Here is a 57,671-nt window from a genome sequence, read left to right as displayed (position 1 = left end):
TTATTTATTAAAGCCTGCTCATCCGAATGATATCAAGAAAGCCCTAATCAAATATATACCTGTGGCAAAACGGCCGGTTTCAAACTCTTTAGGGGCAGACTGTGATCATGACGACATTTTAACTATTCTCGAATATATCGAGAATAATTTTCACTTAGAAATTAATTTAGATGCTTTATCTAAGTTGGTCTTTCTTAGTGGACAATATCTTAGCAGACTTTTTAAACAAGAGACGGGTTACACAATCACACAATATATCACAGTCCGTCGCATTGAAAAAGCAAAACAATACTTGTTTTACAGTAGGGAAAATGTAATGGAAGTAAGCGAGAAATGTGGGTTCTCCGACCCAAATTACTTTGCCAGGGTATTCAAGAAATACGAAGGGGTTACACCATCCCAATATCAGCAGCAATCTCTTTTAGGAAGAAAAAAAAGAATCAACACATTCAACAATTTTGTTATGTAGTTTAGATTAATAATAGGAAGTCGACATGGACGAACGATACAGAGTTTTAAAAGTTTCGTAGTGCTTTCTAAAAAAGAATTCAAGGCTCAATGCACAGTCGCTTTAAAGTCATCTAACAATCTACCTTAAAAATATAAAGAGTAAGTGACTCCCACGAAACAACCAAAGATGAAAGGACTTTTCCTCCTTTAAAACCGATTATCCTCCTTTATGCTTATTTTTTCTGAATACAGTAATTGTAAGAAAATACCGGTTGTATTATAATGAGTATGAGTATTATGAATATTCAGAAGGAGGGGGCAAATGAGCAATAAGCCATGGCAAGCCATGTATCCGGAACAAATACCAACCGTTTTAACCTACGATGATAAACCTCTTTATTCATTATTGAAGGAGGCTGCAGATGAATTTCCAGATAAGGTGTCCATACATTTCCAGGGAAAGGAATTAACCTTCAAAGAAGTTTATGAATCTGCTACGAAGTTTGCATCCTACTTAAAGAGCATCGGTCTCCAAAAGGGAGAGCGTGTTGCGGTCATGCTTCCTAACTGCCCACAGGGAGTCATCAGCTTTTTTGGAATTTTGATGGCTGGTGGAGTGGTCGTCCAAACGAATCCTACCTATACGGAACGTGAATTAGAACATCAAATGAAGGATTCTGGAGCGAAGATCATCATAGCGATGGACATATTATTTCCTCGTGTCACCGCAGTCGCCCGGAGTACGGAAATCGAACATATTATTGTAACCGCTATCAAGGAGTACTTGCCTTTCCCGAAGAATCTTATCTATCCGTTCATTCAAAAGAAGGAATATGGCATAGTGGTCAAAGTGGAGCATGAAGGAAATCATCATTTATTCACGGAAATCATGAAGCGGAAAATGTCAGAAGAAATAGCAGAGCCAATCGATGTGGAGAATGACTTGGCGCTCTTGCAATATACCGGGGGGACAACCGGTTTCCCTAAAGGTGTCATGCTTACCCACAAGAATGTACTTGCGAATACGAAAATGTGCAATGCTTGGCTTTATAGATGTAAACGAGGCGAAGAGCGGATTCTAGCTATCCTACCATTCTTTCATGTGTACGGATTGACGACTGTGTTGATTCTTTCCGTTATGGAAGGAAATACGATGATCATCATGCCGAAGTTTGATGTCGAGTCTACATTGAAAACCATTCAAAAGCAGAGACCGACATTGTTTCCAGGGGCACCTACGATGTATATCGGTCTATTGAATCATCCTGACGTCTCCAAGTATGACCTGTCCTCCATTGAAGCGTGCATGAGTGGATCGGCACCCCTACCATTAGGAGTTCAGGAGCAATTTGAGAAAGTGACGGGTGGAAAGCTAGTTGAAGGTTTTGGTCTTTCGGAGACATCTCCAGTTACCCATGCCAATTTCATTTGGGATCAACCTCGGGTCAAAGGAAGCATCGGTTTGCCTTGGCCGGATACAGACTCAGTGATCCTTTCGTTGGAAACGGGTGAAGAACTTCCGCCAAATGAAATCGGTGAAATAGCGATTAAGGGGCCCCAGGTTATGAAGGGCTATTGGAATCGTCCTGAAGACACGGAAAACACATTTAAAAACGGCTGGCTTCTTACGGGTGATTTAGGTTATATGGATGAAAAAGGGTTCTTTTATGTAGTGGAACGCAAGAAGGATACAATAATTGCAGGTGGATTTAATATTTATCCACGTGAGGTGGAAGAGGTTCTGTATGAACATGAGGCCGTACAGGAAGTAGTAGTGGCAGGAATTCCTGATCCATATCGTGGGGAAACCGTCAAAGCCTATGTTGTATTGAAGGACGGGGCAAGTGTAACGGAAGAGGAATTGAATCAGTTTGTGAGAAAGAGCTTAGCTTCCTATAAGGTACCACGTCTGTATGAATTTAGAGAGGAACTTCCTAAAACGACCATTGGTAAGATCTTGAGGAGAGTCCTAATTGATGAGGAAAAGAAAAAAATCCCACCAGAAAAAAAGGAGGCGTAAACATCTTACGGAGCTGTAATAGTGAGCTCCGTTTGCGGAACAACTGGACAACCTTAAGTAATGAGGGGTAGAATGGAAAAAGGATGTTATGACTCTATGGAAGTTTTTGCTTGACAGTAGAGAGTCATCATTTTATGATAGAAATATGAATGATGATTCATTCATTTTCTGAAAGGGGACATCCAGTGAAACGCAACAAACCAAAGTATAACCAAATTATTGATGCAGCTGTTATCGTCATCGCACAAAATGGTTATTACCAAGCGCAAGTATCAAAAATTGCCAAGCAAGCAGGCGTGGCAGATGGTACTATATATCTTTATTTTAAGAATAAAGAAGATATTTTAATATCATTATTTCATGAAAAAATGGGCTACTTTGTAGAACAAATTGAAGAAGAATTAAAGGGTAAGACATCAGTTTCAGAAAAACTGTTCCTATTAATTCAAAAACATTTTCAAATCCTTTCAGAAGACGTGAATTTAGCAATTGTCACTCAATTGGAATTAAGACAGTCAAACAAAGAATTACGACTTAGGATTAATGAAGTATTAAAAGGATATTTAAATGTAATTGATCAAATCATTACCGATGGGAAAGAAAATGGTGAATTCCTGCCTGATTTAAATAACTTACTCGCAAGGCAAATGATTTTTGGAACGATTGATGAAACAGCAACAACTTGGGTGATGAATGAACAAAAATATTCACTTGCTGACCTTGCGTCAGATGTTCATCGCCTTCTACTCGGTGGTTGTGGCACGAAACGGTAAAGACAAAATAGAGGATGGCCAGACCCATCCTCTAGCCATTTGGCTACCTGCCTTTTACCGAAGTACATAACGAATTTTCAAAAAAGTTTGACTATGATGGGGGAGATCAATATGGAATACCTTACACTCGCAATCGAAGATCGCGTTGCTATTATATCGATAAACCATGCACCTGCTAACGCTCTTTCTTCCGCTATTGTGGAAGAATTATCACAGGCTTTCGATCAAATCGAAAGCAATGAAGAAGTGCGTGTGGTGTTACTCCATGGTGAGGGAAGGTTCTTCTCTGCTGGAGCGGATATTAAAGAATTCACTAGTGTGGAAAACGGTAAAGCCTTTGTGAAACTAGCCCAAAATGGTCAATCTGTGTTTGAGAGAATCGAATCGTTTCCAAAGCCGGTAATTGCAGCCATTCATGGAGCCGCTCTTGGCGGAGGACTGGAACTGGCCATGGCCTGTCACATTCGGTTAGTAACTGAACGTGCAAAATTAGGTTTGCCTGAGCTGCAACTTGGATTGATTCCTGGATATGCTGGTTCACAGCGCCTACCACGGTATGTCGGAACGGCAAAAGCTGCTGAAATGCTATTTACGAGTGAGCCAATAACGGGTCAACAAGCTGTACAGTGGGGTTTGGCAAACCACGCTTACACTGATGAAGAATTATTGCCTAAAGCTAAGGAATTGGCCGCTAAGATTGTCAAGAAAAGCCCGCTAGCCTTGAAGTCCGCTATAGAACTATTGAATTATTCGAAGGGTGATTCCTACTATAAAGGTGTAGAAAAGGAAACCGTCCTATTCGGAGAAGCCTTTGACAGCGCTGATGCAAAAGAGGGAATCGATGCTTTTATAAATAAAAGGGAACCGGTATTTAAAGGAGAATGATCCTTAAGCCACCCTTTTGATTAGTAAATTTATTACTTATATTTTAAAAAAATGCAGGATTTTAAGGAATTCTGAAGAATACCATTATAAGTATGCCTAAAAAACACAATCTTCAAAACTCAAATTATTCGGGAGGTATTATCGTGAACATTTATGTGCTACTGAAAAGAACATTTGATACAGAAGAAAAAATTACGCTTTCTAACGGGAAAATTAATGAGGATGGAGCAGAATTCATCATCAATCCATACGATGAGTATGCCGTAGAAGAAGCCATCCAAGTGCGTGATGCTCAAGGTGGAGAAGTAACGGTTATTTCCGTCGGTTCTGAAGAGGCTGAAAAACAATTGCGTACAGCGCTTGCTATGGGTGCTGACAAAGCTGTTCTAATAAATATCGAAGACGACATAGAAAATGGCGATCAATTCACGACTGCCAAAATTATTGGAGAGTACTTAAAAGATAAAGAAGCTGATCTGATCATTGCAGGTAACGTGGCCATTGATGGTGGATCTGGACAAGTAGGACCGCGTGTAGCAGAAATATTGGATATCCCTTATATCACAACCATTACGAAATTAAGCATTTCAGGTGGAAATGTAAGCGTTATCCGTGATGTAGAAGGGGATTCAGAAACAATCGAAGCCTCACTGCCACTGCTGGTAACGGCGCAGCAAGGTTTGAACGAGCCTCGTTATCCATCTTTACCGGGGATCATGAAAGCGAAGAAGAAACCGCTTGAAGAGTTGGAATTGGATGATTTGGATTTGGAAGAAGACGATGTCGAGGCAAAAACAAAAACGATTGAGATCTTCCTTCCAGCCAAAAAAGAAGCTGGTAAAGTATTGAATGGTGAGATTCCGAACCAAGTTAGCGAACTTGTTCAATTATTACGCAGTGAAGCAAAAGTAATTTAATAGAAGGATTTCTATTGAAAATAAAACACAACAAAAAGATAAAATAGAGCACAGGAGGTTTTTAAAAATGGCTAGAAAGTTTCTTGTATTGGGCGAAGTACGCGATGGTTCTCTTAGAAATGTATCGTTCGAAGCTATCGGAGCGGCTAAACTTGCTGCAGACGGCGGAGAAATCGTAGGTGTTTTAGTTGGTGACAGTGTTCAGTCTTTTGGGAGTGAATTGATTCAGTATGGTGCCGACCGAGTGGTAGTGGTCGAAAACGATCAATTAAAACAATATACATCAGATGGATATGCTCAAAGTTTACTAGCTATTATCGAGCAAGAAAAACCAGAAGGCATTTTCTTCGGTCATACGGCATTAGGGAAAGACTTGGCTCCTAAATTAGCTGGCAAGCTGGAATCAGGTTTGATTTCAGATGTGACGTCCATTGAAGAAGAAGGCGGAAATATCGTCTTCACTCGCCCGATATATTCAGGTAAAGCCTTTGAAAAGAAAATCGTCACAGATGGTATTGTATTCGCGACCATCCGTCCGAATAACATTGAACCTCTATCGAAAGATGAGTCCCGTTCTGGGGATGTATCTACATTAAATGTGGATATTAAAGATTTACGTACAATTATCAAGGATGTAGTAAGAAAGGCAAGTGAAGGGGTCGACCTTTCAGAAGCGAAAGTGGTCATCGCCGGTGGGCGAGGTGTGAAAAGTGAAGATGGTTTCGAACCTTTGAAAGAGCTTGCTGAAGTTCTTGGGGGAGCAGTCGGAGCCTCTCGTGGTGCGTGTGATGCTGATTATTGCGATTACTCTTTACAAATCGGACAAACGGGTAAAGTTGTTACGCCTGACCTTTATATTGCCTGCGGAATTTCCGGAGCCATACAGCATTTAGCAGGGATGTCCAACTCCAAAATCATCGTAGCCATCAATAAAGATCCTGAAGCCAATATTTTCAATGTGGCCGATTACGGAATCGTCGGGGACTTATTCGAAGTTATCCCATTGTTAACGGAAGAATTCAAAAAGTTAAAGGTGAATGCTTGATTTGTAAGTTGATATAAAAGAAAAGGCGTCTGTCAGGGAATGAACTGGCAAGCGCCTTTTCTTTTTATGACAATCTATTAGGTTCTAGGCAGTATTTTTTCTCTGTTTATGGACATGCTACCATTGAAGCAAAATAATAGCATCTGTTCCTGTTACAATGTTATACTGTCTATAGTTATTTGAGTACATTTTAGGAGGATAAAATATATGGCTATCGTAAATTCAACTGATCAAACATTCACAGCAGATACTAATGAAGGTGTCGTTCTTGTAGACTTTTGGGCTCCATGGTGTGGACCATGTAAAATGATCGCTCCTGTTCTTCACGAGTTAGATGAAGAAATTGGCGACAAAGCAAAAATCGTAAAAGTGGACGTTGATGAAAACCAAGAAACAGCTGGAAAATTCGGCGTTATGAGCATCCCTACTTTAATCGTTCTTAAAGACGGTGAAGTTGTGGATAAAGTGGTTGGATTCCAACCGAAGGAAGCTCTGGCTGAACTTCTTGCTAAACACGCTTAATTTGAATGAAGGAAGAGCTTCAGGTCTACGGACTTGAAGCTTTTTTTTGTATCTTGATATATAATTGATTGTAGAATGGGAGAACAGGAGGCTGAATGCATGAATCAACGGATAAAGAATAAACTTGCCCTTCTCCCTGATCAGCCTGGTTGTTATTTAATGAAGGATCGTCAGGGAACGATCATTTATGTTGGCAAGGCGAAAGTATTGAAAAACCGCGTCCGTTCATATTTCACGGGCTCACATGATGGGAAAACATTCAGGCTCGTAAATGAAATCGAGGATTTCGAGTATATCGTTACCTCCTCCAATATCGAGGCGCTTATTTTAGAACTGAATTTAATCAAAAAACACGATCCAAAATATAACGTCATGTTGAAGGATGACAAGACCTACCCATTCATCAAGTTGACGGCTGAAAAACACCCGCGTTTGATCATCACGAGAAAAGTCAAAAAAGATAAAGGGAAATACTTTGGTCCTTATCCCAATGCTTTTGCGGCCAATGAAACGAAAAAACTTCTGGATCGGATCTATCCATTAAGGAAATGTAATACGCTTCCAGACCGTGTCTGCCTATATTACCACCTTGGCCAGTGCTTGGCCCCTTGCGTTTATGATGTAGAGGAACGGGAATATAAGCAAATCGTCGATGATATTAACCGATTTTTAAATGGCGGTCATACCGAGATAAAGAAAGAACTCACGGAAAAAATGCTTGAAGCCTCTGAAATGCTCGATTTTGAACGGGCGAAGGAATATCGGGATAAAATTGCCCACATCGAGATTACAATGGAAAAACAGAAAATGATGACGACTGATTTCATTGACAGGGACGTATTCGGTTTTGCCTATGATAAAGGGTGGATGTGCGTACAAGTATTTTTTGTGCGACAAGGGAAACTGATTGAAAGAGATGTTTCGCTCTTTCCGGTCTACGATGAACCGGAACAGGAGCTTCTTACGTATCTCGGACAGTTTTATGAAAAGGCCAATCACTTTAAGCCAAAAGAGATATTGTTGCCGGAGTCTGTTGATGCCGAGCTGGCGGAGAGCTTGCTTGGTGTAAAAACGCTTCATCCGAAAAGGGGCGCGAAAAAGGATATGCTGCAATTGGCAAATAAAAACGCCTCCATCGCCCTTCAAGAGAAGTTCTCATTAATTGAACGGGATGAAGAAAGAACGATTAAGGCAGTGGAGAATTTAGGGGATAAGTTAGGCATCTACACTCCACATCGTATCGAGGCTTTTGATAACTCGAATATTCAAGGAAGTGATCCTGTATCTGCTTTGGTCGTTTTCATTGATGGCAAGCCGGAAAAGCGGGAGTATCGAAAGTATAAAATTAAAACGGTGAAAGGGCCTGATGATTACGAATCGATGCGTGAAGTTGTCCGAAGAAGATATTCACGCGTCTTAAAAGATGGCCTTCCACTTCCTGACTTGATCATCATCGATGGAGGGAAAGGACATGTGGAGGCCGTTCGGGACATTTTGGAAAATGAACTCGGTCTCGATATTCCGCTTTCTGGCCTTATTAAGGATGAAAAACACAGGACATCCCAATTGATGATTGGAAACCCGCTCGAACTGATTCCACTTGATTCGCGAAGTCAGGAATTTTACTTGCTACAAAGAATCCAAGATGAAGTGCATCGGTTCGCGATTACCTTCCATCGCCAGCTTCGTGGGAAAAATGCCATTCATTCACTTCTGGATGATATTCCAGGTGTAGGTGAGAAAAGAAGAAAGCAGCTGTTACGGCATTTCGGGTCATTGAAAAAAATGAAAGAGGCCTCAGTCGAACAGATAATCGAAGCGGGAATGCCTAAAAATGTAGCGGATGGAATCTTTAGAAAATTACAAGAATGACCTTGCGAGTGTCTTTTTCCTATGCTATGCTTAAAAGGGATTTTTAAACAAGACAATTTAAAGTGCTGATAGAGGTGCGGAATTCAATAGTAAAAACCTAGAGAAGTATGAGCTTCAATGAAGGGTTTTGAAAGGGAATGACGCCGAAGGAAAACAAGACTCATACCTTGTTTTTCTGGTCTGACCATTTAAAAGATGGCAGATTGTCAGGGTTGATACCTTGGAGAGCTATCTCACTGTGATTACTGAACGGATACGTAACCACAGCAATGAGATATTCTCATTGCTTTTTTTATTGCCTAAAAAAGATAGAGAGGGTGCATGAGAATGGCACTGATTGTACAAAAATTTGGCGGTACTTCTGTAGGGAGTGTCGAGAAAATCAAACATGTCGCTAATCGTGTAATCGAGGAAGCTGAAAAAGGTAATGACGTCGTTGTCGTTGTTTCGGCAATGGGGAAGACAACGGATGAATTGGTTTCCATGGCGAGAGATATTTCCGCATCCCCAAGTAAGAGGGAAATGGATATGTTATTGACGACCGGGGAACAAGTTACGATTGCCTTGTTAACGATGGCATTGGTGGAAAAGGGGCATGAAGCCGTATCCTTTACGGGCTGGCAGGCTGGGATGCAGACAGAGTCCGTTCACGGAAATGCGCGAATTTTAAATATCGATGCTTCCAGAATTCAAGCTCAGTTGCAAGCAAAAAAGATCGTCATCGTTGCCGGTTTTCAAGGAATGGATGAACATGGGGAAATCACGACATTGGGTCGGGGCGGTTCCGATACAACGGCGGTTGCCATAGCCGCAGCACTACACGCAAACCGATGCGATATTTATACCGATGTAACCGGTGTTTTCACAACAGATCCACGCTACATAAAAAACGCCAGGAAATTAACATCCGTATCTTATGACGAAATGTTGGAGCTGGCCCATTTAGGGGCTGGGGTCCTGCACCCACGGGCCGTTGAATATGCAAAAAACTATCAAATCTCGCTTGAAGTCCGTTCAAGCTTAGAAAAAGAATCTGGGACCATCATTGAGGAGGAAGCGAATATGGAAGAGAATTTAATTGTACGGGGTATTGCTTTTGAGGATAGCATCACAAGAGTTACAGTGAACGGCTTGCCTCGATCACTTGGTGTATTATCCACGATTTTCACGACACTGGCGAAAAATCACATAAATGTAGATATCATCATCCAGAGCATGACATCAGAAGATACGACCAATCTCTCTTTTTCTATTAAAAGCGAAGATACAAAAGCAGCTTTAATGGTTCTTGAAAACAATAAAAGCCAGTTGGAATTTGATGATATAGAAACGGAAGGCGAGTTGGCTAAAGTCTCTATCGTCGGTTCAGGAATGGTTTCCAATCCCGGAGTGGCCGCAGAGATGTTTGAAGTCATGGCGAATACAGGGATCCAAGTGAAAATGGTCAGCACTTCGGAAATCAAAGTTTCTACCGTCGTAAACGAAAAGGAAATGGTCAAAGCGGTTGAAGCGCTTCACGAGGCGTTCAAACTGGGACAGCACGCCAAAGTCCTTGCCTGATTGACTAAAACTGATGAAAAGATGTACCTAATGCTTTTATAAAGAAAAAGGGCACCTAAAAAAAGGTTGCCCTTTTTCGGTGCCCGGACTGTATGGAAAGATTAATATCAAAGATAATAGACGGCTAGAGAGAGTAGCATGATGCAAAATAGGATAAGACCTACGACAAGGGTGAAGGAAGAGGAAAGGGAGATGATATCGGAAAGTTTAGGGATGTCTTCTTTTTCCTCCCCTACATGCTGATTTTGTATTTGGAATACTCTCCGGAAACTATAAAAGACTACGTCGAAAAATCCTCGTTGGACGACGAAAGTAACCAATGCTAGAAGAATCAGTCCTCCACTGATGTAAAAGGTCATATTAATAAAATTCAATAGAGAGAGATCTTGATGGAATATAAGGGATAACAAAATGGATAGCACGATACCAAATCCCGTACCTATAAGTATTTTTTTCATTCTTTTTACCTCGATTTTCTTTTTATAAGTATATCAAAAACACTAAATAAACAAAAATGATTTTTTGAAATAGTATGAAAAAGCGATAGTAAAAAACATAATAGTATTCTAAAAAATCCGATAAAACGGCGTAAGCAGCACTTTAAAGCCTTAAAGTAGTAAAAACCTAGGTTTTCCTTGGTTTTTGAGTATTTTTAATTTTTTAGAAATAATTTATTATTCTAACTTATATACAAAATCAAAAAAATCAGTATAATGAAAATATGATTTTAAAATATAGAAAGAAGGTCAAAGCAGATGAAAAAATCTAAATTTACAATCTTTGCTGGTCTTATGCTAGTTCTTAGCGTCATTCTAGCAGCATGTGGCGGCAATTCAGATAACTCTGAGAAAAAGTCAGATGGAACGAAATTAGCTGAAAAACAAGAGATTAGTATTATGAGTAAATCCGAAATCCCAGTCATGGATTCCGTTAAAACAACAGATACAGTAGGATTCAACTATTTGAACAATGTGAACGAAGGCTTATATACCATTGATAAGGACGGAGAGACAGTGCCGGCTCTTGTTGACGGAGAACCTGAAATCAGTAAAGACGGAAAAACGTATACGTTTAAATTAATAGATGCAAAGTGGTCGAATGGTGACCCAGTTACGGCAAATGATTTCGTTTTTGCCTTTAAACGGGCGATGGATCCTGAAGTAGCTTCTGAATATGGTCCATATATGATGAATGGCAAAATCGCAGGTGCAACAGAAATTACGAAGGCAGCTGCTGAAAAGAAAAAATACGATTTAGACAGCCTTGGTGTGCAAGCGGTTGACGACAAAACATTGGAAATTACGTTTGAAAAACCACTTGCATACTGGAAAGAGTATTTATCGTTTGCGACATTCTTCCCGCAAAACGAAAAGTTTGTTACAGAACAAGGTGACAAGTACGCTACAAGTGCAGAAACGCTCTTATACAATGGTCCCTTTGTCATGACTTCTTGGAATGGGCCAACTGCGACAGAATGGGAACTTCAAAAGAACAAGAATTACCGCGATGCGGATTCAGTTAAATTAGAGAAAATCACGGTTAATGTTTCAAAAGATAATAATGCACAAGTAAATGCATTTGAAGCTGGCGAAGCAGACATTACGGATTTACTGACATCTGAACTTGTCCCACAATATGAAGGGGACGAGCGGTTGCAAACTAACTTGGCACCGACTATATTCTGGATGAAGATGAACCAGAAAAATGAAGCACTTAAGAATGTCAATATCCGCGAAGCGCTTGCAAAAGCTTTCAATAAAGAAGATCTTGCATCGAGCGTGCTGGGCGATGGTTCAGTTGCAGCCAACTACTTCGTGCCAAAAGATTTCGTTAGTTATGATGGAAAAGACTTCCGTTCGGCAAATGAAGATTTGATTACGTTTAACGCAAAAGAAGCAAAAGCTGCTTGGGAAAAAGGATTAAAAGAGTTGGGCGTGAAGGAACTTACCCTTCGATATATGGGGGATGAAACCGATTCTGCGAAAAAAATCGGTGAGTATATGAAGAACCAATTGGAGAAAAACCTTCCTGGTTTAACAATCAAAGTCGAAAGCGTTCCATTCTCGATTCGATTGGATCGTACGAAAAAAGGCGATTATGATTTGGTCGTATCAGGTTGGGGCCCGGATTATAAAGATGCCATCTCATATACCGATCTTTGGTTAACAGGTGGAACAAATAATGAAATGGACTATTCTAATCCAGAATACGATGCACTGATCAATAAAGCCACAAACGAATTGACGGACGATCCGGCAGCATATGCGAAAGCCATGCAAGATGCTGAAAAGCTTTTCTTGACTGAAGACTTCGGAATCGCACCAATTTACCAACGAGTAGAGAACATCCTGGTAAATCCTAAAGTCAAAGGAATTGTTAAGAGTGACTTAGGACCACATTATTACTACAAAGGCGTAACAGTAGTAGAATAAGCATCTTCTAAAACAAACTAGAAAAGAGAGTATATCACTAGTATATACTCTCTTTTCACTATAAAACTATTGTCGAAAAAGTGAGAATTTTATTTTGTGAGGTGTACAAATGGCCAGATATCTAACGCAACGGATCATATATATGTTAATTACTTTGTTTATCATCGCGAGCTTGACGTTCTTCCTCATGAAGTTGATCCCGGGCTCTCCATTTGCAAATGCAAGCAAGTTATCGGAGGCTCAATTCCAAATCATGGAGAACAAGTATGGATTGAATGAGCCGGTGCCTGTCCAGTATGGGAAATACATGTTGAACCTAGTTCAGGGAGATTTGGGAGTTTCTTTCCAATTCAATAATACACCAGTCACGCAATTGCTGGGCGAAAGGATTCAGCCTTCCTTGGTATTAGGATTTCAAGCGATGTTCTTTGGAACGATATTTGGGATTATTCTGGGTGTGATAGGAGCCCTCAAACAAAATACATGGGTCGATTATGGAACAACATTCATAGCGGTCTTGGGTAAATCGATACCAAGTTTCGTGTTTGCCGGTTTGCTACAATATTATGTTGGAGTGAAGATGGGATGGTTGCCCGTCATGTTCTGGAAGGGGTGGGAGTATAGCATTATGCCAACGCTTGCCTTAGCGATGTTCCCTATAGCCACATCTGCCCGTTTCATGAGGACGGAAATGATCGATGTACTCGGATCGGATTATATCACCCTCGCTAAAGCGAAGGGGGCAAGTAATTTTGAAGTGGCGTTTAAACATGGACTGCGAAATGCTTTGATTCCTGTCATAACTGTACTCGGACCATTAACAGTGTCACTTATGACGGGTTCACTCGTCATTGAACAAATATTCGGTATACCTGGAATCGGGGAACAATTCGTTAAATCGATAACGGTGAATGATTACTCGGTAATCATGGGAACGACATTGCTGTTTTCATTCCTCTTTATCGTCATCGTTCTATTGGTCGACATTCTCTACGGTATTATCGATCCACGTATTAGGTTAGCAGGGGGGAAAAAATAATGGCAAACAAAATAGTGAGAATGTCAAAAAGTCAATTTGCGCCTGCCATTATGGACGCCACCATAAGCGAAGCGATCAATAAACCAAGCATAAGTTTCTGGCAGGATTCTTGGATGCGTATCCGTAAAAATAAAGCAGCCCTAGTCAGTATGGTTTTAATTGCTTTGGTCTTTATTTTTGCTTGGGTGGGTCCCCTTATTAGTGGACATGGATTAGATGAACAAGATTTAAAGAGAACCAATTTACCAGCGAAAATTCCAGGATTGGAAAATGTGAGTTGGCTTCCTTTTGATGGTACAAGGACAATGGCCAATGGTGATGTGGTGGATGTTTACGAACAAAAAAACATTGAAGAGCATTACTGGTTCGGAACGGACGGACTTGGCCGGGATGTACTTACCCGAGTGGCCAAGGGGATTCAAATATCTTTGTATATCGCCTTTTTAGCGGCTTTGCTTGATATGCTTATCGGTGTAGCGTATGGAGCCATTTCTGGATATTACGGCGGGAAACTTGATAATGTCATGCAACGTATTGTCGAAGTCGTTTCAGGTGTCCCTAACCTAGTTGTGGTCATTTTAATGATCCTTGTTTTCGAGCCTGGCATCATGTCCATCACGATTGCCCTAGCCATTACGAGCTGGACAAGCATGTCCCGTGTCGTTCGTGCTCAGGTGATGAAATTAAAAGAACAAGAATTCGTCTTGGCTTCGCGGACATTGGGAAGCTCAAATTTCAAGATCATTTTAAAACATTTGCTACCAAACTTAGCGAGCGTCATCATCATCAATACGATGTTCACCATTCCGAGTGCGATATTCTTCGAAGCTTTCTTGAGTTTCATTGGACTGGGTCTACAATCACCACTTGCATCCCTTGGGACGTTGATCAACGATGGATTCAAAACGCTAAGACTATACCCACATCTGATGTTATTCCCAGCATTTTTCATCAGTCTGATCATGGTTTGCTTCAATATGATCGCCGATGGGCTTCGTGATGCATTGGATCCAAAAATGCGAGATTAAGAGAAGGAGGAAATGAAATGGAAAACTTATTGGAAGTGAAAGATTTACATGTATCGTTTCATACCTTTTCTGGTGAAGTCCAGGCAATCCGTGGTGTGAACTTTGAACTGAAAAAAGGGGAAACCTTGGCGATTGTAGGAGAATCCGGATCGGGTAAGTCCGTGACATCCAAATCAATCATGAGATTGTTGCCAGCAAATAATTCAGAAATTAAAAGTGGCGAAATCCTTTTTGAAGGAAAGGATCTGGCCAAACTTTCTAATAAGAATATGCAAAAGGTCAGAGGTAAAGATATTTCGATGATTTTCCAAGATCCAATGACTTCATTGAACCCAACGATCAAGGTGGGCAAACAGATAATGGAGCCCATTTTAAAACATCAAAACGTCAGTAAGGCGGCGGCGAAGTTACGTTCGATCGAACTATTGGAACTTGTGGGCATTCCTAATGCTAAGCAGCGTTTCGAACAATATCCCCACCAATTTTCGGGAGGAATGAGACAACGTGTGGTCATCGCGATAGCTTTGGCGTGTAATCCCAAAGTATTGATTGCGGATGAGCCTACGACTGCGTTGGATGTGACCATTCAAGCTCAAATTCTTGAATTGATGAAGGATTTACAAAAGAAAATAGAAACATCGATTATCTTCATCACCCATGATCTGGGAGTGGTTGCGAACATAGCGGATCGTGTGGCTGTGATGTATGCAGGGAAAATCGTTGAAATAGGTACGGCGGATGAAATCTTTTATAATCCGAAGCACCCTTATACTTGGGGGTTGATCAGTTCCATGCCTAGCCTCGAAGATACGGGGGAACATGAATTGTACACGATCCCGGGCACTCCGCCCAATTTGCTGAATCCGCCAAAAGGTGACGCGTTTGCTCCGAGAAATGAATATGCGATGCAGATTGATTTAGAACAACAGCCACCCGTATTCAAAGTATCCGAAACGCACTATGCAGCCACATGGCTTTTACATCCGGATGCACCTGAGGTGACACCGCCTCTAGCTGTACAAAAACGCATGAAGCAGTTCGTTCAGGGGGTCGCAAAATAATGGAACAACGTGAAAAACTCGTGGAAGTCAAACATTTAAAACAATACTTCAATAACGGAAAGCCTAATATGGTGAAAGCAATCGATGATATTTCTTTTGATATTTATCAAGGGGAAACGCTTGGGTTTGTTGGGGAGTCAGGTTGCGGTAAATCGACAACAGGACGTACAATCATTCGCCTGTATGATGCAACCGATGGCGAGGTGCTTTTCAAAGGGGAAAGTGTCCATGGAAAGAAATCGAGGAAAAAATTGAAAGATATGAACAGAAAGATGCAAATGATTTTTCAAGATCCATATGCATCCTTGAATCCTAAAATGAAGATTGCCGATATTATCGCAGAAGGCATCGATAACCATGGGCTGGCTAAGACAAAAGAAGAGCGCATGGAACGGGTTTACCATTTACTCGAAACAGTCGGGCTAAATCGCGAACATGCAAATCGGTATCCGCACGAATTCTCAGGGGGACAGCGCCAGCGAATTGGAATTGCGCGGGCACTTGCCGTGGAACCGGAATTCATCATCGCGGATGAACCAATTTCAGCACTGGACGTGTCCATTCAGGCACAGGTAGTCAATCTGTTGAAAAAGCTTCAAAAAGAAAAAAACTTAACCTATTTATTCATTGCCCATGATTTATCGATGGTAAAGTATATCAGTGACAGAATCGGCGTCATGTACTTTGGTAAGTTAGTGGAGCTTGCACCAAGTGAAGAGCTTTATAACAACCCGATACATCCGTACACACAATCCCTGTTATCTGCGATTCCGCTTCCGGATCCAGAATTGGAACGGACTAGGCAACGGAAGGGCTATAATCCCGCTACACATGCTTATACGGCGGATGAGGAAGTCAAAATGCGAGAAGTGAAACCAGGACACTTCGTGTTATGTTCAGAACGAGAATTCCTTCAATTTCAAAGTAATGGTGTTAAATGATTATCGGTCATGAAAAAAAGGAGTCCGATAACCTGAGTCCGAGAGTGAGGGGGACTCAGGTTATTTGACTCCTTTTGTTTAAATCAGGGTACAATCTATCCAAAAAAGATTACTTTCTTCTTATTATATAGCCATTAGGAAAAGAAGATTTGGAATTACACACCAATAACTTCTATTTTATGTATCGTATATGCTGTTTTGCGTTATGGATGTGAGTGCTAGTTAAAGAATTACTCATGGAAGAAGACCACTTGGAAATAGTCAAACTTGACCCAGGCTCCTTACATTTCAACCATTTTGATGAAGTCGTTAAATGGGATCTTTCGGATCCCAGCAGATGGTGAAGTCGACTTTTTTTGCACGACGTTTGATTTCTTCCGTAGCTTCACTGATGAACCTTTTTTGTAAGGTAAATTGTTCGGCAAGAAACCCTGCTTCAAGTTGAAAATGACTGTCGGGATATAGATCCAGACGACGGGCGACCATTTCTCCTGACAAGGATAACTCCATCTCGGATTTGGAAAGCTTTATGATTTCTAGATGGCCCCAGCCTGCATTATGGAAAAATGCAACCAATTCCTGATCGCCATTCAAAGGGAATTTCCTTGCGAGTTGTTTACCAGCCCAATATAAGATTTGATAAGAATCTTTCCCCAGGATATCGTTCAATAAAATTTCCCTGATCAGTTCATACCCGAAAGCTGGAACTTGGAATTCATCTGCTTGGATTTCTTCTTCTTCTATAGCTGCAGCAATATTTTTTTTCATGTATTATCGCCTCTTTCTGTAAATCTATTATAAACGTTTTCCTTTTGCGATTTATACAGTTTTTTTTAATATTTCAACAGAAAAATGTAAAAATATGTTAAATTATCTCAATATATTAAAAAAATAGTTAGTTTTTTCATATTACTTGTAAATGAACACCCAAAACCTTAGTAATTTATTGATAATATTTATTCTAAAAAAGAGAAATCTTGTATCCGTTTTCTTGACGCACATTGAAGTCAGGAGTAAAATGGACTTGTCACATAATTGTAAGAAAGTATAGAGAGCGCTTTAACTCTATACTTTATTTTCACGCGGAGATTAAAGATAACCATCTTCGTATGAGTTTTGACAAATTAAGGGGGGGCACTTAGTGGCAAAGAATCGTGAGTTTGGGAATCGTAGGCTTCATTCACTTCTAGGGGTAATTCCAATCGGTCTATTCCTAATTTTCCATTTATCGGTTAACTTTATGGCAACAAAGGGAGCAGAGACATTTAATGGGGCAGTTCATTTAATCGAGTATACTCCATTGAAAATCGTGGTGGAATGTGTAATTATCTATCTACCATTAATTTTCCATGCTGTTTATGGGATTTATATCGCCTTTACAGCAAAGAACAACTTAGGAAGATTCAGTTTCTTCCGTAACTGGATGTTCATGCTACAACGTTTATCAGGAATCATAACTTTGATTTTCCTTGTTTGGCACATCTGGGAAACAAGGGTTCAAGCAGCTTTTGGGGCAACAGTAGATTTTGATATGATGGCAGAAATTTTCTCTAATCCATTTATGATCGCATTCTATATTGTTGGTATTGTTTCTGCTATTTTCCATTTTGCCAATGGATTATGGTCATTCGCAGTAAGTTGGGGACTAACAGTTTCACCTAAATCGCAAAGAGTTATGACATATGTTACTTTGATCATTTTCGTTCTTCTTTCTTATATAGGAATTAGTGCAGTTTTCGCTTTCGTATAAGTAGCAGAAGAAATTAATTTATACGTACTAGGAAAAACATAGCTTTTCTAATGGAATAAGGGAGTGACACAATTGGGTAAAGGTAAAATTATTATCGTCGGTGGAGGTCTAGCTGGTTTAATGGCTACGATCAAAGCAGCAGAGTTAGGACAACATGTTGATTTATTCTCATTAGTTCCAGTAAAACGATCTCACTCTGTTTGTGCGCAAGGCGGAATCAACGGGGCAGTAAATACGAAAGGTGAAGGCGATTCTCCATGGCTTCACTTTGATGATACAGTATATGGTGGGGATTTCTTAGCAAATCAACCTCCAGTTAAAGCAATGTGCGATGCAGCACCATCTATTATCCATATGTTTGACCGTATGGGTGTTATGTTTAGCCGTACGCCGGAAGGTCTACTTGATTTCCGCCGTTTTGGTGGAACACAATTTCACCGTACTGCATTTGCTGGTGCAACAACTGGTCAGCAATTACTTTATGCATTGGACGAGCAAGTTCGTCGTTATGAAGTACAAGGCCTTGTAACGAAATATGAAGGCTGGGAATTCCTTGGAGCTGTTATCGATGATGATCAAACAGCACGTGGTATCGTAGCTCAGAACTTGACTACAATGGAAATTCAATCATTCCCTGGTGACGCAGTCATCATGGCGAGCGGTGGCCCTGGAATCATTTTCGGTAAATCTACTAACTCTATGATCAATACAGGTTCAGCAGCATCTATCGTCTATCAACAAGGTGCACACTATGCGAACGGTGAGTTCATCCAAATTCACCCGACAGCAATCCCTGGTGATGATAAACTTCGCCTAATGAGTGAATCCGCTCGTGGTGAAGGTGGACGTATCTGGACATATAAAGATGGAAAACCATGGTACTTCTTAGAAGAGAAATACCCGGCTTATGGTAATCTAGTGCCTCGTGATATTGCAACACGTGAAATTTTCGACGTATGTATTAATATGAAATTGGGTATTAACGGAGAAAACATGGTCTACCTTGACCTTTCACATAAAGATTCACATGAACTAGATGTTAAATTAGGCGGAATCATTGAAATCTATGAGAAATTCGTCGGTGAAGATCCTCATAAAGTACCAATGAAAATTTTCCCTGCGGTTCACTATTCTATGGGTGGACTTTGGGTAGATTATGACCAAATGACAAACATTAAAGGTCTATTCGCTGCTGGTGAGTGTGATTATTCACAACATGGTGGTAACCGTTTAGGTGCGAACTCACTTCTTTCAGCCATTTATGGTGGTTCTGTGGCTGGTCCGAATGCTGTTAAATACATTCAAGGACTTGATAAAACATCAGATTCTCTTCCTTCTTCATTATATGAAGGCTACCAAAAACAAGAACAAGAGAAATGGAATTCTATCATGTCTCTTAATGGTAATGAAAACGCATATGTCCTTCACAAAGAACTTGGTGAATGGATGACAAACAATGTAACTGTAGTTCGTTACAATGACAAGCTTAAAGAAACAGACAATAAAATTCTTGAGTTGATGGAACGTTACAAAAAAATCAACATCAACGACACGGCTAAATGGAGCAATCAAGGTGCTGCCTTTACTAGACAGCTTCAAAACATGATGCAATTGGCACGTGTAATCACAATCGGTGCTCTTAACCGTGATGAAAGCCGTGGAGCGCATTACAAACCTGACTTCCCAGAACGTAATGATGAAAAGTTCATGAAAACAACAATGGCTACATTCCAAGGAGCAGATAAAGCGCCTGCATTCCATTATGAAGATGTTGATGTATCACTGATTGCACCACGTAAACGTGATTACACGACTACACATTAAAGAGGGGGAGCATAAAAATGGTTGAAACTAAATCTGAGACTAAAACAGTTCGTTTTATTATTACTCGCCAAGATACACCGGATTCAGCTCCTTATGATGAGGAATTTGAATTAGCATACCGTCCGAATATGAACGTCATTTCCGCTTTGATGGAAATTCGTCGTAATCCGGTAACGGTAGAAGGTAAACATACAACTGCAATCGCATGGGACATGAACTGTCTTGAAGAAGTTTGTGGTGCCTGTTCAATGGTCATCAATGGTAAGCCAAGACAATCTTGTACGGCCCTTATTGACCAGTTAGAACAGCCTGTACGTCTAGCTCCAATGCGTACTTTCCCGGTTGTACGTGACCTTCAAGTCGATCGTAGCCGTATGTTCGATTCATTGAAAAAGGTAAAAGCTTGGATTCCAATTGATGGTACGTATAATCTTGGACCAGGACCACGTATGCCAGAAAAGAAACGTCAATGGGCATATGAATTATCTAAATGTATGACTTGTGGCGTATGTTTGGAAGCTTGTCCGAACGTAAATGACAACTCCAACTTCATGGGACCACAACCATTATCACAAGTTCGTTTATTCAATGCACATCCAACTGGTGCAATGAACAAAGCAGAACGTTTAAACACAATCATGTCAGATGGCGGCCTTGCAAACTGCGGTAACTCACAAAACTGTGTGCAGTCTTGCCCTAAAGGTATTCCATTGACAACATCGATTGCAGCGTTAAACCGTGATACTGCGATTCAACAATTCCGTAACTTCTTCGGAAGCGACGAAGTTTAATAAGTAGTAACCCCCTATCCTTTGGATAGGGGGTTTTTTATATTATCTCAACCAAAAATACTATTTAAAAATAGCCTGTATTTATTAGAGGCAGAACATGAGAGATAGGTGAAGTGGGGTTAAGGAAATTTCCCTCTGGGGTATCTTACCTGAAGAATACATTTCAATTTAATAGCTCTGTCTTATAAGTTTCAAATAAAAGCAGTATTTTTTCCGTTTCCAAGGAGATTCTACCTTTATAGGAGGGTCAGAAGTATGAAAAACGGCTCTGTTCAAAAAAAATCTTTCTTTTTAGTTATATTTAGCTTGGTGTTTATAAGTGCTTTTCTCCTTTTAGGCAATGCAAAAGCTACGGTCTTGTTGGAAATGGTGGAAGATCCAAAAGGAGGTAGTAGAGTAGATGCTTCTTCTAAATCTGAAAATAAGGAACTCGACTTGACAGTTTTATACACGAACGATACTCACGCTCACCTGAAAAATATTCCACGAAGGTTTACAGCAATCAATAAAATAAGGAATGTAAAAGAAAATGTCCTTTTATTCGATGCGGGAGATGTTTTTACAGGCTCTCTTTACTTTAAACAATATCTTGGTCAAGCAGATATACAGTTTATGAATAAAATCGGATATGATGCAATGGTACTCGGTAATCATGAATTTGATAAGTCATCGGTCATACTAAGGGACTTTATAAAAGCTGCAGAATTTCCTATTGTTGGTGCTAATATTGATTTTTCTAAAGATGAAGAATTAAAAGATCTGTCTCGAATAGAAATCGATACAACAGGCTGGAAGGGTACTATTCATCCTTCAGTAGTCAAGAAAGTCAAAGGGCAGAGAGTGGGGATTATTGGTCTTACGACGCAGAGGACGACCCTTTTATCAAATCCTAATAAGGATATCGTGTTTGAAGATGCTTTCAAGAAAGCGAAAGAAACAATTAACGCACTTGAAGCTAAGGGAGTTAATAAAATCATTGTCCTTTCACATCTTGGTTACAGCAACGATAAAAAGTTAGCTAATACAGTTGACGGAATAGATGTTATTGTTGGTAGTCATTCACATCATAAACTGAAAGAACCTGACGTCATTAATCAAAAAAAGAAACCGACCCTAATAGTACAAGCGGGTAGGTATGGGAGATTTCTTGGCCAGTTGGATGTTACGTTTGATGATAAGGGGAAATTGACAATGTGGAACGGAAAACTCCTTGATATAACGGATAAAAATGAAAAGGGAGAATTTATTTATAAAGAAGATAAGTGGGCCAAGTATTTTCTTGAAGAGCTTAGCGTGCCAATCAAGGAAATAAAAAAGAAAAAAAGGGTTCATGAAAAATAAGGTATTAGATAATGTGGGATTGTTTATTACTCTCTATATAAGTAAGTCAAAAAAGGAAGGAGTTATTTCTTCCTTTTTAATTAATTTTCTGAAGTAATTAATTATAGATAGAAATATCTTTCCATTTTTTCTTTTTTCTTATAAAATGAATGAATAGTCATTCATTAAGGAGGAGTTCTCACAGTGAGTAGAATATCATATATCGATAATATAAAAGAGTGGAGCAATGGATTTTCTTTTAAGCATGAGATTAAAGTCCGTTTTTCAGAAACTGACATGTTCGGACACCTCAATAATACGGTTCCATTCACTTACTTTGAAGAGGCACGGATCGAGTATTTCAATAGTATGGGTTTCATGGTGGACTGGTCTTCGGCAGAAAGTGATGAAATTCCGGTTGTTGCCGATTTACAATGTGATTATATTCAGCAGGTGTTTTTTAACGAACAACTGACAATCCATGTAAAAGCGGCCCACGTGGGCAACTCATCGGTGGATATTCATTATATGGGAACGAAAGAGGATGGGACGATTTGCCTCACTGGCAGGGGAACGGTCGTCCAATTATCGAAAACGACCGGGAAGCCGGTGCCACTGGCTGAAGAAATGAAAAAGTGGATGTCAAAAACAAGTGTCAAACAACTTTAAAAGTAAAATTTCAATTAGACAAGTAAATGAGTCACTCCCTTGCCCTAGCCGACATACTATATCTTGACTAAATAGACACCCACTCCGGGTTTTATGCTGGTGAAGGCAAGGAGGGTAACATTACTTGAAGGAGAACGAATTCACTCATAAGCCACTACTCACCAAAAGAGAAAAAGAAGTATTTGAGTTACTAGTACAAGACAAAACAACAAAAGATATCGCAGGTGAATTGTTTATTAGCGAAAAAACAGTTCGAAACCACATTTCGAATGCGATGCAGAAGCTTGGAGTCAAAGGACGTTCACAGGCAGTTATAGAGCTCCTTCGTATGGGAGAACTTAAGCTATAATGTGTTGCTTTATTTATACGTAAGCCTTATATATCTTTACTCTCCCGTTCATTTGCAGCATATAAGGAAGGGTGAAACATTTCCATGTTTCCACTTCTTTGGATGCTGCTTATTTTTTATGAGAAGGTTTTCCAGGGCTCGTAAAACTTCTGTCTTGAAATTTATTTCACTTTCTCCCAAAATGGTAGTATGATAAGTTTCATGAAGTAAGCGAGAAGCTTAGGTATAGGTTTTCTTCATAGAGAATATCATCATGAAATGAAAGAAAAATGAGGCGAGATTTTTGAAACAACCAATTGGAATTATTGATTCGGGTGTCGGTGGTTTGACTGTGGCTAAAGAAGTCATGCGCCAGTTACCGAATGAAAATATAATATACTTAGGCGATACGGCCAGATGCCCGTATGGACCAAGGTCAAAAAAGGATGTCAAAAACTTCACATGGCAGATGACCCGATTCCTGATGAAACAGGATATCAAAATGCTAATTATAGCCTGTAATACAGCAACTGCAGCAGTGCTGGATGAAATCAGGGCGATTCTTCCGATTCCTGTACTCGGTGTCATCCTTCCTGGGGCAAGGGCAGCTTTAAAGGTTTCTAATTCCCTACATATTGGCGTGATTGGCACAGAGGGAACGGTGAAGAGCAAAGCCTATGACGATGCACTCGTTTCCATAAACTCGGGTGTGGAAGTGGATAGTTTAGCCTGTCCGAAATTTGTCCCAATTGTGGAAAGCGGAGAGTTTCAGGGGGAAATCGTCGAAAGGGTCGTGGCGCAAACGTTGAAGCCGTTAAAGAAAATCAACATTGATACGCTCATTCTCGGTTGTACCCACTATCCTCACTTAGGACCCGTGATTTCGAAGTTCATGGGGGATAAGGTACAAGTCATTTCCTCTGGGGAAGAGACGGCCCGTGAAGCGAGTGTCATTTTGGATTACTACCGACTAAGCAATAGAAGCAAAAGGGTTCCTGTACACCGTTTCTATACAACGGGTTCCAAAGATATATTTGGTGCAATCGCATCGAGTTGGCTCGGCATAGAAATTGATACGATAGAGACCATCAAGATCGACCATCTATAAGACTTCCCTATGGAGGTCTTTTTGGTTTGGTTGAATGGGCGGGTGGCGGTAGTTGCCTAAAGAGAAAGGAAAATAATTGGTCTATTTTTGCCTAGGGCTCGTATAAATAGGAGTACAAACTGTCCTAGGAGTGATTTTATGTCCAATAAATCAAAAGTAACAGCAGCAGTGACAATCCTGGCTTCTTCTCTTTTTCTTTCTGGCTGTGGCTTGTTCGGAGCGGGCGAGAAAACGGAAATCGATCCCCCTAAGGATGTGTCTTTAGTGGAGGATGAATCTTCATTGGAAGAGCCAAAAGGGGAGCAACAGCCTGTAGCTGAAGGAGAAGAGGCGTCGACTGAAAGTACAGTTAAGACCGAGCTTTATTTAATTGATAAAAGTGGATATGTAGTTCCGCAGACAATGGAGCTTCCTAAATCCGAAGCGGTCGCAAAACAGGCATTGGACTATTTGGTAAATAATGGACCTGTCACAGATAAGCTGCCAAATGGGTTCCGCGCAGTGATTCCGGCAGATACGTCGATTAGTGTAAACATAAAGGAAGGTGTGGCTGTTGCCGATTTTTCACCAGAGTTTAAAAACTATCAAAAAGAGGACGAACTCAAGATCCTGCAAGCCATCACCTGGACATTGACCCAATTTGATTCGGTCGATAAAATCCAATTGAGGATCAATGGAGAAGATATATCGGAAATGCCGGTAAATGGTACGCCAATCGATGATAATATCTCCCGTGCTTCAGGAATCAATGTCGATGCAAGTGATGTGGTCGATATCTCTAACTCGAAAGCTGTCACGGTCTATTACATCGGTGGGGACGAGGAGTATTCTTATTATGTACCAGTGACACGCAGGGTCAGTGAAACGGAGTCGGATAACGTGACAGCGGCCATTCAGGAATTAACGAAGGGGCCGGCAGGTTCTAACTTGCAAACAAGCTTCATGAGTGACGTAGCGTTGCTTGATCAGCCTAAGGTAGCGGATGGTAAGGTTGTACTGAACTTCAATGAAAATATACTTGGAAGCTTCAAGGAGAAAAAGGTTTCCCAGGATGTACTTGATGCCCTGGTTTTATCACTAACGGAGCAAAAAGGAATTGAAAGCGTGGAAGTTCATGTTAAGGGGAGTGCAGACCTTCTAAATGAAGAAGGTAAGCCATTATCGGAACCAGTAATCCGTCCTGAAAAGGTGAACACAGGTAGTTTTTAAAAGAAATGATTTGTTACTTATAAAAAATGGGGGCAGGCGTTCAGCTGCCTCTTATTCTATTTTTCAAAATAAAAAGGATTTACTTCTTAAAAGCAATCGCATACGTTTCCGAATTATTGAAGAAGCTGAATTTGTGATAAAATTAACTTATCAAATAAAGTTCATCTTCCTTGTGGTCATCAAGTCCTGACAGGAAGCGGAGAACGAAGTGAACCACGAGTGAGGAACATACTTAATATTTACATAAGGCAAGCACCCCAATTTGCTTGTTTAAACGATGGATAAGTCCATATCGTATTCAGAAGTCAAAGGGGCATGAGGAAACTCAGTGAAGATAAAACGAAAAGGATGAGATGAATTGATGAAAACAGTGATTATTGCGACGAAGAATAAAGGAAAGGCAAACGAATTCAAGAATATGTTTGCCGCAAAAGGGTATGAAGTCAAGACTCTCCTCGACCTGCCGGATGCACCGGATGTCGAGGAAACTGGAACGACGTTCGAAGAGAATGCAATTCTTAAAGCGGAAGCGATTGCCCATAAAGTAGGCCACTTTGTCCTTGCAGACGACTCGGGGTTAATCGTGGATGCGTTAGACGGCCGACCTGGCGTATATTCTGCCCGTTATGCCGGTGAAGATAAGGTTGATGAAGCGAACACGGAAAAAGTATTGAGGGAACTAGACGGTGTACCAGAGGAGGAAAGAACGGCTAGGTTCTATTGCGCATTGGCATTGGCCTCTCCCAATCAAGAAACGATAACGGTTTCAGGTACGATGGAAGGTTTCATTACGAAGCAACCGATAGGAACCAATGGATTTGGCTATGACCCAATCTTTTTTGTGAAAGAACAGGGCAAAACTAATGCTGAATTGACAAAAGAAGAAAAAAATAATATCAGTCACCGTGCAAACGCATTGAAAGCGTTGGATGAGAAATTGGAAGAATTCCTTAAACGGGAAGAAGGAATGTGATCATGAAGGTCCTGATAATGAGTGATAGCCACGGGCTTACTCATGAAATAAGCATGATCACCGCTCGTCATAAACAAGAAGTCACAGCGATGATACATTGTGGAGATTCGGAACTTGAAAGCAAGGATCCACTTTTGGGAGGGTATTTAGCGGTACGTGGGAACTGTGACCATGATCATGCCTTTCCTAACGAGCTCATTCAAGACATTGCTGGCAAACGCTTCTTCATTACCCATGGACATCTGTATAATATTAAGATGACACTGATGAACTTATCATATAAAAGTGAAGAATCCGGTGCTGATATCGTTTGTTTTGGGCATTCTCACGCAGCGGGATCTGAACGTATCGATGGAAGGTTATTCATCAATCCTGGCAGTATTCGCCAGCCTCGGGGGCGAAAAGAAAAAACGTATGTAATTTTGTCTATTGAAGAAAACGTACTTGAAATCACGTATTACGATCTTGAAGGAAACACGGTCGAGGAACTAAATAAAGCTTATAAAACCAACTGACTTAAGGTATAATGAACAGGAAGCATTCTGTGCTTCCTGTCTGCAAAAAAAATTATTAAAACCATTGACTTTCTTTTAATATGCTAATATAATAAGAATTGTCCTAAGGGATCTTAAGTAAGGTTAATACATAAGTGTTACCGCAACTTATATCATAAAATGTCTCAGTAGCTCAGCTGGATAGAGCAACGCCCTTCTAAGGCGTCGGTCGGGAGTTCGAATCTCTCCTGGGACACTACCAAACAGTCAAATCCTTTTAGGGTTTGGCTGTTTTTTTATGGAATATAAATCTTCTGGTGAAAATAAAAAAATGTTGACTTTTCTATTATATTTCACTATAATAAGAGTTGTCTTAAATGACCAAAATTTTTCATACATAGTGTTACACAATGTCTCAGTAGCTCAGCTGGATAGAGCAACGCCCTTCTAAGGCGTCGGTCGGGAGTTCGAATCTCTCCTGGGACACTATCAAAAACAGCCAAGGCCTTTTATAGGGTTTGGCTGTTTTTTCGTTATATAAAGGTTTGTCATGGCATTTTATAATGATATGTTTGTTTCCCCTATCATTATTCCCATAGGATTCAAGAGGGGAACATTTCACTAGAGGATATGGATGAAGAATACTGTTGATCATGGAGACAATGATTTGAGGCCATAGATCTATTGCCTTTTAGTTTCTTTTCTAACTTGTTTATATTTCTATTTTTAGAGAAGGTGGATTCTCTTTTATGTCGAACTGTATAAGAATAAGGGAGATGTTTAGATGAATAAAGATAGCTTATTTAAATTCATTCAAACTTCCACGCGAGGGAATTTCTTTTCAGTAGAGATAGCCCAAGATGGAACCAAGGTAGTTCAAATGGCCAAGGAGTTAGAACAAGAAGGCAGAATCAAACTAAGAGAGTGTAAATCGCAAAATCAAGGCGTTTACCTTGAAGGCATCCTTAAATTCATTCCTAGTTAATACCTCGGTTCAGTTAGGAAGAGGAAAAAAGCATCCAACGGGTTGGATGCTTTTTTGTGTGTGATTCATTCAATTCTTATTTAACGTTTCACGGTTTTTATTGATGATTTCACGGTTTTTGATTATGGCAGTATTTATTTCTTCAAGCGGTGTTCGGATGACATCTTGTTCATTTTCAAATGGTGTGAGATTAGATTGATCTTTCAATAATATATCAATGGTATCGCGTAACTGAAGCATTGATATATTGAATTTTTCCGAAACGCCTTGTAGGGCTTTATGTATTTCAGGGTTCTGGATAGAAGAAACAACCTTTCCGGAATCAGAGTTCAATAATATATCCTCCTCTAAAGCTTGATGTGAATATACATAGCTTATTATTGAGATATGGTAATTATACATGGAAGACATGTTTTTTTCATGGGGAATTAAACTCAATTTGGATTTCATGCAGAATAAAATATTATAGGAGCATATTATTAGACCAGCCTATAATTTCATCAAAAGGGTGTGAAAGTGATGAGATTCTTTCTTGAGTGAGTAACGGGAAGGCGTCGTTATATGGATCTGATTTCGATAATGGTAAATAAAGTAAAGTGAAAGTATAATGAAAAAGTGAGTTTGAGTTTTGATGAAGGAGGCGTAGCGATGGAAAAGGATGAAAGCTATTTGAAAGCAAAAAAAAGGGTGGAGAAATTAAAGGGTTTTTATATCCATTTAATCGTTTACATCTTGGTGAATCTTTTGCTTATAATGATAAACTTATTGACCGATGCTAGTTATTTGTGGTTTCTCTATCCCCTTGGCGGCTGGGGAATCGGAATCCTTATACAGGGTTTAACAACGTTTGCGAGCGGGAACTTCGGGTCGCAATGGGAAGAAAGAAAAATTAAAGAATATATGAAAAAAGATAATAATGACCTTTAATAAATACTTGTAACTAAGGAGGCTAGGATTGGCTTCTTTATTTAATTAGGCTCGATAATGAAGGCTGAAACTTTGACTTTATCAAGATTTTGGACCATTTGTCTTTTGAATATAGTAAAATGGAGGCTAAGAGCTTAATAAATAATCATTTTATAGGAGTTGCTCATGAAACAGTTTGGTTGGTTTGTAACGGGAATCGGGGTTTTGATCGCATTGTTTGCCCTTCTTTATCCCTTGAATGTTATCAGTAAAACAGTTTGCATATATTTACTGCTCGGAGGATCGGGTCTTATGTTCGTTGGATCTATGTTTAGGGCCTTTTCCCTTCTTAAGAGAAGCGAATAATGACCGGTTTGGTTGATATATTAGGATGTCTCTATGTACAATTGGGGAGTCTCCTAAATATCAGCCTTTTTTAGGGGAGATTTTTAAATAAGGTGATGAAAAATGGACAAGAACCAATTGAAATATGCACAGCAGCATTTGGCCAATGAACGAACTTTTTTGGCGTGGATCCGAACTGTGATTGCAATTGTGGGGGTGGGTTTTCTAACAACAAGTTTGCATTTTACGATAGGTGTGTACCGAGATGCCCGAATCGATTTGATCAGTATCGTGCTTGGGATATTCACCTGCTTTTTAGGTCTAGTGATCACCATATTGGCAACAGTTAGTTATCTTCAGAAGAAGAAGCAAATTAATGAGGAGACCTTCAAGCCTTCCTCGGCCCAAGTCATTCTCATTGCAGTCTTTATGCTCATCTTACTATTGATGGTCATTTTATATTTTCTTTTTATCAAACTATAACCATTTGTCCCTATTTGTTAGGGCTTTTTTTTTATGGGGTGTTGCTGGTTATTTTCTTTACGTGATAACGGAAGTTGGCTAAATAAAAGAAATAAGAAAACTTTTTTCTGTTTACAATCCTCTAGTATAGGTTAGAAGTAAGGGGAGGGCTCACTCAGATTTATAAAGTCTATGTGAATTCCAATTATTTGTTTAGTAACCAGATTATGATATATGATAAGGGATATAAAAGGAGGTCATCAAGATGGTAGATATCCAAAAAGGTGAAGGGTCATTTTTTGTCAAGGACTCTGGTGAAAAGCTGGCTGAAATTACGTTCTTTAAATCAGGTGATCACGAAATCACGGTGGATCATACGGTTGTATCCGACAAACTACGCGGACAGAAGGTTGGGAATGCGCTTGTTGAAAAAGTGATTGAACTAGCGCGTAATGAGAATCTTAAAATCGTTCCGGAATGTACGTTCGTTCAAAAGCAATTTGAAAAAAATGCAGCATATGAAGATGTATTGGCTAAGTAACAATATAGGGCTGGACTCTAGGAAAAGGAATGGATTACCATTCCTTTTCCTGTGTATTCAGCTTTTTCCCTTTGTTTTTTATAAAGTGTCTGGGGGAGGGTACCAAGGGGACACCGCTTCTTGTAATTACCAATAAAATGCAGAAACAGCCTTTCAAAATAAACATCGGTTGCAGGCAAATTGGATGTTGGGTAAGAATATGGAATGCAATATGCTTTAGTTTGTATCTTTTTTCATTATTTTTAAACTAAAAAAATATATTTTTTTTAATGTGAAAATAGGATAATAGTAGGGATGAAAGCGCATACAATAAAACTTATAATTTAGAATTATCTAAAAATTCATTAAATGCCTGTTGACTACACTACAAAATGCGAGTAAGATAATCTCAAATACAAGACATCAAACATTAGCGTTTCAAAAAAAATATGAATAATGAGAAAACATTGAAAAGGATAAGTAGTCTTTTTTCAAGACATTCACAGAGAGCCGGGTTGCTGAGAACCGGTATTGTCCCAAAAGATGAACTCACCTTGGAGTTTCAGCTTGAACGTTATACTAGTAGGGCTGAACGGGTGCGTACCAGTACCCGTTACCAAAACAGAGAATAGTTGTATACTATTCAAAGTGCGCATGGAAGTTCATGCGAAAAAGGGTGGTACCGTGGAGCGGCTGATTAAGTCTTTTCACCCCTTTAACTTGCTAAGTGCAAGTACATTTGGGGTGAGAAGGCTTTTTTGTATGCCTAAAAATCCGAATATTATGAATTTAATCGAGTGAGAAAGCGGAGGAGGTCTTTACGAATGACACAAAAAGCAGTAGTGGCTGATCGAAAAAGTGGAAAGACACATTATAGTGGTGCCGAATTTTTGATGGAAGCATTGAAAAAGGAGAATGTTGAAGTCATCTTTGGGTACCCTGGTGGTTCTGTATTGCCGATATATGACAAGCTTTATAGTTCAAAGCTTTTTCATATCTTGACACGACATGAGCAGGGTGCAATCCACGCAGCAGAAGGGTACGCCAGGATTACTGGCAAACCGGGAGTGGTCATCGTCACGTCCGGTCCTGGAGCAACGAACATTGTAACCGGCCTAGCGGACGCAATGATTGATTCTCTTCCACTTGTTGTTATTTCGGGTCAGGTAGCTACTAGCGTAATTGGTTCGGATGCCTTTCAGGAGGCAGATGTACTCGGGATTACAACCCCAATTACAAAACATAACTATCAAGTGAGAAAGCCGGAAGACCTCCCACGTATCATCAAAGAAGCATTTTATATCGCTTCGAGCGGACGACCGGGACCGGTTTTAATAGATATTCCTAAAGACATGGCAATCTTGGAAGGGGTAGCGACGGAAGAGGATCCAGTGATGGACCTGCCAGGCTATCAGCCAACAACAAAGCCGAATTACTTGCAAATCAGAAAGCTTGTTGAAGCGGTAAGTGGTGCGAAAAGGCCCGTCATCCTTGCTGGAGCAGGTGTCCTTCATGCGAAGGCATCTCATCTTTTGAAGGAATATGCCGAACAACAAGGCATACCAGTAGTTCACACCCTCCTTGGCCTTGGCGGTTTTCCAGCCGAACATCCGCAATTTATTGGAATGGGTGGCATGCATGGTAGTTTTGCGGCAAACATGGCGTTATCGAAATGTGATCTGTTGATTAATGTGGGGGCAAGGTTCGATGATCGCTTGACCGGAAACTTAGCCAAATTTGCTCAATATGCAACTGTTGCCCATATCGATATTGATCCAGCGGAAATTGGAAAGAATGTACCAACCAAGATTCCAGTAGTCGGCAGCGCAAAAGAAGCTTTAACGGAGTTAATTGCCCAAAGTGGGAAAAGGCCTGACATTACGGAATGGACTGAACAGTTGAATGAGTGGAATGCAGAATTCCCATTACGTTATACCCAAGAAGAAGGGGTGCTGAAACCTCAACGTGTCATTCAAATGCTCCATGAAAAAACGAAGGGGGAAGCCATTGTCACGACGGATGTTGGTCAGCATCAAATGTGGGCGGCCCAGTACTATCCATTTAACAAGCCTAATTCATGGGTCACATCCGGAGGCTTGGGTACGATGGGCTTTGGCTTACCGTCCGCACTTGGGGCACAAATGGCCAATCCAAAAGCGACAGTTCTTTCGATATCCGGCGATGGTGGTTTCCAGATGTGCCTTCAAGAACTGTCGGTCATTGCGGAAATGAATCTGCCGATTAAGATCATCATCATTAATAACGGTGCGCTTGGAATGGTAAGGCAATGGCAGGAACTCTTCCATGATCATCGCTTTTCACACAGTGTTTTCCAGTCTCAACCCAATTTCGTTAAATTGGCTGAAGCATATGGAATTCCAGGGTTTAAAGCGACTACCGAGGAAGAAGCCAATGCATGCCTCGATGAAGCATTCACAATAGATGGACCGGTTTTGATCGATTTCCGTGTCAAACAAATGGAAAATGTCTTTCCGATGGTAGCATCAGGAAAAGGGCTGGATGAAATGGAAGGAGTTTAAGCAATGAGGGGAATTCTTAGCCTTACCGTGAACAATAGACCAGGCGTCCTTAACCGGATTACGAACCTGTTCACGAAAAGGAATTATAACATTGAAAGCATGACAGTCGGGCAATCCGAGCAGGAGGGCATTTCAAGGATGACCTTCGTGGTCGATGTTGATGACGAAACGGTCATTGAGCAAATCACAAAGCAATTAAATAAGCAGATAGAAGTGCTTAAAGTGATTGATATCACGAATCAATCGATTGTAGCCAGGGAACTGGCGCTCATCAAGATATTGGTGACAAGCCAGACCCGACCTGAAATCTATTCGGTAATTGAGCCTTTCCGGGCCTCTGTTATAGATGTAAGTAAAGATAGCCTGACGGTTCAAATCACTGGGGAATCAGACAAAATCGAAGCCTTCATTGAACTGATCAAACCGTATGGCATCAAAGAGTTGGCAAGAACCGGGACGGCGGCCTTCCCTCGCGGAATGCAGTTGTCACATGCAAAAAGCGCAACAATCGTATAAAAACAACCAAAAAAAACTATGGATATGAAAAGGGAGATGTATTAATAATGGCAAAAGTATATTATAACGCAGAAGCAAACGAGAATTTTTTCAACAATAAAAAGGTAGCGGTAATCGGATACGGTTCACAAGGACACGCACATGCTCAAAACTTACGTGATAGCGGTGTGGATGTAATCATCGGAATCAGAAAAGGTAAATCATTCGATAAAGCTGTAGAAGATGGATTCAATGTATATACAGTTAAAGAAGCGGCAGAACAAGCAGATGTAATCATGAACCTTTTACCAGATGAAACGCAACCAAAAGTATACCAAGAAGAAATCAAACCTGTGTTGCATGCAGGTCAAGCATTAATGTTCGCACACGGATTCAACGTTCACTTTAACCAAATTGTCCCACCAGCCGACGTGGATGTATTATTAGTGGCTCCAAAAGGTCCAGGACATCTTGTTCGCCGTACATATGAACAAGGTGCAGGGGTACCGGCATTATTCGCAATCTACCAAGATGTGACGGGTGAAGCAAGAGAATTGGCACTTGCTTACGCTAGAGGAATCGGAGCACTAAGAGCGGGTGGACTGGAAACGACATTCCAAGAAGAAACAGAAACAGATCTTTTTGGAGAACAGGCAGTGCTTTGTGGCGGATTGACTTCCCTTGTAAAAGCTGGGTTTGAAACATTGACGGAAGCTGGATACCAACCGGAAGTTGCATACTTCGAGTGTTTACATGAATTGAAATTAATCATCGACCTTATGTATGAAGGCGGTATGGAAAATATGCGTTATTCCATCTCTGATACGGCTCAATGGGGAGATTTCGTTTCAGGACCACGCGTTGTGACAGAGACGACAAAAGAAGCGATGAAAGCCATTTTAAAAGACATCCAAGACGGGGAATTCGCAAAAGGATGGATCCTAGAAAACCAAGCGAATCGTCCAGTCTTCAATGCTATCAATAACCGTGAAAACAAACACCAAATCGAAGTGGTAGGTCGTGAATTAAGAAAAATGATGCCATTCGTCAAACCTCAACAAACAGAGAAAGAAGTGGTAGCCGTTGCGAAAAATTAATATTTTTGAAACAACACTTCGTGATGGGGAGCAATCGGCCGGTGTGAACTTGAATTTTACCGAAAAGCTGGAAATTGCTTATCAGCTTGAAAGGCTTGGTGTGGATATCATCGAAGCCGGTTTTCCGGCAGCATCCAAAGGGGACTTCAATTCCGTACAGGAAATCGCGCGCAAAATCAGAAACAGCTCTGTTACAGGGCTGGCGCGCGCTGTAAAGGGAGACATTGACGCTGCGTGGGACTCATTGAAAGTCGGAGCAGAACCAAGGTTGCATACATTCATCGCCACGTCTCCGATCCACCGTCAATACAAGTTGAAAATGTCAAAAGAACAAGTGATTGAAAAATCAGTTGCCATGGTCAAGTATGGGGCAGAGCGTTTCCCAATCGTACAATGGTCTGCCGAAGATGCCAGTCGAACTGAACTTGACTATCTGGCTGAAATAGTCGAAGCGGTCATTCAGGCGGGGGCGAAGGTTATCAACATTCCGGATACAGTGGGATATGCCGCCCCGATTGAATACGGAAACATCTTCCGTTACCTACGTGAAAATGTTCCTTCCATCGATAAGGTGAGCCTATCGGCTCACTGCCATGATGATCTTGGAATGGCAACAGCTAACTCATTGGCTGCCATTGAAGGTGGGGCTACCCAAGTCGAGGGAACGATAAATGGAATTGGCGAACGTGCCGGCAATGTGGCCCTTGAAGAAGTGGCGATGGCTCTTTATATCCGAAAAGATTTCTATCAGGCGGAGACGGGTCTTGTCTTGAATGAAATCAAAAGAGCTAGTGATCTGGTTAGTCGTTTAACGGGAATGCAGGTACCTGCAAATAAAGCCATTATCGGGGCCAATGCCTATGCGCATGAATCCGGGATTCACCAAGATGGCATGTTGAAAGAAAAAACGACGTATGAAATTATCTCACCGGAACTGGTCGGTGTGTCTGCCAATTCGCTTGTTCTAGGTAAGCATTCTGGACGGCATGCTTTCAAAGAGAGATTACAAGAATTGAATTTCTCTGTAACGGATGAAGAAATGAATTCTTTATTTGTCCAGTTCAAAGAATTGGCGGATAACAAGAAAACCATGACGGACGAAGATATCGTAGCTCTTGTCCTTGAAGAAAAAGCGACGGATATCAGTTTTTATGACCTGATTTCCTTCCAAATATCTCATGGTACCCATCAAGTTGCCACGGCAACGGTTACGTTGAAAAAAGGCGATAGTGAAGAAATACAGGAAGCGGCAACGGGTGCTGGTAGTGTTGAGGCCCTCTATAACACGCTTGAAAGATGTTTGGGTAGTCAAATCAACCTCCAGGATTACAGAATCCAATCTGTGGGAGCTGGGATGGATGCCTTAGCACAAGTTTTCGTAAAAATCGATTACAACGGTGTGGAAACGAGTGGACGTGGACTGGACCAGGACGTATTGGAAGCCTCGGCAAAAGCTTATTTAAACGCGGTGAACCGTGTAGTCATCATGAAGGAATTAGAAGAAAAAGCAGTCATGCAGTAGGAAGGGGAGATTTCGATGAAAAGGAATATTGCGGTGCTTCAAGGAGATGGCATCGGTAAAGAAGTGACTAGAGGCGCTGTAGAAATTCTTGAAGCCGTTGCTCAACGGTACGGGCATGATTTTGAATTTCAATATGGCGAAATTGGTGGTAGCGCTATCGATAACACGGGATCGCCACTACCGGACGGGACAGTAGAGATTTGCAAGAATAGCGACGCGGTATTATTAGGGGCGGTCGGGGGACCGAAGTGGGACACTCAACCTGCGCACCTAAGGCCAGAGCGTGGTTTATTGAAAATCCGCAAAGACCTGAATCTCTATGCTAACATCCGGCCAATTAGCTATTATTCCAGCTTGTCGGAGTCTTCACCTCTTAAAAAGGAATTCATTGAAGATGTCGATTTCGTTATTGTACGCGAGCTGACGGGTGGTCTTTATTTCGGGAAGCCGAGTGAGCGGGTGGAACGAGAGGGGAAGGATGCGGTCGTCGATACTCTTTTTTATCAGAAAGATGAAATGAAGCGCATCATTGAACTTGCATTTAAATTAGCCTCTGACCGCAAGAAAAAAGTGACATCGGTCGACAAAGCCAATGTCCTGGAATCCAGTCGGATGTGGCGTGAAACGGCTGAAGAAATCGCCAAAGATTATCCAGAAGTGGAACTTGAACACATGCTTGTTGATAATGCTGCGATGCAGCTCATAAAGAATCCGAAACAATTTGACGTTATCGTGACGGAAAATATGTTTGGTGACATTTTAAGCGATGAAGCATCCGTCTTGACTGGTTCACTTGGCATGTTGCCTTCCGCTTCGATCTCTACGGAAGGTCCCAATTTATATGAACCGATCCACGGATCTGCCCCTGATATTGCAGGGAAAAACCTAGCAAATCCTATTGGGACGATTTTATCGGCAGCATCGTTGTTACGCCTATCATTCGGATTGGAAAATGAGGCCGACGCGGTCGAGCAAGCGGTGGAAACGGTACTGAACTATGGATTAAGAACCGGTGATATTGCTAATGGTCAATCATCAATCACGACGACGACAGAAATGATTGCCCAAATAAAAGCAACTCTATTAGACCAGGAAGCCATCTCCAACATCATGGGAGCTTATGCATAACCTTCTTTCACGGCCTAAATCTAGGCCGTGTTTTTTAAAAAATATAAAATTGATCGAGGTGGATATAAGTGGGTAAATCTATAATTGAAAAAATATGGGATCGCCATATTATATATGAAGAGGAAAATAAACCGGATTTATTGTATATAGATCTTCAATATATTCATGAAGTAACATCCCCTCAAGCATTCGAAGGTTTGAGATTGAAAGGGCGTAAAGTAAGAAGGCCCGACCGGACTTTCGCAACAATGGACCATAATGTGCCTACTATAAATCGCCATTTCATTTCGGATGATATTGCAAGAAAACAGTTGGAGGCACTCGATAAAAACTGTAAGGAATTCGGTATCCGTCTTGCTGACCTAGACAGCCCAGAACAAGGAATCGTTCATGTCATCGGTCCGGAATTAGGTCTTACACAACCTGGTATGACGATTGTTTGCGGGGACAGCCATACATCTACGCATGGGGCGTTCGGATCGATTGCTTTCGGAATCGGAACAAGTGAAGTGGAGCATGTTTTGGCCACTCAATCCCTATGGCAGACTAAACCAAAAACGCTCAAGCTTGAGGTTAATGGGAAACTCGGTCATGGAGTCATGGCGAAAGATGTCATTTTATATGTTATATCCAAATTCGGTGTTGACTTTGGGACAGGACATATCATTGAATATTGTGGGGAAGTTTTCGATGCCATGTCAATGGAAGAAAGAATGACCGTATGTAATATGTCAATCGAAGGCGGTGCTCGTGCTGGGCTAGTGGCACCAGATGAAACAACCTTCTCCTATTTGAAAGGTCGGAAATATGTTTCAAAAGGTGAAGAGTTTGAGCGTTGCGTTCAGGACTGGAAGGCACTTGTTAGTGACGCAGATGCGGTTTATGACCGGGAAATCGTCCTTGATGGCAGTTTGATTTCGCCAATGGTCAGCTGGGGAACAAATCCGGGCATGGCTAGTGGAGTGGATGAACGGGTACCGACTTTTGCAGAGGATATCACTAATTCGAAGGAACTCGGCCGCGCGCTTGAATATATGGGACTTCAAGAAGGAATGGCGATTACGGATATTCCGGTTCAACATGTATTTATCGGTTCTTGTACCAATTCCAGAATTGAAGATTTACGTCAGGCTGCTGAAATGATTGAAGGAAGGACGGTTCATAAAGGTGTTCGAGCAATGGTGGTACCAGGCTCACAAAGTGTCAAGAAGCAAGCGGAAGATGAAGGATTGGATGGAATTTTTAAATCGTCAGGCTTTGAATGGCGGGAATCAGGTTGTAGCATGTGCTTGAGCATGAACCCGGATGCGGTGCCTCCTGGTGAACACTGTGCCTCCACGAGTAACAGGAATTTCGAGGGACGACAAGGGGCAGGGGCCAGGACCCATTTAGTAAGTCCAGCAATGGCAGCGGCTGCGGCCATATACGGGAAGTTCGTTGATATAAGAAACTTGAAAAAAGCTGAGAGAGTTCAGTAAATACAAATTAATAGGAGGTGCACAATGGAAATGGAACCCATTACTATATATAAAGGAAGAGCGGCGGCACTAAATCGGAAAAATGTGGATACCGATCAAATTATTCCAAAGCAATTTTTAAAACGGATTGAACGAAGCGGCTTTGGCGAATTCCTGTTCTATAACTGGCGCTTTGATGAAGAAGGAAATGAACGCCCTGATTTTGAATTGAATCAGCCTCAAAATCGTGATACCTCGATTTTGATTGCGGGTGAAAACTTTGGCTGCGGGTCATCAAGGGAGCATGCACCATGGTCGTTGAAAGATTATGGTTTCGATATTGTCATCGCACCATCTTATGCCGACATATTCAAAAGCAACTGCATGAAGAATGGAATGGTTCCCATCGCATTAAACCATGAGCAAGTCCAGTACCTGATGGAGAGGGCCGCTTCCCCTGATTATGAACTGACTGTCGATTTACCAAATCAAACGGTGAAAGATGACCAAGGGTTTGAAGCAAGCTTCGAGATTCATCCATATTGGAAGGAAATGCTCGTCAAAGGCTGGGACGAAATATCGATCACCCTTCAATATGATGAGAAAATAGCAGCTTATGAAAAGCAAAAAGATGCAGTTTCTAATGCGTAATGAATTCAAAAAAAGGCTTCCTATCCAATAAAATAGGAAGCTCTTTTTTGTGGAGTTTTAAATTACATATAAGTGGAATGGATACCTTGGAAGGTGACTGTTTTTTGAATTTCATTCTATTACATGCTAAACTATTTTCCAAAAGCGAACGGCGAGGTGAATATTGATGGTTGGGAAACATGGAAAGAGCACAGAGGATCCGAAGGTCGTCCCATTTCCTAATCTAGGGGAACGGTTAATCATAAAGGGCCTCGACGAGCTTGGAAAAAGAAACTTTAAAGACGCAGCCCGGCTCTTCAGTCAAGCACGGGAATTTGAGCCGGATAATGATGAAGTATGTATGGGCCTTGTCGTTTCCCTGGTTGAGCTCGAGTATTATGAAGAGTCCAAAGAATTGTGCCAAGAGATGCTTAATAAAGGAATCGGTGACTATTTCCAATTGATTAACATCTATTTAATGGTGCTACTCCAATTGAATGAACATCAGGAAATGATTACGACAATTGAACTTTTATTTGATGAAAACCAGATCCCCTTCGACAAAGAGGAGCATTTTGAAAAGATGCTTCACTTCAGCAAGCGGGCCCTTGAAGATAAAAAAGAGGAAACCGAAAGGGAATTACAGCTGCGGGAAGAAGAATTACAGAAGGAAGAGTTATTCGCAGGGAAATCGGATAAAGAAATGCTACTTGTGATTTCTAAACTTACGAATCTTAATATTCGACCTTTTGTCCCCCAAATCGAGCAGTTTCTTCAAGACCGTGATGGACACCCATTTTTTAAAACGATGCTATTAAACATCCTTATAGACCAGGAGTATAATGAAGAAGTAACCGTTTGGAAGTTCACGCAGTCCAAGATTGTCAATCCAAAAGAGCTGGTGACCTTGAAGGAAACAAGCTTCCATAAAACGATCATGAACCTGACAGAAGAGGAAATCAGTCATAAAAATCCGAGTTTATTTGAAATGGTGCACAGCCTAATTGAGCGGCATTCCTTTTTATTGTATCCATTGGAACCAGAATCAGATATGATACCGGCATGGGCGGCTGCCTATCATGCGTTAGCCGAAGAGTACATGACAGGGGAAGATAGGATCCAAGAAATAGCGAATAGTTATTCCGTTGATGGGGAAGCGGTTACGAATATTCTAGCCACTATAAAAGAAATCGAAGAAATTTCTTATCCCATTATTTAACCTATTGCTGTTGTAACGGTTTGAACCTGTGTTATAATGTAGTGGTTGTAATGTATAATCGTCTAATTTTGACGAATTCCCAATTTTTTTCTTGGGTATATTTGAAGGATGACTTGTTAACACTTGCAAAGCATATTCATCCAATGCTTATTATTGAAGTATATAGATCTTTTTGGAGGGAAACACATGTCTGTAAAATGGGAAAAACAAGAAGGTAATCAAGGCGTATTAACAATCGAAGTAGAAGCTGTAAAAGTAAACGAAGGTTTAGACGCAGCATTCAAAAAAGTAGTTAAACAAGTAAACGTACCTGGCTTCCGTAAAGGTAAAATGCCACGTCAAATGTTCGAAAAGAAATTCGGCGTAGAATCATTATATCAAGATGCTCTTGATTTCATCCTTCCTGATGCATATGCAAATGCTGTCGAAGAAGCTGGAATTCAGCCTGTAGATCGTCCAGAAATCGACATCGAGAAAATGGAAAAAGGCGAAAACCTAATCTTCACGGCTACTGTAACAGTTAAGCCTGAAGTTAAATTAGGAGATTACAAAGGTGTTGAAGTGGAAAAATTCAATACTGAAGTAACTGACGAAGACGTTGATAACGAATTGAAATCAATGCAAGAACGTCAAGCTGAACTTGTCGTTAAAGAAGAAGGACAAGCTGCAGAAGGCGATACAGTCGTTCTTGATTTTGAAGGATTCGTTGATGGAGAAGCATTCGAAGGCGGAGCTTCAGAAAACCATTCACTAGAAATCGGTTCTAACTCATTCATCCCTGGTTTCGAAGAGCAACTTATTGGTCTTGAAACTGGCGCTGAAAAAGACATCGAAGTTACATTCCCTGAAGAATACCATGCTGCTGAACTTGCAGGTAAACCAGCTGTATTCAAAGTGAAGATTCACGAAATCAAAACAAAACAACTTCCTGAGTTGGATGATGAATTCGCGAAAGACGTTGACGAAGAAGTTGAAACGTTAGCTGAACTTAAAGAAAAAACAAAACATAAATTAGAGCATGACAAAAAACATGAAGAAGAAAACTTCGTACAAAACACTGTAATCGGTAAAGCTGTTGAAGGTGCAGAAATGGACATTCCTGAAGCTATGATTTCTAACGAAGTAGACCGCATGATGAATGAGTTCTCTCAACGCATTCAATCTCAAGGCCTAAACTTAGAACTTTACTACCAATTCTCAGGTCAAGACGAAGAAGCATTAAAAGCACAAATGAAAGAAGAAGCTGAAGGACAAGTTCGTACAAGCTTGACTCTTGAAGCTATCGCTGAAGCTGAAAAAATTGAAGCAACTGATGAAGACGTTGAAGCTGAACTTGCAGAAATGGCTACAATGTACAACATGGAAGTTGAAGCAATCAAACAAGCTCTTGGAAACTTAGAAAGCATCAAAGGCGATCTTAAAATTAAGAAAGCAATTGACTTCTTAGTGGAAAACAGCAAAACTGTTGAAGCAAAATAATTTATTTTAAGTAAGTGTTTACTAATATTTTCTTCAAAGAAACAAGGCGCGAGTAATCGTGCCTTGTTTTATACATATTAAGAATTTGTTGGTAATTTTAACTATCGGATAGTTTCTGATTGATTTTTTTTTCATTTCAGTGTAGATTAATTCTAATGCTGCATATACATATTTATACAGAAAAACCTTATTTTAAAAACCGCAAAGTTTGGACATACTGGTAAATGGAAACATACATATGAAATGAAAATTTGTACTTATTGGACAACTTGTGGGTGAGCGTTTTTGTTACAAAATTTCCAAGAACGTGATAGAATGCAAAACATACTAGGAATTTTGGAACGCTAAAGTATTTGTGTGTCTTTCCTATAGCGGATTTGACACCTTTACATCACTAGAGTTGGAAGAGTATTTAAAGGGGTGAACGTTCATGTTTAAATTTAATGATGAAAAAGGACAATTAAAATGTTCTTTTTGCGGAAAAACTCAAGAACAGGTCCGCAAACTGGTAGCTGGTCCAGGTGTATATATTTGTGACGAGTGTATCGAGCTTTGTACTGAAATCGTTGAAGAAGAGCTAGGTACTGATGAAGAAGTAGAATTTAGAGATGTACCTAAACCTAAGGAAATCCGTGCGATACTAGACGAATACGTAATTGGACAAGAACAGGCTAAAAAGTCTTTGGCCGTCGCTGTTTATAATCATTATAAACGCATCAATTCCAATAGCAAAGTTGATGACGTCGAGTTATCCAAGAGTAATATCGCTCTTATTGGACCGACAGGAAGCGGGAAAACGCTACTTGCCCAAACATTGGCGCGTCTATTGAATGTACCTTTTGCCATTGCTGACGCAACTTCATTAACGGAAGCTGGTTATGTTGGGGAAGATGTAGAGAACATCCTTCTTAAGCTGATTCAAGCGGCTGATTATGATGTGGAAAAAGCGGAAAAAGGCATCATTTATATCGATGAAATCGATAAAGTGGCCCGTAAATCCGAGAACCCATCGATTACACGCGATGTATCCGGTGAAGGTGTACAGCAGGCCTTATTGAAAATTCTTGAAGGTACCGTGGCAAGCGTTCCGCCACAAGGAGGACGTAAACATCCTCATCAAGAATTCATCCAAATCGATACGACTAATATCTTATTCATCTGTGGTGGTGCTTTTGACGGCATTGAACCAATCATCAAACGCCGTTTAGGCCAAAAAGTCATTGGCTTTGGTTCTGATGTTAAAAAAGATGATATCGCAGAAAAAGAATTGCTTTCTAAAGTTCTTCCAGAAGATTTACTGCGTTTCGGTCTAATTCCGGAATTCATCGGTCGTCTTCCTGTCATTGCTACACTAGAGCAATTGGACGAAGCCGCTTTGATTGAAATCCTTACAAAACCGAAAAATGCTCTTGTGAAGCAATATCAAAAATTGCTTGAGCTTGACGACGTGGAATTGGAATTCGAACAGGAAGCACTTAGTGAAATTGCTAAAAAGGCGATTGAACGTAAAACAGGTGCGCGTGGACTCCGTTCCATCATTGAAGGGATTATCCTTGAAGTGATGTTCGATCTTCCATCACGTGATGATGTTGCCAAATGTGTAATTACAGGAAGCACAATCGCGAAAAACGAAACACCAAAGCTTGTCCTGAAAGATGGTACAACCATTCAGGGACAAGGGAAGAAAACATCTGCTTAATCGATTAGTGAAAAAACTGCCAGTTCTTCTGGCAGTTTTTTTATGTTCTTTTTCATTACCTCAGTGCTTCTAAGTTTATATCTCAAAACACCAAAATTTACATCCCATATTTATTGGATTATTTCGCCCTCCCCTAGGAGATACTATCAGAAATGACAAGGCAGTAGCAGGAGGGAAAACGATGAACTGGACAGGAATAGCGTTATTTATTCAGCTGTTTTTTGGTATTGTGATTGGTTTGTATTTTTTGAATTTATTAAAAGGTCAACGGACACAAAAAGTTTCGATTAACCGTGATTCACGAAAGGAAATGGATCAGCTACAAAGGATGAGGTCCATCTCCCTAACAGAGCCATTGTCAGAAAAGGTGAGGCCGATTACATTTAAGGATATCATCGGTCAGGAGGACGGCATCAAATCTCTAAAAGCAGCTTTATGCGGTCCGAATCCCCAGCATGTGATCATTTATGGCCCTCCAGGAGTGGGGAAAACGGCAGCTGCAAGGATCGTTCTAGAAGAAGCCAAGAAAAATGGGAAGTCTCCTTTCAAGAAGTCGGCAGTCTTTATCGAACTGGATGCAACGACTGCTAGATTCGATGAACGGGGAATAGCCGATCCGTTAATAGGTTCAGTACACGACCCTATATATCAAGGCGCCGGGGCCATGGGCCAGGCGGGTATCCCGCAACCCAAACAAGGGGCTGTCAGTAATGCTCATGGCGGCGTACTGTTTATAGATGAAATTGGGGAACTCCATCCCATTCAAATGAACAAGTTGTTAAAGGTGCTGGAAGACCGGAAAGTGTTTCTCGAAAGTGCTTATTATCAAGAGGAAAATCAAAATATTCCGACCCATATCCATGATATATTTAAAAATGGACTTCCTGCCGACTTTCGCTTGATTGGGGCTACAACAAGAACGCCTAATGAAATTGCCCCAGCCATTCGTTCAAGGTGCATTGAAGTGTTTTTCCGTGAACTGGACCGTGAGGAAATCGTATCCGTTGCCAAAAATGCTTCCGATAAGGTAGGTATCACTATTAGTGAAAAGGGACTTCAGTCGATTTCGGATTACGCCCGAAATGGAAGGGAAGCTGTCAATATGATTCAAACATTGGCCGGTATCTCCATTAATGAAAATCGAAGCTACATCAGGGAAGAAGATATTGATTGGATGGCTCATAGCAGCCAACTTACACAGAGGATGGACCGGAAAATAGAGTCAAGTCCAAAAATAGGACTGGTTAATGGTCTTGCCGTTTATGGTCCTAACAGTGGAGCTTTGTTGGAAATCGAAGTGACTGTGATGGCTGCTAACGATGATAAAGGTTCAATCAATATTACAGGGATAGTCGAAGAAGAAAGCATTGGTGGTGGAAATGGGAAATCCATTCGTCGCAAGAGCATGGCCAAGGGGTCGATTGAAAATGTCATCACGGTCCTGCGTTCCATGGGCGTTCCAGCCGACCAATTCGATATCCATGTTAACTTCCCAGGCGGCAGCCCTGTGGACGGTCCATCAGCAGGTATAGCGATGGCAACGGGCATATACTCGGCCATCTATAAAATGCCTGTGGATCATACGGTAGCGATGACGGGAGAAATTAGTATTCATGGTGGCGTTAAACCAATCGGAGGCGTCATTCCGAAGATAAAGGCCGCAAAACTGGCTGGGGCAAAGACTGTCATTATTCCAGCTGAAAACATGCAACCGCTGCTGCTGGAAATAAAAGATATCGAGATTATTCCTGTTACGAATGTAAAAGAAGTATTGGATAGGGCGCTGAAGAAAGAGATAATATCCGATCAGATATTAGCCTCCTTGGACCCTTCGAAAAAAGAAAGCGTATAACAGGAGAACCCCGGTTTGAAAAAGACCGGGGCGTTTTCTGGCCGAAAAAAATAATCATGAATTCGGGCGTGCTTTTTCCTCAGAAATTGGAGATAATAAAAGCAATTATACCTGTTAAGGTAAACAAATAGACACTTCTATATAAATAGGATAGAATTGTTAAAAGGTTGATAACTTGGGTAATTAGTTTACAACGACGATACTAAATTTGGAGGTGTCAGGAAATGACTGATCAAGAAATCATCGTTCCCCTCCTGCCGCTAAGAGGACTGCTTGTATATCCAACAATGGTACTTCATTTAGATGTGGGCCGAGATAAATCGGTACAAGCCCTTGAGAAAGCAATGGTGGAAGACCATCTTATATTTTTGACGACACAGAAAGATGTGACGTTGGATGAACCTGGTGAAGAAGATTTATTTACCATGGGTACATTAACAAAAGTAAAACAGATGCTGAAACTTCCAAATGGTACCATCCGTGTTTTGGTGGAAGGTTTAAACCGGGCAGAGGTTAGTGAATTTTACGATTATGAGACACACTATGGTGCGAAGGTTAAAATATATGAAGACAGCGATGAAAAAGATGCAGAACATCAAGCATTAATGCGCACCTTGCTGGATTATTTTGAACAATACATAAAGATGTCCAAAAAAATAACCGGTGAAACGTTCTCTTCCACTTCAGATATTGAAGAACCGGGTAGATTGGCTGATATCATCGCCTCCCATTTGCCTCTTAAGTTGAAAGAGAAGCAAGAAGTGCTTGAGACCATTGATATGAAAGAGCGCTTAAGCCGGGTGATTGAAATCATCAATAACGAAAAGGAAGTCCTTTTCCTGGAGAAAAAGATCGGTCAGCGTGTCAAGCGATCCATGGAACGGACACAAAAAGAATATTATCTACGTGAACAAATGAAGGCCATCCAGAAGGAACTAGGGGATAAAGAAGGTAAGACAGGAGAAATCGCCGTTCTTACTGAAAAAATAGAAGAAGCCGATATGCCAGCGCATATTAAAGAAACGGCTTTAAAAGAACTCGACCGGTATGAAAAAGTACCATCCAGTTCAGCTGAAAGCTCCGTTATCCGCAATTACATCGAATGGTTAATATCGCTTCCATGGTCGAATGCCACGAAAGATGATCTTAATATTCATAAAGCGGAAAAAATCCTTAACCGTGACCATTATGGATTGGAAAAGGTCAAAGAACGGGTGCTTGAATACTTGGCTGTCCAGCAGCTGACTAATTCGTTAAAGGGACCGATTCTTTGTTTGGTAGGTCCTCCAGGCGTCGGAAAAACAAGCTTAGCTAAGTCGATTGCCTCATCATTGAACCGGAAGTTTGTTCGAATTTCCCTAGGTGGCGTGCGTGATGAATCGGAAATCCGGGGACACCGCCGCACATATGTAGGGGCCATGCCAGGTAGAATCATCCAAGGGATGAAAAAGGCGGGCACGATTAATCCGGTATTTTTACTGGATGAAGTGGATAAGATGTCCAATGACTTTAGGGGAGACCCATCGGCCGCGATGTTAGAAGTGCTTGACCCGGAACAAAACCATAACTTCAGTGACCATTATATTGAAGAGACGTATAATCTTTCTAAAGTTATGTTCGTTGCGACAGCCAATAATCTTTCAACAATTCCAGGACCGCTTCGTGATCGTATGGAAATCATTTCGATTGCAGGTTATACTGAAATAGAGAAGCTTCATATCGCCAAGGATCACCTACTGCCTAGACAGTTGGAGAATCATGGTCTATTGAAGACACAACTGCAAATCCGTGAAGAAGCCCTTACTAAGATCATTCGTTATTATACTCGGGAAGCCGGTGTCCGTAGTCTAGAACGGCAGCTTGCCAGTATTTGTAGGAAAACGGCGAAGATCATCGTTTCCGGTGAGAAAAAACGAGTCGTGATTTCTGATAAGAATGTCGAGGAGTTTTTAGGGAAAACGATGTTCCATTATGGACAAGCGGAGATAGAAAACCAAATAGGTGTCGCTAATGGATTGGCATACACTTCCGTTGGTGGGGATACGTTACAGATCGAGGTATCTCTATCACCAGGAAAAGGAAAGCTCATTTTGACTGGGAAACTTGGCGACGTCATGAAAGAATCAGCTCAGGCTGCTTTCAGTTATGTACGTTCGAAGACCGAGAAACTCCACATCGATACGAACTTCCATGAAAAGTACGATATCCATATCCATGTTCCAGAAGGAGCCGTTCCTAAGGATGGTCCATCTGCAGGCATCACGATTGCAACAGCGTTAATATCGGCTCTAACTAATAGGCCGATCAGAAAAGAGGTAGGCATGACAGGCGAAATTACATTACGCGGACGGGTTCTCCCAATTGGTGGCCTTAAGGAAAAATCCTTAGCAGCTCATAGGGCAGGACTTACGAAAATCATCATCCCGCAAGATAACGAAAAGGATATTGATGATATCCCGGAAAGTGTCCGTAAAGAATTAATATTTGTTCCAGTTTCACATGTTGATGAAGTCCTAGAACATGCATTGGTAGGTGTGGACGAATGAAAGTAACAAGTTCAGATATTGTCATCAGTGCCGTTAAGCCTGAACAATATCCTAACACCCCCATTCCGGAATTTGCCCTAGCCGGTCGTTCCAATGTCGGGAAATCAAGTTTCATCAATAAATTGATCAATCGAAAAAATTTAGCGCGGACTTCTTCCAAGCCAGGAAAGACGCAAACGCTGAATTTCTATATCATAAATGAAGCCATGCATTTTGTGGATGTACCTGGTTACGGGTATGCAAAGGTTTCTAAAAGCGAACGTGATGCGTGGGGAAGAATGATTGAAACATATTTTACTTCCCGTGAACAGCTTCGTGCAGCGATATTGGTCGTTGATTTACGCCATCCGCCGACTAAAGATGATATAGCCATGTATGAGTTCCTGAAGCATTATGATTTGCCAAGAATTGTGATAGCGACGAAAGCGGACAAAATCCCAAAAGGGAAATGGCAAAAACATCTTAAAATCACACGCCAAACGCTTAATCTGGAAAAAGAAGATGAATTGCTTCTTTTCTCAGGTGAAACCGGAGAAGGTAAAGAACAAGTCTGGGGCGTTTTGAAGAAATACATGTAAGAGCTAAAGGACATTCCCTAAGTGGAATGCCCTTCTCTTCTTAATGAAAAAAGGTCTCCCATCAGGGAGGCCTTTTTCATTTTCTTCGAAGTAAGATATACACACCAATTGCGATTAAAACAAATGGCCAAAATTTTTCTATATTATAGGTTCCTGTTTCCAGTATTCCGAAAGATGAGGTGATTTTGTCATAAAACAAAGTGAGGATCGCTATGAAGAATAAAATCATCCCGTGCATCATGCCTGTATTCGTTTTACGTGTCCTAAGAATAAAACCTAGAGAAATGATTAAAATAAAGATACCAAGGCTATCCGGCCAAATCTCGAGGTTATTGGCGATATGGAAATGGGCGCCGAATCCGAGCAGGATGACACCGGGAAGTATGGATTCATACTCACTCCCACTGTAGGCCTGGATTAAAAAGGCAATACCGACAATACATAATAGTGTAGGCCAGCTAAAGAAACCTGGGAAAATTTCAATTCGTGAATGTTCAAGAAAAAAATAAAGTCCGAAACCGATTAAAATGATTCCGGGAAAAATTCGTTGCTTTTTCATTTTATCCTCCTATCAATTCGATTACTTGAAGTTTATTGGTATTTTTGATATGGTTCTTTTGTACACAATGTCGAAATATGTATTTAATATAAAAATACGGCTCATGCATTCACTATATTAGTGGGTGAACAAGCTTTCTTATTATGGTAGCATACGTTCATAAACTGTTCATATATTTTTTTGTTTCAGTTTTAGTACATGGTATAATGAAGGTACATGAAAAATTTTGGGGGTGCAAAAGAAAAGATGCATATTCTAGCGGTTGGTATCAATTACAAAACTGCCCCTGTAGAAATTCGGGAAAAATTGTCGTTTAATGAAGCCGAACTTGCCGAGGCAATGAAAGCTCTTAAAAATAAAAAAAGTATTTTGGAGAATGTCATTATTTCCACATGCAATAGAACGGAAATATATGCGGTAGGTGATCAACTTCATACTAGCCGATATTATATTAAGGAATTCCTTTCTGAGTGGTTTCACATCGATAAAGAGGAGTTTTCTAAATATCTGTTTTTCTATGAAGGGGACGCTGCTGTTGAGCATTTATTTTCAGTTACATGTGGCCTGAACTCCATGATTCTTGGGGAAACGCAGATTTTGGGACAAGTTCGCTCGAGTTATATGCTGGGACAGAAGGAAGATACAATAGGAACGGTTTTTAATCATCTTTTCAAGCAAGCCCTTACACTGGCCAAAAAAGCCCATTCGGAAACGGAAATCAATACGAATGCGGTTTCCGTGAGCTATGCGGCCGTTGAATTGGCGAAGAAAATCTTTGGAAGCTTAAGTGGCAAGAATGTGCTGATTCTCGGAGCAGGTAAAATGGGTGAATTGGCGATTCAAAATCTTCACAGTAATGGTGCGGATAGCATTACTGTCATCAATCGTACTTATCAGAAGGCGGTTGATTTAGCTGAGAGATTTAATGGAGATGCAAAACAGCTTCAGGAACTGCAATGTGCATTGGTGGAAGCGGATATCTTAATCACGTCCACTGGATCGAAAGACCTTCTCGTCACAAAAGAAATGATGACATTTGTGAACAAGCTTCGCAAAGGCCGTCCTATCTTCATGGTGGATATCGCTGTTCCACGTGACTTGGATCCAACGTTGGCTGAACTGGAAAACGTATTCCTATACGACATCGATGACCTTGAAGGAATCGTACAAGCGAATATCGAAGAACGTAAGAAAGCTGCTGAAAAGATAGGCTTAATGATTGAATTCGAGATTGTTGAATTTAATCAGTGGATGAATTTGCTTGGTGTGGTTCCAGTCATTTCGTCCCTACGGGAAAAATCGTTATCGATTCAAAAGGAAACGATGGAGAGCATTGAAAGAAAGCTCCCACACTTGAGTGAACGTGATATAAAAGTATTGAACAAACATACGAAGAGCATCATTAATCAAATGCTGAGGGATCCGATTTTATATGCCAAAGAACTGGCAGAGGAACCAAATGCAAAAGAACAATTGAATAATTTTGTGAAAATCTTTCATTTAGAGGAATTGGTTGAAGAAAAGATGGTAGAGGACAATGAAACTGAAAAGGCACATGCGAAGTCTTCTCTACTAAATCCAGTTCCTGTCCATTAATGAGGTAGATATGGAATTACTAATGACAAGGTTACATGAAGGTACTGTATTGTTATATGCCGTCAGTATGCTTTTATATTTCTTAGATTTTCTAAATAATAACCAGAAGGCTAATAAAATCGCCTTCTGGTTGCTTTCTATTGTTTGGGTACTGCAAACAATTTTTTTATTTCTTTATGTAATGAAAACGGGAAGGTTTCCAATCTTGACGATTTTCGAAGGGCTATATTTTTATGCTTGGCTCCTCGTTTCATTATCATTGATCATTAACCGGTTGTTACGTGTCGATTTTATCGTATTCTTTACTAATCTACTTGGGTTCATGGTGATGGCCATCCATACGTTTGCCCCTGTCCAGATAGAATCGGAAGTCCTTGCACAACAGCTGGTTTCTGAGCTTTTATTTATTCATATCACGTTTGCCTTACTATCTTATAGTGCTTTTACTCTTTCATTCGTGTTTTCCTTACTCTACTTGATTCAATATGACTTATTGAAGCGAAAGAAATGGGGTAAGCGGTTGCTTCGACTGGGTGATTTGACGAAGCTTGAAAATCTGTCGTATGTTCTCGCTGTAATCGGCGTTCCGTTATTGGGGGTATCTTTGATACTGGGCATTCAGTGGGCCAATCTTAAATTACCAGGTGTTTCTTGGTTGGATATGAAAATTATCGGTTCGTTTGTTATATTGATAGGATACAGTGTTTATTTATACTTGAAAATCCGAAAACAGGTTTATGGCAGGGCTTTGGCCTTTTTGAATATTGGATTCTTCATGATTGTATTAATTAACTTTTTCCTTTTTGGAAGTCTTTCATCATTCCATGTTTGGAATACATAGGAGGAAACTATGAGAAAAATTATTGTCGGTTCTAGACGTAGTAAACTAGCGATTACCCAAACGAATTGGGTGATTAATCAACTTAAGGATCTTGGCCTTCCCTACGAGTTCGAAGTGAAGGAAATAGTCACGAAAGGTGACCAGATCCTAGATGTGACGCTTTCGAAAGTAGGCGGTAAGGGACTATTTGTTAAAGAAATCGAACAGGCCATGCTGAATAAGGAAATTGATATGGCTGTACATAGCATGAAGGATATGCCAGCGGTGCTTCCAGAAGGATTGACGATTGGCTGCATTCCACCAAGAGAAGATCACCGTGATGCATTGATTTCAAAGAATCATGAAAAGCTTTCTGAATTGAAACCGGGCTCTATTGTTGGAACAAGCAGTTTGCGTCGCAGTGCCCAAATCTTGTCAAGAAGACCGGATCTTGAAATTAAATGGATTCGCGGGAATATTGATACCCGTTTGGATAAACTAAAAAATGAAGAGTATGACGCCATCATTCTAGCTGCTGCAGGTCTTGCTAGAATGGGTTGGAAGAAAGACGTCGTAACGGAATTTTTAGATGAAGACATTTGTTTACCGGCTGTTGGCCAAGGAGCTCTTTCCATTGAGTGCCGTGCAGATGATCATGATTTATTGTCTGAGCTTGCTAAATTCACGTGTGAAAATACGAAAAAGACCGTAGAAGCTGAACGTGCCTTTTTAGATAAAATGGAAGGTGGCTGCCAGGTGCCGATTGCAGGATTGGCAGTTGCAAAAGACAATGGAGATGTTTCCTTAACAGCTTTAGTCGCTTCCCCGGATGGTAAAGTGATTTATAAAGAAATGGCTGAGGGCCCAAATCCTGAAGCTGTTGGCCTTGAGGCTGCTAGACTGATTAGTGAATTCGGTGGCAAAGAGTTGATTGATCGTGTAAAAGAGGAGCTTGATCAGTAATGAAGCCGTTTTTGCCTCTTAAAGATTATCAGGTTTTAATCACCAGAGGGAAAGGGCAAGCTGAGGGTTTGCAAACTTTAGTGAAAAAAAATGGGGGAACTCCTCTGATGGTGCCGTTGCTAGAGTTTACCCTTCCAGAAAATCTGGAAGAGGTACAAGAACGGTTGAATCGATTGAACAGCTATGACTGGGTCATATTAACGAGCAAGAATGGTGTGGATTTTTTGTTCAGGCTGCTCGGCAAGCAACAACATGTGGTGCTTCCGAAAATAGCCGTCATTGGATCCAAAACGGAAGAGGCTTTGAACGCGTATGGATATGAAGCGGATTTTGTTCCATCCGAATATGTTGCAGAAAGTTTTGTTTCGGAGTTTATTACTCACCTCGAACCCGGTGAACGTGTCCTCCTTGCGAAAGGGAACCTCGCAAGGACGGTCATAGCGGAGGCCATTAATGAAACGAGTGCATCGTGTGATGAAATGATTATCTATCACACCATACTTCCACAAGAGAGCGAAAGACAACTGGTCCAATTAATCTTGAACGGGAAAGTGGATATCATCACCTTTACAAGCTCTTCCACGGTGAATCACTTTACACAGATCATTGAACAATATGAATTGAATACATACATAAAAGACCTTGTCATTGCTTGTATTGGACCGATTTGTGCCAGGACGGCATCGAAAAATGGTTTACATGTTTCTGTATGTCCTGATGTCTATACAACAGAAGCGATGGTTGAGGAAGTAGTACGGTATATTGTTAAAAAGAATCCTAAAGGAGGAACCATAAAATGAAAGATATTTTATTCAATCGTCACCGCCGCCTGCGTGCAAGTGCCGGCATGAGGGCTTTAGTCCGTGAAACATACGTACATAAAGAGGATTTAATCTACCCGATTTTCATCATCGACGGTGAGAACATAAAAACGGAAATTGCCTCCATGCCAGGAATTTACCAGCTTTCGATGGATAATCTAGCGGCAGAGATGGATGAGGTCGTGGGTCTTGGCATTAAATCAGTCATTTTATTCGGTGTTCCATTTGAACATGATAAGGATGAACAAGGCACTGGAGCCTTTCATCATAATGGACTTGTCCAACAAGCAACCCGACTCATCAAAAAACAATACCCTGAAGTCATGGTCATTGCTGACACATGCTTATGTGAATACACAAGCCATGGTCACTGCGGGGTAGTTGAGGGAGACAAAATCTTAAATGATGCGTCACTTGACCTTCTTGCCAAAACGGCCATCAGCCAAGCAGAAGCAGGTGCCGATATCATTGCCCCTTCTAATATGATGGATGGATTTGTTGCGGCCATCCGTGCAGGACTAGATGAAGCGGGTTACGAAGATATCCCGATCATGTCTTATGCTGTGAAATATTCGTCCGCTTTTTATGGTCCTTTCCGTGATGCGGCCAATGGGGCTCCTCAGTTCGGCGACCGGAAAACGTACCAAATGGACCCGGCTAACCGTCTAGAAGCTTTCCGTGAAGCAGAATCCGATGTAGAAGAAGGAGCCGACTTCTTAATCGTGAAACCAGCTCTTTCCTACATGGATGTCATCAGGGACATGAAAAATACCTTCACACTTCCGATTGTGGCTTATAACGTAAGTGGGGAATATTCAATGGTGAAGGCTGCCGCCCAAAACGGCTGGATCGATGAAAAATCAATCGTAATGGAAATGATGACAGGCTTCAAACGAGCAGGTTCTGACTTGATCATTACTTATTTTTCAAAAGATGTAGCCCGTTGGATCGATGAAGATAATAAGTGAGGAAAAAATAATATAGTTTATTAGAGAAAAGGGGACGGATACATGCGTTCATACGAAAACTCAAAAAAGGCGTTTGCCGAAGCTAAAGACCTGATGCCAGGGGGCGTAAATAGTCCTGTCCGTGCCTTCAAGTCAGTGGATATGGATCCTATTTTCATGAAACGGGGTAAAGGATCCAAACTCTATGATATTGATGGTAACGAATATATTGACTACGTTCTTTCATGGGGTCCACTTATTCTTGGTCACACGAATGACCGTGTAGTTGAGGCATTGAAAAAGGTAGCAGAATCAGGTACAAGCTTCGGTACTTCTACGCTGATTGAAAATGAACTGGCTAAGCTAGTCATCGAGAGGGTCCCTTCAATCGAAATGATCCGAATGGTTTCTTCAGGAACAGAAGCTACGATGAGTGCATTGAGATTGGCGCGTGGCTATACAGGCCGCGATAAAATCCTGAAATTTGAAGGGTCTTATCATGGACATGGTGATTCCTTGCTGATTAAGGCCGGCTCTGGTGTGGCTACGCTTGGCTTACCTGATAGTCCAGGAGTGCCTGAAGGAATTGCAAAGAATACCATCACGGTACCATATAATGATCTTGCAGCCACTAAATACGCGTTCGAACAGTTTGGTGAAGATATCGCCTGTATAATCGTCGAGCCGGTTGCAGGAAATATGGGAGTCGTACCGCCACAACCTGGTTTCCTTGAAGGACTACGTGACTTGACGACCCAATACGGATCCTTATTGATCTTTGATGAAGTCATGACAGGCTTCCGAGTAGGTTATAACTGTGCTCAAGGTTATTTCGGCGTTGATCCGGACTTGACTTGCCTAGGTAAAGTGATCGGCGGCGGTTTACCTGTCGGGGCTTTCGGCGGCAAACGTAAAATCATGGAGCAAGTAGCCCCAAGCGGTAATATTTATCAAGCAGGTACATTATCCGGTAACCCTCTTGCGATGACAGCAGGACTTGAAACCCTGAGTCAATTGACACCTGAATCGTATGATGAGTTTACCCGTAAAGGCGATATGCTTGAAAAAGGAATCGGGGAAGCGGCGAAACGATATGGCATTCCCTATACATTCAACCGTGCCGGTTCAATGATCGGACTTTTCTTTACAAATGAAGATGTAGTGAACTATGATACAGCCAAAACATCTGATTTAGAGTTTTTTGCATCGTACTACCGGGAAATGGCGAACCAAGGGATTTATCTTCCGCCTTCTCAATACGAAGGCTTATTCCTATCAACGGCTCATAGCGATGAAGACATTGAAAAAACAATCGCAGCAGCTGAAAAAGCTTTCGCTACATTGAAAAAATAATCGTAAGGGTTTCCCCATTCCGGGGAAGCCCTTTTTTATTTGTGATGATTTCCCCCCTCCGTTCAACCGTTTGTTCGATTCATTCATCCATTTTTCCCATTGATTAAAGGAATAATCATTTCCCTTTCCTCATAGATTGTTATTGGTATAGGTACTGTTTTTCTGAAGCTGAAAGGAGGAGTTGTCTTGTCGCAAGAAAACGAATCGTATTTGCGATTTTCTTTGGAAGAGTCCGTTTGGTTTCATAAGGGACAGGAAGTGGCTGAGCTCTATTCCATATCCCTCGATCCAAATGTGACGATCCAGGAAAGCGATCAATATGTGTTTATCCGGGGTTCATTAGATTTAAGTGGTGAATACAAAGACTCGCAAAACGGTGATTATGAGGAATTTCCTCAAAGCTTTTTGCCGAAAGCCGTTCAAAAGGTTGAGAGGCATCCAGATGGTCTCAATGAATTCACACACCGATTTCCGGTTGATATAACGATACCGAATAACCGAATCTCCTCATTGGAGGAAATCGATATCACGATTCAGAGTTTTGACTATGCCCTGCCTGAACATAACTGCCTAAAATTACAGGCGGATTTGTTGATAACCGGTATTTACAATGATTCCTATGTGGAAGAGCGCATGGAAGTAGATCAAGAGACCGAGGAGACTGAGTTTCTTGAGGAATCAGATGAAGAAACTGAATCATACGTTCCATATGCGGCTGCAGAACCACCCGTCCCTGATTTCCATCATGTCTTCCGCAATGACGAGCAAAGTGATCTATACACGCCATTTTCCGCAGAAGCAAAACGAGTCGCGGAAGCAAAAGAGGATGAAGAAGAGGAACCGGTATACCTAAGTAATCATCAACATAACGCCCCTGTTTTTGAAATTCCTGTATCCCCATTTCCTGAGGAGATGCAGTGGGAAGCCGAGGTCAACAGACAGGATAACGACATAGAGACGCAAGTGAAAAGAAGAGTAATTGAAATTGAGGAAGAGAAAAATGAGACTCCTGTTTCCAAGGAAAAGTGGCCAGCATCGTTTGAGACAGAAAAAGGAGGAAGAATTGAAGAGCAGGTTAAAAGAAGGGTGGATGAGATAGAGGGAGGAAAAGGAGAAAGTATCGAGGAACAGGTCAAAAGGCGAGTGGATGAAATCGAGGCAAAAAAAGATGCAGAGAACAAAGGAAACATCGAGGAACAGGTCAAAAGAAGAGTGGCTGAGATAGAAGATAAAAAAGGAAAACGTATTGAAATCGAAGTGAAAAGAAAAGTCGCTGAAATAGAAGAAGAAAAGGAAGGCTCCGTTTATTTGACCGATGTGGAAAATGTGCCAGTGGTTAAAATTCCGGGTTCGCCTCATCAAGAACAGGATGTCATCGTCAATAGGCAAGATGACAATCTTAGTGATGAGAATGAATCCTCAAGCCTCGAAAAGGATCCGGAATCCCTTTCATCTTTGACCGATCTATTCAAAAGAAGAGAAAAACCCGAAAAACAGGCAAAAGAAATGAAAAATTATAAAGGCAGAAAAAAGCAAAATGCCGAACAAGGTGAAAAAGAAAACCAGGATAATGCGGATAAGCAACACACCATCATGGATCTTTTCGGAAGAAAGCAGGAAGAAGAATTGGTCAGGATGAAGGTCTGTATTGTACAGCAGGGGGAAACGATAGATGATCTGGCCCAGCGTTATGGCGTCACGGTACAATCCTTGCTTCTTAGTAATGAACTAGAAGGCAATCAGAGCGTTACCGAAGGGCAAGTCATTTACATTCCAAAGTCCATTGCTTACAAAAACTAATCACAAGCAGTAAGCAGGGCCTTGGCTCTGCTCCTGCTTTATCTTGCATTTCAAACGATTGGCGAGCTTTTTTTAAAAGAAAGTGAGTGAGTCTCGTGAGGGAAAACGAGAATCAACAAAAGAATATTCAGGATAGTGATTCAGCCTATGTCTTAAAAGAATACGCGCTTTATGTACAATATATCGAGGACTTTGGACGAGTGAAAAAAGTGTATAGCGACCGTGGTACCTTTGCCTTGAAATCGATTACGCCCCACAATGGAATGGACTTTATCCGAAATATCCAAACATTGTATCACCGGGGATATAACCGAATCGTGCCTATTTACCAAACGATGGAC

General features: G+C 41.0%; 54 protein-coding genes, 2 tRNA genes, 1 riboswitch and 1 other annotated feature (2 of these 58 cut by a window edge). Of the genes, 52 read left to right on the top strand and 4 right to left on the bottom strand.

Translation table 11 applies throughout. From position 1 onward, the window contains the following. The 9 genes from ACQKIC_RS07610 to ACQKIC_RS07570 form a co-directional block, all read left to right on the top strand. Positions 1-469: the 3' portion of a response regulator transcription factor gene (locus ACQKIC_RS07610; protein WP_407408235.1), read on the top strand. It extends 290 nt beyond the left edge of the window; the window shows 469 of its 759 coding nt (coding positions 291-759); the start codon falls outside the window, past its left edge; its stop codon occupies positions 467-469. A gap of 303 nt (positions 470-772) precedes the next feature. Next, positions 773-2,470, top strand: a complete 1,698-nt coding sequence (locus ACQKIC_RS07605) for an AMP-binding protein (RefSeq protein WP_427590598.1) — start codon at positions 773-775, stop codon at positions 2,468-2,470. Positions 2,471-2,655: 185 nt separating this feature from the next. Continuing rightward, positions 2,656-3,243: a TetR/AcrR family transcriptional regulator gene (locus ACQKIC_RS07600; RefSeq protein ID WP_402874515.1), complete on the top strand. Its 588-nt coding sequence runs from the start codon at positions 2,656-2,658 to the stop codon at positions 3,241-3,243. 111 nt (positions 3,244-3,354) lie between these two features. Next, positions 3,355-4,128, top strand: a complete 774-nt coding sequence (locus tag ACQKIC_RS07595; protein ID WP_427590597.1) for an enoyl-CoA hydratase — start codon at positions 3,355-3,357, stop codon at positions 4,126-4,128. 143 nt (positions 4,129-4,271) lie between these two features. Further along, complete coding sequence (locus tag ACQKIC_RS07590) at positions 4,272-5,045, top strand: electron transfer flavoprotein subunit beta/FixA family protein (protein ID WP_402874521.1); 774 nt, start codon at positions 4,272-4,274, stop codon at positions 5,043-5,045. A gap of 67 nt (positions 5,046-5,112) precedes the next feature. After that, positions 5,113-6,090 (top strand): electron transfer flavoprotein subunit alpha/FixB family protein, encoded by a 978-nt coding sequence (locus tag ACQKIC_RS07585; protein ID WP_402874524.1) that lies wholly within the window; start codon positions 5,113-5,115, stop codon positions 6,088-6,090. A 207-nt stretch (positions 6,091-6,297) separates the two neighbouring features. Continuing rightward, complete coding sequence (trxA, locus tag ACQKIC_RS07580; protein WP_402874527.1) at positions 6,298-6,612, top strand: thioredoxin; 315 nt, start codon at positions 6,298-6,300, stop codon at positions 6,610-6,612. Positions 6,613-6,711: 99 nt separating this feature from the next. Then, positions 6,712-8,484, top strand: a complete 1,773-nt coding sequence (uvrC, locus tag ACQKIC_RS07575) for an excinuclease ABC subunit UvrC (RefSeq protein WP_402874530.1) — start codon at positions 6,712-6,714, stop codon at positions 8,482-8,484. 61 nt (positions 8,485-8,545) lie between these two features. Further along, positions 8,546-8,723, top strand: a riboswitch (Lysine riboswitch). A gap of 88 nt (positions 8,724-8,811) precedes the next feature. Next, complete coding sequence (locus ACQKIC_RS07570) at positions 8,812-10,044, top strand: aspartate kinase (RefSeq protein ID WP_427590596.1); 1,233 nt, start codon at positions 8,812-8,814, stop codon at positions 10,042-10,044. A 107-nt stretch (positions 10,045-10,151) separates the two neighbouring features. On the opposite strand, the gene ACQKIC_RS07565 is transcribed toward ACQKIC_RS07570, so the two are convergent. Next, complete coding sequence (locus ACQKIC_RS07565) at positions 10,152-10,502, bottom strand: DUF3899 domain-containing protein (RefSeq protein WP_407408714.1); 351 nt, start codon at positions 10,500-10,502, stop codon at positions 10,152-10,154. Positions 10,503-10,799: 297 nt separating this feature from the next. On the opposite strand from ACQKIC_RS07565, the gene ACQKIC_RS07560 reads away from it, so the two are divergent. From ACQKIC_RS07560 to ACQKIC_RS07540, 5 genes are all read left to right on the top strand, one after another. Next, a complete protein-coding gene (locus ACQKIC_RS07560) occupies positions 10,800-12,476 on the top strand; it encodes a peptide ABC transporter substrate-binding protein (protein ID WP_427590595.1) in 1,677 nt (558 codons plus the stop codon). A 109-nt stretch (positions 12,477-12,585) separates the two neighbouring features. Next, positions 12,586-13,515 carry an oligopeptide ABC transporter permease gene (opp3b, locus tag ACQKIC_RS07555; protein WP_402874541.1) on the top strand — a complete coding sequence of 310 codons (930 nt, stop codon included), beginning with the start codon at positions 12,586-12,588 and terminating at the stop codon, positions 13,513-13,515. Next, positions 13,515-14,543, top strand: a complete 1,029-nt coding sequence (gene opp3C, locus ACQKIC_RS07550; RefSeq protein ID WP_427590594.1) for an oligopeptide ABC transporter permease — start codon at positions 13,515-13,517, stop codon at positions 14,541-14,543. Before opp3b ends, opp3C begins: the two co-directional genes overlap by 1 nt. A gap of 17 nt (positions 14,544-14,560) precedes the next feature. Beyond that, positions 14,561-15,604, top strand: coding sequence for an ABC transporter ATP-binding protein (locus ACQKIC_RS07545; RefSeq protein ID WP_427590593.1), 1,044 nt, complete (start codon positions 14,561-14,563; stop codon positions 15,602-15,604). Then, a complete protein-coding gene (locus ACQKIC_RS07540; protein ID WP_402958101.1) occupies positions 15,604-16,545 on the top strand; it encodes an ABC transporter ATP-binding protein in 942 nt (313 codons plus the stop codon). Before ACQKIC_RS07545 ends, ACQKIC_RS07540 begins: the two co-directional genes overlap by 1 nt. A 309-nt stretch (positions 16,546-16,854) precedes the next feature. Here ACQKIC_RS07540 and ACQKIC_RS07535 read toward each other — a convergent pair whose 3' ends face one another. Next, the gene (locus tag ACQKIC_RS07535) at positions 16,855-17,313 is read right to left on the bottom strand and encodes a YslB family protein (RefSeq protein ID WP_427590592.1); all 459 of its coding nucleotides are present in this window, start codon (positions 17,311-17,313) and stop codon (positions 16,855-16,857) included. 373 nt (positions 17,314-17,686) lie between these two features. Between ACQKIC_RS07535 and ACQKIC_RS07530 the strand changes: the two genes are divergently transcribed. From ACQKIC_RS07530 to ACQKIC_RS07470, 13 genes are all read left to right on the top strand, one after another. Beyond that, positions 17,687-18,295 carry a succinate dehydrogenase cytochrome b558 subunit gene (locus tag ACQKIC_RS07530; protein ID WP_427590591.1) on the top strand — a complete coding sequence of 203 codons (609 nt, stop codon included), beginning with the start codon at positions 17,687-17,689 and terminating at the stop codon, positions 18,293-18,295. A 72-nt stretch (positions 18,296-18,367) separates the two neighbouring features. Further along, positions 18,368-20,119, top strand: a complete 1,752-nt coding sequence (gene sdhA / locus ACQKIC_RS07525) for a succinate dehydrogenase flavoprotein subunit (protein ID WP_427590589.1) — start codon at positions 18,368-18,370, stop codon at positions 20,117-20,119. Between the two features lie 17 nt (positions 20,120-20,136). Further along, positions 20,137-20,910 carry a succinate dehydrogenase iron-sulfur subunit gene (gene sdhB, locus ACQKIC_RS07520; protein WP_402874562.1) on the top strand — a complete coding sequence of 258 codons (774 nt, stop codon included), beginning with the start codon at positions 20,137-20,139 and terminating at the stop codon, positions 20,908-20,910. A 255-nt stretch (positions 20,911-21,165) separates the two neighbouring features. Continuing rightward, entirely contained in the window at positions 21,166-22,251 is a 1,086-nt protein-coding gene (locus ACQKIC_RS07515; RefSeq protein WP_427590588.1) for a bifunctional metallophosphatase/5'-nucleotidase, read from the top strand. 183 nt (positions 22,252-22,434) lie between these two features. Next, the gene (locus ACQKIC_RS07510) at positions 22,435-22,899 is read left to right on the top strand and encodes an acyl-CoA thioesterase (RefSeq protein WP_427590587.1); all 465 of its coding nucleotides are present in this window, start codon (positions 22,435-22,437) and stop codon (positions 22,897-22,899) included. A 124-nt stretch (positions 22,900-23,023) separates the two neighbouring features. Further along, positions 23,024-23,248, top strand: a complete 225-nt coding sequence (locus ACQKIC_RS07505; RefSeq protein WP_402874572.1) for a helix-turn-helix domain-containing protein — start codon at positions 23,024-23,026, stop codon at positions 23,246-23,248. 283 nt (positions 23,249-23,531) lie between these two features. Then, the gene (gene racE / locus ACQKIC_RS07500) at positions 23,532-24,335 is read left to right on the top strand and encodes a glutamate racemase (protein WP_402874574.1); all 804 of its coding nucleotides are present in this window, start codon (positions 23,532-23,534) and stop codon (positions 24,333-24,335) included. Between the two features lie 138 nt (positions 24,336-24,473). Continuing rightward, a complete protein-coding gene (locus ACQKIC_RS07495) occupies positions 24,474-25,544 on the top strand; it encodes a GerMN domain-containing protein (protein ID WP_427590586.1) in 1,071 nt (356 codons plus the stop codon). A 361-nt stretch (positions 25,545-25,905) separates the two neighbouring features. Further along, positions 25,906-26,517, top strand: a complete 612-nt coding sequence (locus ACQKIC_RS07490) for an XTP/dITP diphosphatase (protein ID WP_427590585.1) — start codon at positions 25,906-25,908, stop codon at positions 26,515-26,517. Positions 26,518-26,519: 2 nt separating this feature from the next. After that, positions 26,520-27,032 carry a metallophosphoesterase family protein gene (locus ACQKIC_RS07485; RefSeq protein ID WP_427590584.1) on the top strand — a complete coding sequence of 171 codons (513 nt, stop codon included), beginning with the start codon at positions 26,520-26,522 and terminating at the stop codon, positions 27,030-27,032. 161 nt (positions 27,033-27,193) lie between these two features. Beyond that, positions 27,194-27,267, top strand: a tRNA-Arg gene (locus tag ACQKIC_RS07480). A 156-nt stretch (positions 27,268-27,423) separates the two neighbouring features. Further along, positions 27,424-27,497 (top strand) — tRNA-Arg (locus ACQKIC_RS07475). Between the two features lie 298 nt (positions 27,498-27,795). After that, positions 27,796-27,996: a hypothetical protein gene (locus ACQKIC_RS07470; RefSeq protein ID WP_402874587.1), complete on the top strand. Its 201-nt coding sequence runs from the start codon at positions 27,796-27,798 to the stop codon at positions 27,994-27,996. 69 nt (positions 27,997-28,065) lie between these two features. Here the strand turns inward: ACQKIC_RS07470 and ACQKIC_RS07465 are convergent, their stop codons facing one another. Further along, on the bottom strand, positions 28,066-28,329 hold the full coding sequence (locus ACQKIC_RS07465) for a hypothetical protein (protein WP_402874590.1): 264 nt from the start codon (positions 28,327-28,329) through the stop codon (positions 28,066-28,068). Positions 28,330-28,644: 315 nt separating this feature from the next. Here ACQKIC_RS07465 and ACQKIC_RS07460 point away from each other — a divergent pair, with 315 nt between their 5' ends. The 17 genes from ACQKIC_RS07460 (at position 28,645) to yihA (ending at position 48,471) form a co-directional block, all read left to right on the top strand. Further along, entirely contained in the window at positions 28,645-28,923 is a 279-nt protein-coding gene (locus ACQKIC_RS07460; RefSeq protein WP_427590583.1) for a 2TM domain-containing protein, read from the top strand. Positions 28,924-29,088: 165 nt separating this feature from the next. Beyond that, positions 29,089-29,268 carry a hypothetical protein gene (locus tag ACQKIC_RS07455; RefSeq protein ID WP_402874596.1) on the top strand — a complete coding sequence of 60 codons (180 nt, stop codon included), beginning with the start codon at positions 29,089-29,091 and terminating at the stop codon, positions 29,266-29,268. Positions 29,269-29,370: 102 nt separating this feature from the next. After that, the gene (locus tag ACQKIC_RS07450) at positions 29,371-29,730 is read left to right on the top strand and encodes a YidH family protein (RefSeq protein ID WP_427590582.1); all 360 of its coding nucleotides are present in this window, start codon (positions 29,371-29,373) and stop codon (positions 29,728-29,730) included. 244 nt (positions 29,731-29,974) lie between these two features. Further along, the gene (locus tag ACQKIC_RS07445; protein ID WP_427590581.1) at positions 29,975-30,250 is read left to right on the top strand and encodes a GNAT family N-acetyltransferase; all 276 of its coding nucleotides are present in this window, start codon (positions 29,975-29,977) and stop codon (positions 30,248-30,250) included. A 437-nt stretch (positions 30,251-30,687) separates the two neighbouring features. Then, positions 30,688-30,947 (top strand) — a binding site (T-box leader). A gap of 106 nt (positions 30,948-31,053) precedes the next feature. Next, complete coding sequence (ilvB, locus tag ACQKIC_RS07440; RefSeq protein ID WP_427590580.1) at positions 31,054-32,769, top strand: acetolactate synthase large subunit; 1,716 nt, start codon at positions 31,054-31,056, stop codon at positions 32,767-32,769. A gap of 3 nt (positions 32,770-32,772) precedes the next feature. After that, positions 32,773-33,285 carry an acetolactate synthase small subunit gene (ilvN, locus tag ACQKIC_RS07435; protein WP_402874607.1) on the top strand — a complete coding sequence of 171 codons (513 nt, stop codon included), beginning with the start codon at positions 32,773-32,775 and terminating at the stop codon, positions 33,283-33,285. Between the two features lie 47 nt (positions 33,286-33,332). Beyond that, positions 33,333-34,361, top strand: coding sequence for a ketol-acid reductoisomerase (gene ilvC, locus ACQKIC_RS07430; RefSeq protein WP_402874610.1), 1,029 nt, complete (start codon positions 33,333-33,335; stop codon positions 34,359-34,361). Further along, positions 34,348-35,883: a 2-isopropylmalate synthase gene (locus ACQKIC_RS07425; protein WP_402986505.1), complete on the top strand. Its 1,536-nt coding sequence runs from the start codon at positions 34,348-34,350 to the stop codon at positions 35,881-35,883. Before ilvC ends, ACQKIC_RS07425 begins: the two co-directional genes overlap by 14 nt. A 15-nt stretch (positions 35,884-35,898) precedes the next feature. Next, positions 35,899-37,011: a 3-isopropylmalate dehydrogenase gene (gene leuB / locus ACQKIC_RS07420; RefSeq protein WP_402874616.1), complete on the top strand. Its 1,113-nt coding sequence runs from the start codon at positions 35,899-35,901 to the stop codon at positions 37,009-37,011. Positions 37,012-37,079: 68 nt separating this feature from the next. Beyond that, positions 37,080-38,489, top strand: coding sequence for a 3-isopropylmalate dehydratase large subunit (gene leuC / locus ACQKIC_RS07415; RefSeq protein WP_427590579.1), 1,410 nt, complete (start codon positions 37,080-37,082; stop codon positions 38,487-38,489). 30 nt (positions 38,490-38,519) lie between these two features. After that, a complete protein-coding gene (leuD, locus tag ACQKIC_RS07410; RefSeq protein WP_427590975.1) occupies positions 38,520-39,119 on the top strand; it encodes a 3-isopropylmalate dehydratase small subunit in 600 nt (199 codons plus the stop codon). 166 nt (positions 39,120-39,285) lie between these two features. Then, positions 39,286-40,317, top strand: coding sequence for a tetratricopeptide repeat protein (locus ACQKIC_RS07405; RefSeq protein WP_427590578.1), 1,032 nt, complete (start codon positions 39,286-39,288; stop codon positions 40,315-40,317). Positions 40,318-40,503: 186 nt separating this feature from the next. Further along, a complete protein-coding gene (gene tig, locus ACQKIC_RS07400; protein WP_402874625.1) occupies positions 40,504-41,796 on the top strand; it encodes a trigger factor in 1,293 nt (430 codons plus the stop codon). Between the two features lie 430 nt (positions 41,797-42,226). After that, entirely contained in the window at positions 42,227-43,495 is a 1,269-nt protein-coding gene (gene clpX, locus ACQKIC_RS07395) for an ATP-dependent protease ATP-binding subunit ClpX (protein WP_402874628.1), read from the top strand. Positions 43,496-43,676: 181 nt separating this feature from the next. Continuing rightward, positions 43,677-45,347 carry an ATP-dependent protease LonB gene (gene lonB, locus ACQKIC_RS07390; RefSeq protein ID WP_402874629.1) on the top strand — a complete coding sequence of 557 codons (1,671 nt, stop codon included), beginning with the start codon at positions 43,677-43,679 and terminating at the stop codon, positions 45,345-45,347. A gap of 224 nt (positions 45,348-45,571) precedes the next feature. Further along, complete coding sequence (lon, locus tag ACQKIC_RS07385; protein ID WP_402986497.1) at positions 45,572-47,893, top strand: endopeptidase La; 2,322 nt, start codon at positions 45,572-45,574, stop codon at positions 47,891-47,893. Beyond that, positions 47,890-48,471 (top strand): ribosome biogenesis GTP-binding protein YihA/YsxC, encoded by a 582-nt coding sequence (yihA, locus tag ACQKIC_RS07380; protein ID WP_402874633.1) that lies wholly within the window; start codon positions 47,890-47,892, stop codon positions 48,469-48,471. Before lon ends, yihA begins: the two co-directional genes overlap by 4 nt. 76 nt (positions 48,472-48,547) lie before the next feature. On the opposite strand, the gene ACQKIC_RS07375 is transcribed toward yihA, so the two are convergent. Next, positions 48,548-49,030 carry a LiaI-LiaF-like domain-containing protein gene (locus tag ACQKIC_RS07375; protein ID WP_402875857.1) on the bottom strand — a complete coding sequence of 161 codons (483 nt, stop codon included), beginning with the start codon at positions 49,028-49,030 and terminating at the stop codon, positions 48,548-48,550. A 246-nt stretch (positions 49,031-49,276) separates the two neighbouring features. Between ACQKIC_RS07375 and hemA the strand changes: the two genes are divergently transcribed. The 8 genes from hemA to ysxE all read left to right on the top strand — a co-directional run. After that, complete coding sequence (hemA, locus tag ACQKIC_RS07370) at positions 49,277-50,626, top strand: glutamyl-tRNA reductase (protein WP_427590973.1); 1,350 nt, start codon at positions 49,277-49,279, stop codon at positions 50,624-50,626. 22 nt (positions 50,627-50,648) lie between these two features. Continuing rightward, a complete protein-coding gene (locus ACQKIC_RS07365; RefSeq protein ID WP_427668589.1) occupies positions 50,649-51,467 on the top strand; it encodes a cytochrome C assembly family protein in 819 nt (272 codons plus the stop codon). A 9-nt stretch (positions 51,468-51,476) separates the two neighbouring features. Beyond that, entirely contained in the window at positions 51,477-52,409 is a 933-nt protein-coding gene (gene hemC, locus ACQKIC_RS07360; protein WP_427590576.1) for a hydroxymethylbilane synthase, read from the top strand. After that, a complete protein-coding gene (locus ACQKIC_RS07355; RefSeq protein ID WP_427590575.1) occupies positions 52,409-53,209 on the top strand; it encodes a uroporphyrinogen-III synthase in 801 nt (266 codons plus the stop codon). Before hemC ends, ACQKIC_RS07355 begins: the two co-directional genes overlap by 1 nt. Next, the gene (hemB, locus tag ACQKIC_RS07350; RefSeq protein WP_402875846.1) at positions 53,206-54,198 is read left to right on the top strand and encodes a porphobilinogen synthase; all 993 of its coding nucleotides are present in this window, start codon (positions 53,206-53,208) and stop codon (positions 54,196-54,198) included. Before ACQKIC_RS07355 ends, hemB begins: the two co-directional genes overlap by 4 nt. Before the next feature lie 42 nt (positions 54,199-54,240). Beyond that, a complete protein-coding gene (gene hemL, locus ACQKIC_RS07345; protein WP_427590574.1) occupies positions 54,241-55,530 on the top strand; it encodes a glutamate-1-semialdehyde 2,1-aminomutase in 1,290 nt (429 codons plus the stop codon). A 186-nt stretch (positions 55,531-55,716) separates the two neighbouring features. After that, complete coding sequence (locus ACQKIC_RS07340; protein ID WP_427590573.1) at positions 55,717-57,330, top strand: LysM peptidoglycan-binding domain-containing protein; 1,614 nt, start codon at positions 55,717-55,719, stop codon at positions 57,328-57,330. A gap of 95 nt (positions 57,331-57,425) precedes the next feature. Next, on the top strand, positions 57,426-57,671 hold the 5' end (the start) of the coding sequence (gene ysxE, locus ACQKIC_RS07335; RefSeq protein WP_402958140.1) for a spore coat protein YsxE. Its footprint extends 825 nt past the window's final position; the window shows 246 of its 1,071 coding nt (coding positions 1-246); the start codon lies at positions 57,426-57,428; its stop codon lies off the right edge, out of view.

Source organism: Peribacillus sp. NPDC046944, from assembly GCF_050272735.1.
GTDB lineage: Bacteria > Bacillota > Bacilli > Bacillales > DSM-1321 > Peribacillus.
This window is presented reverse-complemented; position numbering and strand designations above follow the sequence as displayed.

Coding starts and splice junctions, on each gene's coding strand:
- ACQKIC_RS07605 (WP_427590598.1), top strand. CDS start 773: ATGAGCAATAAGCCATGGCAAGCCATGTATCCGGAACAAATACCAACC.
- ACQKIC_RS07595 (WP_427590597.1), top strand. CDS start 3,355: ATGGAATACCTTACACTCGCAATCGAAGATCGCGTTGCTATTATATCG.
- ACQKIC_RS07585 (WP_402874524.1), top strand. CDS start 5,113: ATGGCTAGAAAGTTTCTTGTATTGGGCGAAGTACGCGATGGTTCTCTT.
- trxA (WP_402874527.1), top strand. CDS start 6,298: ATGGCTATCGTAAATTCAACTGATCAAACATTCACAGCAGATACTAAT.
- uvrC (WP_402874530.1), top strand. CDS start 6,712: ATGAATCAACGGATAAAGAATAAACTTGCCCTTCTCCCTGATCAGCCT.
- ACQKIC_RS07570 (WP_427590596.1), top strand. CDS start 8,812: ATGGCACTGATTGTACAAAAATTTGGCGGTACTTCTGTAGGGAGTGTC.
- ACQKIC_RS07565 (WP_407408714.1), bottom strand. CDS start 10,502: ATGAAAAAAATACTTATAGGTACGGGATTTGGTATCGTGCTATCCATT.
- ACQKIC_RS07560 (WP_427590595.1), top strand. CDS start 10,800: ATGAAAAAATCTAAATTTACAATCTTTGCTGGTCTTATGCTAGTTCTT.
- opp3b (WP_402874541.1), top strand. CDS start 12,586: ATGGCCAGATATCTAACGCAACGGATCATATATATGTTAATTACTTTG.
- opp3C (WP_427590594.1), top strand. CDS start 13,515: ATGGCAAACAAAATAGTGAGAATGTCAAAAAGTCAATTTGCGCCTGCC.
- ACQKIC_RS07545 (WP_427590593.1), top strand. CDS start 14,561: ATGGAAAACTTATTGGAAGTGAAAGATTTACATGTATCGTTTCATACC.
- ACQKIC_RS07540 (WP_402958101.1), top strand. CDS start 15,604: ATGGAACAACGTGAAAAACTCGTGGAAGTCAAACATTTAAAACAATAC.
- ACQKIC_RS07535 (WP_427590592.1), bottom strand. CDS start 17,313: ATGAAAAAAAATATTGCTGCAGCTATAGAAGAAGAAGAAATCCAAGCA.
- sdhB (WP_402874562.1), top strand. CDS start 20,137: ATGGTTGAAACTAAATCTGAGACTAAAACAGTTCGTTTTATTATTACT.
- ACQKIC_RS07515 (WP_427590588.1), top strand. CDS start 21,166: ATGAAAAACGGCTCTGTTCAAAAAAAATCTTTCTTTTTAGTTATATTT.
- ACQKIC_RS07495 (WP_427590586.1), top strand. CDS start 24,474: ATGTCCAATAAATCAAAAGTAACAGCAGCAGTGACAATCCTGGCTTCT.
- ACQKIC_RS07490 (WP_427590585.1), top strand. CDS start 25,906: ATGAAAACAGTGATTATTGCGACGAAGAATAAAGGAAAGGCAAACGAA.
- ACQKIC_RS07485 (WP_427590584.1), top strand. CDS start 26,520: ATGAAGGTCCTGATAATGAGTGATAGCCACGGGCTTACTCATGAAATA.
- ACQKIC_RS07470 (WP_402874587.1), top strand. CDS start 27,796: ATGAATAAAGATAGCTTATTTAAATTCATTCAAACTTCCACGCGAGGG.
- ACQKIC_RS07460 (WP_427590583.1), top strand. CDS start 28,645: ATGGAAAAGGATGAAAGCTATTTGAAAGCAAAAAAAAGGGTGGAGAAA.
- ACQKIC_RS07455 (WP_402874596.1), top strand. CDS start 29,089: ATGAAACAGTTTGGTTGGTTTGTAACGGGAATCGGGGTTTTGATCGCA.
- ACQKIC_RS07450 (WP_427590582.1), top strand. CDS start 29,371: ATGGACAAGAACCAATTGAAATATGCACAGCAGCATTTGGCCAATGAA.
- ACQKIC_RS07445 (WP_427590581.1), top strand. CDS start 29,975: ATGGTAGATATCCAAAAAGGTGAAGGGTCATTTTTTGTCAAGGACTCT.
- ilvB (WP_427590580.1), top strand. CDS start 31,054: ATGACACAAAAAGCAGTAGTGGCTGATCGAAAAAGTGGAAAGACACAT.
- ilvN (WP_402874607.1), top strand. CDS start 32,773: ATGAGGGGAATTCTTAGCCTTACCGTGAACAATAGACCAGGCGTCCTT.
- ilvC (WP_402874610.1), top strand. CDS start 33,333: ATGGCAAAAGTATATTATAACGCAGAAGCAAACGAGAATTTTTTCAAC.
- leuB (WP_402874616.1), top strand. CDS start 35,899: ATGAAAAGGAATATTGCGGTGCTTCAAGGAGATGGCATCGGTAAAGAA.
- leuD (WP_427590975.1), top strand. CDS start 38,520: ATGGAACCCATTACTATATATAAAGGAAGAGCGGCGGCACTAAATCGG.
- ACQKIC_RS07405 (WP_427590578.1), top strand. CDS start 39,286: ATGGTTGGGAAACATGGAAAGAGCACAGAGGATCCGAAGGTCGTCCCA.
- tig (WP_402874625.1), top strand. CDS start 40,504: ATGTCTGTAAAATGGGAAAAACAAGAAGGTAATCAAGGCGTATTAACA.
- clpX (WP_402874628.1), top strand. CDS start 42,227: ATGTTTAAATTTAATGATGAAAAAGGACAATTAAAATGTTCTTTTTGC.
- lonB (WP_402874629.1), top strand. CDS start 43,677: ATGAACTGGACAGGAATAGCGTTATTTATTCAGCTGTTTTTTGGTATT.
- lon (WP_402986497.1), top strand. CDS start 45,572: ATGACTGATCAAGAAATCATCGTTCCCCTCCTGCCGCTAAGAGGACTG.
- yihA (WP_402874633.1), top strand. CDS start 47,890: ATGAAAGTAACAAGTTCAGATATTGTCATCAGTGCCGTTAAGCCTGAA.
- ACQKIC_RS07375 (WP_402875857.1), bottom strand. CDS start 49,030: ATGAAAAAGCAACGAATTTTTCCCGGAATCATTTTAATCGGTTTCGGA.
- hemA (WP_427590973.1), top strand. CDS start 49,277: ATGCATATTCTAGCGGTTGGTATCAATTACAAAACTGCCCCTGTAGAA.
- ACQKIC_RS07365 (WP_427668589.1), top strand. CDS start 50,649: ATGACAAGGTTACATGAAGGTACTGTATTGTTATATGCCGTCAGTATG.
- hemC (WP_427590576.1), top strand. CDS start 51,477: ATGAGAAAAATTATTGTCGGTTCTAGACGTAGTAAACTAGCGATTACC.
- ACQKIC_RS07355 (WP_427590575.1), top strand. CDS start 52,409: ATGAAGCCGTTTTTGCCTCTTAAAGATTATCAGGTTTTAATCACCAGA.
- hemB (WP_402875846.1), top strand. CDS start 53,206: ATGAAAGATATTTTATTCAATCGTCACCGCCGCCTGCGTGCAAGTGCC.
- hemL (WP_427590574.1), top strand. CDS start 54,241: ATGCGTTCATACGAAAACTCAAAAAAGGCGTTTGCCGAAGCTAAAGAC.